Annotated in this window: 49 protein-coding genes, 2 pseudogenes and 3 riboswitches (2 of these 54 cut by a window edge); of the genes and pseudogenes, 18 read left to right on the forward strand and 33 right to left on the reverse strand. The window is 42.0% G+C overall.

All coding sequences use genetic code 11. The annotated features are described in order from the left end of the window. Together RRU94_RS00270 and RRU94_RS00275 are read right to left on the reverse strand one after the other, a co-directional pair. Positions 1-127, reverse strand: the 5' portion of a protein-coding gene (locus tag RRU94_RS00270) for an allantoinase (RefSeq protein WP_315691287.1). 1,262 nt of this gene lie to the left of the window's left edge; only the first 127 of its 1,389 coding nucleotides appear in the window; the start codon lies at positions 125-127; its stop codon lies beyond the left edge, outside the window. 249 nt (positions 128-376) lie between these two features. After that, positions 377-1,768: a MocR-like pyridoxine biosynthesis transcription factor PdxR gene (locus tag RRU94_RS00275; RefSeq protein ID WP_315691288.1), complete on the reverse strand. Its 1,392-nt coding sequence runs from the start codon at positions 1,766-1,768 to the stop codon at positions 377-379. A 184-nt stretch (positions 1,769-1,952) separates the two neighbouring features. Between RRU94_RS00275 and RRU94_RS00280 the strand changes: the two genes are divergently transcribed. After that, entirely contained in the window at positions 1,953-2,816 is an 864-nt protein-coding gene (locus RRU94_RS00280; RefSeq protein ID WP_315691289.1) for a DMT family transporter, read from the forward strand. 521 nt (positions 2,817-3,337) lie between these two features. On the opposite strand, the gene RRU94_RS00285 is transcribed toward RRU94_RS00280, so the two are convergent. Next, complete coding sequence (locus RRU94_RS00285; protein WP_315691290.1) at positions 3,338-3,649, reverse strand: IDEAL domain-containing protein; 312 nt, start codon at positions 3,647-3,649, stop codon at positions 3,338-3,340. A gap of 448 nt (positions 3,650-4,097) precedes the next feature. On the opposite strand from RRU94_RS00285, the gene RRU94_RS00290 reads away from it, so the two are divergent. Together RRU94_RS00290 and RRU94_RS00295 are read left to right on the forward strand one after the other, a co-directional pair. Then, the gene (locus RRU94_RS00290) at positions 4,098-5,177 is read left to right on the forward strand and encodes an RNA-guided endonuclease InsQ/TnpB family protein (RefSeq protein WP_315691291.1); all 1,080 of its coding nucleotides are present in this window, start codon (positions 4,098-4,100) and stop codon (positions 5,175-5,177) included. A 346-nt stretch (positions 5,178-5,523) separates the two neighbouring features. Beyond that, entirely contained in the window at positions 5,524-5,742 is a 219-nt protein-coding gene (locus RRU94_RS00295) for a hypothetical protein (RefSeq protein ID WP_315691292.1), read from the forward strand. Positions 5,743-6,679: 937 nt separating this feature from the next. Here the strand turns inward: RRU94_RS00295 and RRU94_RS00300 are convergent. From RRU94_RS00300 to allC, 5 genes are all read right to left on the reverse strand, one after another. After that, positions 6,680-7,546, reverse strand: coding sequence for a fumarylacetoacetate hydrolase family protein (locus RRU94_RS00300; protein WP_315691293.1), 867 nt, complete (start codon positions 7,544-7,546; stop codon positions 6,680-6,682). Further along, on the reverse strand, positions 7,543-8,736 hold the full coding sequence (locus RRU94_RS00305; protein WP_315691294.1) for an amidase: 1,194 nt from the start codon (positions 8,734-8,736) through the stop codon (positions 7,543-7,545). Before RRU94_RS00305 ends, RRU94_RS00300 begins: the two co-directional genes overlap by 4 nt. Then, complete coding sequence (locus RRU94_RS00310) at positions 8,729-10,081, reverse strand: uracil/xanthine transporter (RefSeq protein ID WP_315691295.1); 1,353 nt, start codon at positions 10,079-10,081, stop codon at positions 8,729-8,731. Before RRU94_RS00310 ends, RRU94_RS00305 begins: the two co-directional genes overlap by 8 nt. A gap of 81 nt (positions 10,082-10,162) precedes the next feature. Then, positions 10,163-11,410: a pyridoxal-phosphate-dependent aminotransferase family protein gene (locus RRU94_RS00315; RefSeq protein WP_315691296.1), complete on the reverse strand. Its 1,248-nt coding sequence runs from the start codon at positions 11,408-11,410 to the stop codon at positions 10,163-10,165. Positions 11,411-11,423: 13 nt separating this feature from the next. Continuing rightward, positions 11,424-12,665, reverse strand: coding sequence for an allantoate deiminase (gene allC, locus RRU94_RS00320; protein ID WP_315691297.1), 1,242 nt, complete (start codon positions 12,663-12,665; stop codon positions 11,424-11,426). A 147-nt stretch (positions 12,666-12,812) separates the two neighbouring features. On the opposite strand from allC, the gene RRU94_RS00325 reads away from it, so the two are divergent. Then, a complete protein-coding gene (locus RRU94_RS00325) occupies positions 12,813-14,426 on the forward strand; it encodes a PucR family transcriptional regulator (RefSeq protein ID WP_315691298.1) in 1,614 nt (537 codons plus the stop codon). Between the two features lie 546 nt (positions 14,427-14,972). Here the strand turns inward: RRU94_RS00325 and RRU94_RS00330 are convergent. From RRU94_RS00330 to RRU94_RS00370, 9 genes are all read right to left on the reverse strand, one after another. After that, positions 14,973-18,161, reverse strand: coding sequence for a biotin/lipoyl-containing protein (locus RRU94_RS00330; RefSeq protein ID WP_315691299.1), 3,189 nt, complete (start codon positions 18,159-18,161; stop codon positions 14,973-14,975). Positions 18,162-18,189: 28 nt separating this feature from the next. After that, entirely contained in the window at positions 18,190-18,882 is a 693-nt protein-coding gene (locus RRU94_RS00335) for a hypothetical protein (RefSeq protein WP_315691300.1), read from the reverse strand. Between the two features lie 778 nt (positions 18,883-19,660). Continuing rightward, positions 19,661-20,428 carry an SDR family oxidoreductase gene (locus tag RRU94_RS00340; protein ID WP_315691301.1) on the reverse strand — a complete coding sequence of 256 codons (768 nt, stop codon included), beginning with the start codon at positions 20,426-20,428 and terminating at the stop codon, positions 19,661-19,663. A gap of 11 nt (positions 20,429-20,439) precedes the next feature. After that, complete coding sequence (locus RRU94_RS00345; RefSeq protein ID WP_315691302.1) at positions 20,440-21,453, reverse strand: ABC transporter substrate-binding protein; 1,014 nt, start codon at positions 21,451-21,453, stop codon at positions 20,440-20,442. Beyond that, positions 21,450-22,205 carry an ABC transporter permease gene (locus tag RRU94_RS00350; protein WP_315691303.1) on the reverse strand — a complete coding sequence of 252 codons (756 nt, stop codon included), beginning with the start codon at positions 22,203-22,205 and terminating at the stop codon, positions 21,450-21,452. The genes RRU94_RS00345 and RRU94_RS00350 overlap by 4 nt, the downstream gene beginning before the upstream one ends. After that, positions 22,202-22,948, reverse strand: coding sequence for an ABC transporter ATP-binding protein (locus RRU94_RS00355; protein WP_315691304.1), 747 nt, complete (start codon positions 22,946-22,948; stop codon positions 22,202-22,204). Before RRU94_RS00355 ends, RRU94_RS00350 begins: the two co-directional genes overlap by 4 nt. 15 nt (positions 22,949-22,963) lie before the next feature. After that, positions 22,964-24,415 (reverse strand): acyl-CoA reductase, encoded by a 1,452-nt coding sequence (locus RRU94_RS00360; RefSeq protein WP_315691305.1) that lies wholly within the window; start codon positions 24,413-24,415, stop codon positions 22,964-22,966. Continuing rightward, positions 24,412-25,503, reverse strand: coding sequence for a LuxE/PaaK family acyltransferase (locus RRU94_RS00365; protein ID WP_315691306.1), 1,092 nt, complete (start codon positions 25,501-25,503; stop codon positions 24,412-24,414). Before RRU94_RS00365 ends, RRU94_RS00360 begins: the two co-directional genes overlap by 4 nt. Positions 25,504-25,575: 72 nt before the next feature. Next, positions 25,576-25,685, reverse strand: a riboswitch (TPP riboswitch). Positions 25,686-26,074: 389 nt separating this feature from the next. Then, positions 26,075-26,803, reverse strand: a complete 729-nt coding sequence (locus RRU94_RS00370) for a MurR/RpiR family transcriptional regulator (RefSeq protein WP_315691307.1) — start codon at positions 26,801-26,803, stop codon at positions 26,075-26,077. A gap of 262 nt (positions 26,804-27,065) precedes the next feature. Here RRU94_RS00370 and RRU94_RS00375 point away from each other — a divergent pair, with 262 nt between their 5' ends. Next, positions 27,066-28,394 (forward strand): 6-phospho-beta-glucosidase, encoded by a 1,329-nt coding sequence (locus RRU94_RS00375; RefSeq protein ID WP_315691308.1) that lies wholly within the window; start codon positions 27,066-27,068, stop codon positions 28,392-28,394. A 509-nt stretch (positions 28,395-28,903) separates the two neighbouring features. Here the strand turns inward: RRU94_RS00375 and RRU94_RS00380 are convergent. The 3 genes from RRU94_RS00380 to RRU94_RS00390 form a co-directional block, all read right to left on the reverse strand. Then, positions 28,904-29,512 (reverse strand): RsfA family transcriptional regulator, encoded by a 609-nt coding sequence (locus RRU94_RS00380; RefSeq protein ID WP_315691309.1) that lies wholly within the window; start codon positions 29,510-29,512, stop codon positions 28,904-28,906. 405 nt (positions 29,513-29,917) lie between these two features. Continuing rightward, entirely contained in the window at positions 29,918-30,211 is a 294-nt protein-coding gene (locus RRU94_RS00385; RefSeq protein WP_315691310.1) for a MafI2 family immunity protein, read from the reverse strand. A 174-nt stretch (positions 30,212-30,385) separates the two neighbouring features. Beyond that, complete coding sequence (locus tag RRU94_RS00390; protein ID WP_315691311.1) at positions 30,386-30,841, reverse strand: SRPBCC family protein; 456 nt, start codon at positions 30,839-30,841, stop codon at positions 30,386-30,388. 325 nt (positions 30,842-31,166) lie between these two features. On the opposite strand from RRU94_RS00390, the gene RRU94_RS00395 reads away from it, so the two are divergent. Next, entirely contained in the window at positions 31,167-31,316 is a 150-nt protein-coding gene (locus RRU94_RS00395) for a YjcZ family sporulation protein (protein WP_315691312.1), read from the forward strand. 598 nt (positions 31,317-31,914) lie between these two features. Here the strand turns inward: RRU94_RS00395 and RRU94_RS00400 are convergent. Beyond that, complete coding sequence (locus tag RRU94_RS00400; protein ID WP_315691313.1) at positions 31,915-32,184, reverse strand: hypothetical protein; 270 nt, start codon at positions 32,182-32,184, stop codon at positions 31,915-31,917. Positions 32,185-32,626: 442 nt separating this feature from the next. Here RRU94_RS00400 and tnpB (RRU94_RS00405) point away from each other — a divergent pair, with 442 nt between their 5' ends. Then, the gene (gene tnpB, locus RRU94_RS00405) at positions 32,627-33,841 is read left to right on the forward strand and encodes an IS200/IS605 family element RNA-guided endonuclease TnpB (protein ID WP_315691314.1); all 1,215 of its coding nucleotides are present in this window, start codon (positions 32,627-32,629) and stop codon (positions 33,839-33,841) included. 135 nt (positions 33,842-33,976) lie between these two features. Here the strand turns inward: tnpB (RRU94_RS00405) and RRU94_RS00410 are convergent, their stop codons facing one another. The 5 genes from RRU94_RS00410 to tnpB (RRU94_RS00430) all read right to left on the reverse strand — a co-directional run bounded on the left by RRU94_RS00410 (position 33,977) and on the right by tnpB (RRU94_RS00430) (position 39,537). After that, positions 33,977-35,020 (reverse strand): S-layer homology domain-containing protein, encoded by a 1,044-nt coding sequence (locus tag RRU94_RS00410; RefSeq protein ID WP_315691315.1) that lies wholly within the window; start codon positions 35,018-35,020, stop codon positions 33,977-33,979. Positions 35,021-35,147: 127 nt separating this feature from the next. Then, positions 35,148-35,555 (reverse strand): hypothetical protein, encoded by a 408-nt coding sequence (locus tag RRU94_RS00415; RefSeq protein WP_315691316.1) that lies wholly within the window; start codon positions 35,553-35,555, stop codon positions 35,148-35,150. 31 nt (positions 35,556-35,586) lie between these two features. Further along, positions 35,587-35,772 carry a hypothetical protein gene (locus RRU94_RS00420; RefSeq protein WP_315691317.1) on the reverse strand — a complete coding sequence of 62 codons (186 nt, stop codon included), beginning with the start codon at positions 35,770-35,772 and terminating at the stop codon, positions 35,587-35,589. Between the two features lie 1,265 nt (positions 35,773-37,037). Next, positions 37,038-37,349: an IDEAL domain-containing protein gene (locus RRU94_RS00425; RefSeq protein ID WP_315691318.1), complete on the reverse strand. Its 312-nt coding sequence runs from the start codon at positions 37,347-37,349 to the stop codon at positions 37,038-37,040. 973 nt (positions 37,350-38,322) lie between these two features. Further along, positions 38,323-39,537, reverse strand: a complete 1,215-nt coding sequence (gene tnpB / locus RRU94_RS00430) for an IS200/IS605 family element RNA-guided endonuclease TnpB (protein ID WP_315691319.1) — start codon at positions 39,535-39,537, stop codon at positions 38,323-38,325. A 284-nt stretch (positions 39,538-39,821) separates the two neighbouring features. Further along, positions 39,822-39,908: riboswitch (cyclic di-GMP riboswitch) on the forward strand. A gap of 52 nt (positions 39,909-39,960) precedes the next feature. On the opposite strand from tnpB (RRU94_RS00430), the gene RRU94_RS00435 reads away from it, so the two are divergent. Next, complete coding sequence (locus RRU94_RS00435; protein WP_315691320.1) at positions 39,961-40,662, forward strand: response regulator; 702 nt, start codon at positions 39,961-39,963, stop codon at positions 40,660-40,662. Positions 40,663-40,903: 241 nt separating this feature from the next. Here the strand turns inward: RRU94_RS00435 and RRU94_RS00440 are convergent, their stop codons facing one another. Next, a complete protein-coding gene (locus RRU94_RS00440) occupies positions 40,904-41,503 on the reverse strand; it encodes an RsfA family transcriptional regulator (RefSeq protein ID WP_315691321.1) in 600 nt (199 codons plus the stop codon). Between the two features lie 583 nt (positions 41,504-42,086). Here RRU94_RS00440 and RRU94_RS00445 point away from each other — a divergent pair. The 7 genes from RRU94_RS00445 (at position 42,087) to RRU94_RS00475 (ending at position 49,564) form a co-directional block, all read left to right on the forward strand. Then, the gene (locus tag RRU94_RS00445; protein ID WP_315691322.1) at positions 42,087-43,148 is read left to right on the forward strand and encodes a putative 2-aminoethylphosphonate ABC transporter substrate-binding protein; all 1,062 of its coding nucleotides are present in this window, start codon (positions 42,087-42,089) and stop codon (positions 43,146-43,148) included. Positions 43,149-43,163: 15 nt separating this feature from the next. Next, positions 43,164-44,168, forward strand: coding sequence for an ABC transporter ATP-binding protein (locus RRU94_RS00450; RefSeq protein ID WP_315691323.1), 1,005 nt, complete (start codon positions 43,164-43,166; stop codon positions 44,166-44,168). Continuing rightward, positions 44,165-45,895, forward strand: coding sequence for a putative 2-aminoethylphosphonate ABC transporter permease subunit (locus RRU94_RS00455; protein WP_315691324.1), 1,731 nt, complete (start codon positions 44,165-44,167; stop codon positions 45,893-45,895). The genes RRU94_RS00450 and RRU94_RS00455 overlap by 4 nt, the downstream gene beginning before the upstream one ends. Next, positions 45,892-46,689, forward strand: coding sequence for a phosphonoacetaldehyde hydrolase (gene phnX / locus RRU94_RS00460; protein WP_315691325.1), 798 nt, complete (start codon positions 45,892-45,894; stop codon positions 46,687-46,689). Before RRU94_RS00455 ends, phnX begins: the two co-directional genes overlap by 4 nt. Beyond that, the gene (locus RRU94_RS00465; protein WP_315691326.1) at positions 46,686-47,777 is read left to right on the forward strand and encodes a 2-aminoethylphosphonate--pyruvate transaminase; all 1,092 of its coding nucleotides are present in this window, start codon (positions 46,686-46,688) and stop codon (positions 47,775-47,777) included. Before phnX ends, RRU94_RS00465 begins: the two co-directional genes overlap by 4 nt. Before the next feature lie 30 nt (positions 47,778-47,807). Continuing rightward, positions 47,808-48,608 carry a DeoR/GlpR family DNA-binding transcription regulator gene (locus RRU94_RS00470; protein ID WP_315691327.1) on the forward strand — a complete coding sequence of 267 codons (801 nt, stop codon included), beginning with the start codon at positions 47,808-47,810 and terminating at the stop codon, positions 48,606-48,608. Between the two features lie 491 nt (positions 48,609-49,099). Continuing rightward, on the forward strand, positions 49,100-49,564 hold the full coding sequence (locus RRU94_RS00475; RefSeq protein ID WP_315691328.1) for a C40 family peptidase: 465 nt from the start codon (positions 49,100-49,102) through the stop codon (positions 49,562-49,564). A gap of 244 nt (positions 49,565-49,808) precedes the next feature. Here RRU94_RS00475 and corA (RRU94_RS00480) read toward each other — a convergent pair whose 3' ends face one another. The 4 genes and pseudogenes from corA (RRU94_RS00480) to RRU94_RS25610 form a co-directional block, all read right to left on the reverse strand. Next, positions 49,809-50,780 (reverse strand): magnesium/cobalt transporter CorA, encoded by a 972-nt coding sequence (corA, locus tag RRU94_RS00480; RefSeq protein WP_315691329.1) that lies wholly within the window; start codon positions 50,778-50,780, stop codon positions 49,809-49,811. A gap of 223 nt (positions 50,781-51,003) precedes the next feature. After that, positions 51,004-51,168, reverse strand: a riboswitch (M-box (ykoK) riboswitch). Positions 51,169-51,238: 70 nt separating this feature from the next. Next, entirely contained in the window at positions 51,239-52,192 is a 954-nt protein-coding gene (gene corA, locus RRU94_RS00485; protein ID WP_315691330.1) for a magnesium/cobalt transporter CorA, read from the reverse strand. Between the two features lie 501 nt (positions 52,193-52,693). Next, entirely contained in the window at positions 52,694-53,875 is a 1,182-nt protein-coding gene (locus RRU94_RS00490; protein ID WP_315691331.1) for a NupC/NupG family nucleoside CNT transporter, read from the reverse strand. 200 nt (positions 53,876-54,075) lie between these two features. After that, positions 54,076-54,182 (reverse strand): annotated as a pseudogene (locus tag RRU94_RS25610) (YitT family protein); the annotation flags it as partial. 94 nt (positions 54,183-54,276) lie between these two features. Here RRU94_RS25610 and RRU94_RS00495 point away from each other — a divergent pair. From RRU94_RS00495 to RRU94_RS00505, 3 genes and pseudogenes are all read left to right on the forward strand, one after another. Continuing rightward, a pseudogene (locus RRU94_RS00495) lies at positions 54,277-54,560 on the forward strand (MarR family transcriptional regulator); the annotation flags it as partial. A gap of 43 nt (positions 54,561-54,603) precedes the next feature. Continuing rightward, the gene (locus RRU94_RS00500; RefSeq protein WP_315691332.1) at positions 54,604-55,122 is read left to right on the forward strand and encodes a spermidine/spermine N(1)-acetyltransferase; all 519 of its coding nucleotides are present in this window, start codon (positions 54,604-54,606) and stop codon (positions 55,120-55,122) included. Positions 55,123-55,142: 20 nt separating this feature from the next. Next, positions 55,143-55,766, forward strand: coding sequence for an FMN-binding negative transcriptional regulator (locus tag RRU94_RS00505; RefSeq protein WP_315691333.1), 624 nt, complete (start codon positions 55,143-55,145; stop codon positions 55,764-55,766). A 144-nt stretch (positions 55,767-55,910) separates the two neighbouring features. Here the strand turns inward: RRU94_RS00505 and RRU94_RS00510 are convergent, their stop codons facing one another. Together RRU94_RS00510 and RRU94_RS00515 are read right to left on the reverse strand one after the other, a co-directional pair. Further along, the gene (locus RRU94_RS00510; RefSeq protein WP_315691334.1) at positions 55,911-57,269 is read right to left on the reverse strand and encodes a transposase; all 1,359 of its coding nucleotides are present in this window, start codon (positions 57,267-57,269) and stop codon (positions 55,911-55,913) included. A gap of 330 nt (positions 57,270-57,599) precedes the next feature. Next, positions 57,600-57,671, reverse strand: partial view of a DUF3221 domain-containing protein gene (locus RRU94_RS00515; protein ID WP_315691335.1) — the end only. Its footprint extends 648 nt past the window's final position; 72 of the gene's 720 nt are visible here — the last part of the coding sequence; its start codon lies beyond the right edge, outside the window — the gene reads right to left on this strand; its stop codon occupies positions 57,600-57,602.

The raw sequence follows: 57,671 nt of genomic DNA on the forward strand, positions 1-57,671 counted from the left end.
CCGCTTCGCCGGAAAGCGTATCGCCAATCGCCGCAATCTTCCCCTCTTTAATCGCAATGTTTGTTTTTTTCACCTCATTCGAGAAAACCACGTTTCCGTTTTGAATGATCGTATCAAATTGTTTCATTGCTCACTCCCCTATCTCTGGCTCTCCAGCTTTATTTCATTTCAATGCTCGTCTTTTACAGCGGACGACCTTCCGTCACTTCTTTCACTCATGTCACGTTTTATGACACAATGATATTTAGTTTGATTTTACAATATTCAAACCCTTAATTCATTAGTAAATATGTGCTTTTTTTTCTGTGATTTGTACACATTCTCCAATAAAGCTATCTATTCGTACCAATGAGTATGAGCATCACGGAAAGCTCCCTTATATGTTCCAGGCAGCTTTCAGTTTTTTTATCCCTTCTCGTATGTTGTCTTTAGAAACCCCTGCGAATCCAATTAATACTGTAGTTGTCGGAGGTTGTTTTGTATAAAAAACGGATGCAGGATAAATTTTCACGCCGTGCTCTTCTGCTTTCTCAATGAGCTCTTTTTCACTGAATGGTGAGTACACGTCGAGCAAAACATGCAATCCTGAGTTTTCTCCTCGAATCTTTACGTGTCTTCCTAATTCGCTTTGTAGGGTCTCTAATAAAATGGCTCTTTTTTTTTGGTACAGCTTTCTCATTCTGTTGATGTGTTTTTGCCATCCGCCATTTTTTATAAATTCAGCCAGCGTCAGTTGACTATGGCAGGACACCGTTTGCTTATACAAAGAAGTGATTTCACTGCCTTTTTCTAAAAGAAGTGCAGGAAGAATCATATAACTAATACGCAATGACGGAAGAAGAGATTTAGAGAAAGTGCCCATGTAAATGACACGGTTATGCTGATCAAGCCCTTGCAAGGATGGGATCGGCCGTCCGCTGTATCTAAATTCCCCGTCATAATCGTCTTCAATAATAAATGTTTGATTTTGGGCTGCCCATTTAAGCAGTTCAATTCTTCTATTAATCGTCATAATCGTTCCGAGCGGAAACTGATGAGAAGGCGTTACATATAAAAGGCTTGGCCGCTCTTTTTGGATTTCCTCTATACAGATTCCTTCATGATCAACTGGTATAGGAAGAATCTTCATTTGATTGGCTTCAAAAATCTTTCTCGATCTCGCAGAACCAGGATCCTCATACCCTATGGTAATATTCGGGCCGAAGACTTGGCACAAGAGATGCATCAAAACAGGACTGCCGGCCCCTATGATGACTTGCTCAGGCAGACAATGGACACCGCGCGATTGATACAGGTGCTCTCCAATGAGCGCTCTTAGCTCAAGCTCTCCTAAAACATCTCCTGGACGATAGAGCACGTGCCCATATTGGTCTAAACTATTGACCATGCTTTTTCGCCAGGCGGAAAGCGGGAAGTGAGCGGAATCCACATTCCCATAATGAAAATCAATCATTTGTTCATTTTCTTGCGCTTTTAGCTTAATAGATGACGTGCTTGGCATTTTAATATGAACAAAATCAGAACCATCATAATCAGCAAACCAGCCACTTCTTGGTTTGCTCACAATGTAGCCTTCGGCAGCAAGCTGTTCATAAGCCCGCTCTACAGTCGTTTGACTAATAGAAAGCTGTGCTGCGAGCAGCCTTTTTGAAGGGAGTTTCATTCCTTTTTGAATACGTCCCTCGTGCATATTTTCTTTTAAAAGCTGATAGAGCTGCTGATAAAGCGGAATATCTAGATTTCGATTTAAGAAAAACGTGATATCCATTTGAGGTATTTCTCCTAACTGGCATGGTTTTATTTAAGGAAACTGGCTATTTATGAAAGGTCAATTCCAGTTTATAGTCATTGTAATCCATGAAGAAAGGTTTGATAAGACAACCCAAATAAAAAATGATTTAGTCCTTTAAAGGAATTCAATCAAGTAGAAACATGATTTGGAGTGAATGGCAATGAACAAAGCAACAAATGGCTGGGTAAGTGGTTTTTTGGGCGTACTGATCTTCAGTGGCTCGCTGCCTGCGACGCGCTTAGCTGTAGCGGATTTTGATCCGTTGTTCCTCACCGTCTGCCGCGCCGCAATAGCAGGTGTGCTGGCAGGCGTTCTCCTTCTCATCTTCCGGCAGCAGCGACCTGCCAGCATCGATATAGGTCCACTATTGGTGGTGGCTGGTGGCGTGGTAGTTGGTTTTCCGTTTCTGACTGCGTTGGCCCTTCAATATGTCACGTCCGCGCATGCCATTATCTTTGTTGGGCTTCTTCCGCTCTCAACAGCGATCTTCGGGGTCATTCGGGGTGGTGAACGGCCTCGCCCCGCCTTCTGGATCTTTTCCGCAGCAGGCAGCTTTCTGGTCGCAGGATTTGCTCTAATCCAAAATAGGGAATCATCACCGATCGGCGACGCACTTATGCTTGCTTCTATTATCGTATGTGGTCTCGGGTATGCAGAAGGAGCCAGGCTCTCGCGCAGGCTGGGGAATTGGCAGGTGATCTCCTGGGCGCTCGTTCTGTCGCTTCCCCTTATGTTGCCGTTATCATTTTACCTACCACCCGACTCATGGGCGGGCATTGGTCAACCTGCTCTCTTCAGCCTTGCTTACGTATCTTTATTCAGCATGCTTATCGGCTTCGTTTTCTGGTATCGAGGCCTCGCGCAGGGAGGCATAGCAGCAGTTGGACAGCTGCAGCTTCTCCAACCTTTTTTTGGACTGCTGCTTGCCTCTGTCATTCTGCATGAGAAAGTTGGCTGGGCACTTATAGTAGTGAATATTGCCGTTGTGCTTTGCGTAGCAGCCGCTCGGCGATTCGCAAAGTAACAGACAGCCCTATTAAAACGAGCCGGAACAGAATGATGATTCTGCTCCGGCTCGTTTATCATTTTGGAGTAACCTTAAAGAGATGCAGCTTTACAAAAATATTTGAACCTTCCACGACCAAAGTCACGATTGTGCGGGCGTTGTTCATCAAATGGACCCTCATCCTATCGAAAATATGAACAGAGGCGTTGTAGGATTTAAAATCAACGTAGATAAAAAAGAGAATCTGTTGTAGCAGTCAGCTTTTGAGCGTAAAATTCATTGTCTACTAAATAGCTTTTCTCCAAGTTTCTTTTACTTACTAAGACACCGGAAACGGAACTTCCGATTAAGGTACCCAAAATGGCAAATGTCAATAACGTCATTGACAGAATACTTATACTCAGTTTGATAGGTTTCATAATAGATATAGTATATATAATCAGCTTGTTTCACTGCAATTGTATCTTCATATGAGCCGACCGCTTTGGTTCAAACTTTTCAGCGCAGCAGGCTTTTCATTCTTCCAGCGTTCTTTCTACTTAATTATTGCTCTTCGATATGCCATTTTTTAAGCCTTCCGTCAATTCTTCAAACCATTCCTTGTCTTTCGTCATAAGGGCTAGATCAATGAGCGTGGTTTTATCCTGGATATCATCCAGCAGTGTGCCCATCGGTTCTAGACGATGCTCCTCAAATAGTAACCTCGTTGGCATTCCCCACCGCATAATACCGTTTTTGATTCTGCCGACGATTACTAGTTCAATTTGACTATGGTAATAACCAATGCGACTGACATATCCAACGACCGTAACATGCCCCATTTTGACTTTTTTCCACTCTCCAATCTCCAAGGCTGTCTCCCCCTTTTTGAATAAGCAAAACACACAATATATGAGGGATAAAAAGGTGGTCATTTTATGGAATTACCCATAAAACCTGCAAATTTTACTATTGTTCCGGCAAACATAAGGTTACCGCTTCCACCTCCACTCCTCTTGTTTATATTCTATTACCGGAGCTTCCTGCCCGATCCCCTGCACTAGAAGATTTCTCCGGAACGAGAAATACTGTGAAGCTGCCTCGCCTTCAGTATCGAATGATCTAATCCCTAACTCTTACAGACTTTCCAAGCGGGAAAGCCCACTTCTTCAGAGGTGGGATGGGAGCGAGGTCGAACCGGGCATGTCTTTTGACATGTCAAAGGTTCGATTTTTTTGTTTTTTCAATTTTAGCATTTGTAAACAGAACACAAGTTTGGTATTATTGTTCTGTAAAAGAAATTGGAAAGGAGGGTCAAAAGTGGAAACTCTTTCATTAAGGTTAGAACTGATGAAACCAACGGAAACAAAGAAACAGATGTATCAAAAAATGACCGAATTAAACACTTCTTTTTCAAACTGGCTGCTACGTTATGAAGAACTATCTAAAGCAACGTCTAAAGTCTACAAGCTTTTTTCTCAAGAAAAACTACCTTCGGCAGTGGTGAATCAAACCATCCGTGAAGTGAAATCCAAGAAAAAGAATCAAAAAGCAAAAACGTTTCGCCGTTTTTGGTGCAGTTTTAACAATCAAAACCTCGCTATCGAAAAGGAAAACGGTTTATATAAGCTATCTTTCCCTACGTTAGAAAAGAGAATTGGTGTGCCGGTTATCACAGAAGTGTATCAGCAGCACTGGCTGGATAAAATTCTTTCCGGGCAGGCAAAACAAGGAGCCGCTGAACTGTATGAGAAAAAAGGCAAATGGTATATCTCGCTTTCTATTTCATTTGAACCAGAACGGGCTGCTTCTTCTTCAAAAGTGATGGGCATTGATGTAGGGCTGAACTATTTAGCTGTTGCCTCGGTTGGTACGAAAACGCTCTTCTTTCGAGGAAACGAGGCTGCTTTCATTCGTAGAACATTTTCTTCAAGAAGAAAAAAGTTAGGAAAGCTAAAGCTTCTCCCTGTTATTAAAAAATCCAAAAACAAAGAATCACAGTGGATGAAAAATCTAAATCATAAAATGAGCCGGCAAATCGTTCATTTCGCTGCAGAGAACGGTGTTCACTGCATTCGAATGGAAGATTTGACGGGTATTCGCCGTAAAGCCAAATCAAAAAAAGAAGCTGGCAGAAATCTACACTCCTGGTCTCACTATCAGCTTCAAACGTTTATTGAATACAAAGCAAAAATGGCTGGTATTCAAGTCGAGTACGTGAATCCACATCACACTTCCCAAACGTGTAAATGCGGTCATGTTGATAAAAAGAATCGAAAAAGACACACGTTTTCGTGTATCAAATGTCAATATACACTTCACGCTGATGCGAATGCGGCCATTAATATTTCGAAAGCCATCAGCGGCCTCTCAAAAAAGAAAAACAAGCAAGCAGCTTAACCAAGTCCTGTGGTAACAGCAGGACCGCCTGTAAGGTACATGTATGCCGAAGGCATACATAACGAAGCAGGATGGGCTGATGACACCGCCCTTAACTGAAGGCGAGTTCTAAACAGAAATGGACAGTGAACGGTTTCGCACTTCAGAATCCCACCCGTTTCACCGCAAGGTGAAGGGCTTGCGGCTTCAGCCGTGGGAGTGTCAACAAGGTGAGGTTCCATCCCTTTTCAACAAACTGTCGAGAAGAACAATAAAGTACACGCTATATTAAAGTTAAAATATAAAAACAGCGGAAACTTTTTGACTTTCCTTCGTCACTTTTCTTTGATCGGAAAAGAGAAATGGAATGTTAATCGATAGTACAAAAATGATGTTAGAAACGCTGTGTTACTATAAAGAGGTTGAGATTACTCATACATTCAGCAAGGATGAACAGCCTTTATTAAAAACTAGTTGTGTGAAAAACACTGACACACTAAAAGTAGCCTTTATCCAAAACGAAACGATTGAATATTATGAAAACGTTGAAGAAGCTTTATGTATCATCGGTAAACTAATAGATTAATAGCTTTTTTATCATCTTTGGCGAAAACACCCCACTTCAACCGTCAGGTAAGTGGGCGGTAGTTCAAAAAGTCTCTAGAAATTTTAGAGTTTTTTTTTGGCATTATTTCGGTTAATGGCTGATGAACCTCTGTTGAACTCTTCAACCAGTACCTCTACTCCTGACGATTCGCTATAGAAATTGAAACCACTGAGTGACTGTCCTTTTCTGGATCCTCTTGTTCAGCGCCTCTTTGATATTTCTCTTGACTAATTTCCCAGTAAATTTATACAAAATTTTAAAAAATGGTTAATCTCCTTATAATGATTACTGGAACGAAAAAACACAATTCGGTTGGCAGGTCGAATGAGTCAGTTCTTTGATGTGAGTAACCTTCCCCGACACGCAAAAGACTTTTTTACGTTTTTACGAATAAACACCCCTAAATTGGCAACCATTCTAATAAAGAAAATTTTAGGAGTGGTTATCATTTTTACTCAAACAACTTTTTTTCTTATATTTTTTGTCGTATCTTTTGTTGTAATAGCCTGGCTTCTTTACCAAGGCTTCAGCCCGAACAGCAAACTTAATAAACCTGAACCAAAAGATCAAACTAATCAACAGAATGGATCGGGAAAGCAATAATGCTCCCTGCTGTCTCGATCAACTGTTAGGAGGGAGTTCTTCTCCCAGGTTATTTAAACAGTCCTGACCTTGCCCGTCTTTCTTTTCCTGCAGTATGCCGTCGCTCCGTAAGAAACAAATCCCCATCCTTATAGTAAGCATCCCATCCTTCTTTCCATTCGCCTGTCAGCTTGCTATTGACTGGCCAGTGTTCCTCTTGTGTATGCAAGTCGACCGGACGGATTCAACTGTCACTACAATAAATAGAACCAAATGAAAGAAGCTGTTTCAGAAATGGCCTTTCCGCCGGTTTCTGAAACAGCTTCTTATCTTCTTATTTTCGTTTTTTGACTGGATTCGTTAAACGGGGGAACCCGGTGATCCGGCACTCGATGGCATCCCCTTCACGGATGATAGCCGATCCCGGTGTTCCGGTTAAAATCATATCTCCTGGCTGAAGCGTCATGATTTTTGAGAAAAACGACACAATAAAAGCCGGTGAGTACATCATATTGGCAATCACATTTTCGTGGCAGACAGAACCGTTTAATACGGTTTCAACTTTAATTGAAGCCAGATCCGCCACTTCATCCGATGTGATCAAATACGGGCCAAAGCTGCAAAATGTATTAAAGCTTTTTGCCCGCTGAAGAAAACGGGGATTTTGATTTTGGATGTCTTTTGCAGTCATATCCAGACTGGCGGTAAAGCCCGCAATTACATCCCAAAAATCAGCTTCTTCTACATTTTCGCATGTTTTGCCTATCACGATGGCCAGTTCCGCTTCCCCCGATACATTGGGCGACTGCGGCGGAATTTGAATCGCTTCACCTGGACCGATTAAACTGGAATTTGGCTTCATAAAAATAACCGGCTCTTCTTCCGGAGGCTTGCCCGATAACTCTAATGCTTTTTCCATGTAATTCATGCCGACCCCGAATACTTTTTCCGGATGGCGGAATAACGGAGCAAATGACACAGCGTCCAGTGCAAAGCCACTTAGCGTTTGAAGCCGGGTACGGCCTTCTTGCTGGTACCAGCTCCTTACCTCATCCAGCTCCCCTTTTTGCAAAAGAAGAAGCAGGTCTTCACTCCACTGTTTTCCCGCAACTTCGTTCACATGGCTCATCAAATAAACCGTTTCCTGCTCAATCAATACCGCTTTTTCGTAGCCTTCGTTGTAAATCGCAGCAAGTTTCATCCTTTTACTTCCTCCCCGCTGCACGCTTGGACAAAAGCAGAAGCCCATTGGATCAGCCGCCTGTCTTGATGTCTTCCAGCAATCACGGATAATCCAACTGGCAGGCCGCCGGCTTCTGTCAGGGGCAGCGTTATTTGAGGCAGGCCAGCAAGACCCGCGATACAGGTTAGTTGCATTGTCTTAGCACGGTACTGTTCCGCAGCTTCCCCATGTAAATTCAAAAGCGGGGCAGGACCTGGCGCCGTTGGAATGATTAAAAGCGCGTCATCTTTTAACAGTTCGTCCATACGCTGCTGAATGTCCTTCCGCTTATGGAGCTGGCCTTGGCACTCCGCTTTCTTTAGAGTGCCAGCCATTTGAAACCGCTCCGCAATACCCGGCCCGAATACTGGCTGCTCTTTCGTAATCCATGAACCGTGTTCTTCCCAAATTTCCAGCGCTTGAATCGTCCGGAACACTTCTGTCCAGGCCGCTAACCCTTCTTCTGCAACCCGGACGTGCTCCACGTGTGTCGTTTGTTTTTCGGCTGCCGGCAGCAGACGTCGCAGTGCCGCTTTCGTTTCAGTATCCGGCAGTGCCCACGCCTCTTCTTCTATTAAAATACGTTGGAATGGATTCTTTTTATCAGAAGCAGGAAGCAGGACATCGCCTGCTTGAGCAAGCAGATTTAGATCCTGTGCCATCCAGCCGACTGTATCAAAGCTTTTGGCCAGCGGAATCACGCCGCTTATATCGACAGCGCCATGTGTCGGCCGAATGCCATACAAGCCGCAGTACGAAGACGGAATGCGGACCGAGCCTCCTGTATCAGTTCCAATGGCAAAATCAACAAGTCCGGCCGCCGCGGCAGCAGCAGAGCCGCTTGAAGAGCCGCCTGGAATGCGGTCCGGCGCTTTCGGGTTCACCGGCGTTCCGTAATGCGCATTTTCACCGTTCAAGCTGTACATCAGCTCATCCGTCTGAAGAGTGCCTGTAAGGGCCGCCCCTGCATCAAGCAGTTTTCGAATCGAATCTGCTGTTTCCTCCGCCGGCTCGTGCGTCCGGAGCCAGTCTGGATTGCCTGCACTGCTCGTATATCCTTTGATGGAAAACACATCTTTGACCGCAAAGGTACGGCCATCGAGTGCTCCTTCTCCAGTCGGTACAAGCTTGATTTCTTGATCGACAAACGCATTCCATTGATCATTCATTTTGATACGCCTCCCCTTTAATAAGTTTGAAACGCCTGCTTTGTTTCCGCTTGCGTTCCTTAAAGCGGCTGTTCTCCAGCACAAGCGACAGTAAAATTCCGATCAGCAGGCCATTGCTGACGAGCGGCCGTATAAAAGCCGGAAATGAAAGAAAATATTCCGTAGGGAAAAATAGAAAAATAATACCGATAAACAGGGGCGCGGCGACCCGGTACAGGTTGGCCGGTGTCATCTCGATTTGAGCAAAGTAACCGAGCGCGGTTTGCAGCAAGCGCATATACGCAACAAGCAGCGCGGCACTGCCGACGCTTAAAGGCATTTGCGCCATTAAATGGCCCACCGCCGGAATGATCCCCATGATGATAAAGAAGATACCCCCAAGAATAAACGGCAGCCTCTCCAAAATGCGCGTTTGATGCAAAAAACCAATGGACGACACATATGGAGCGTATGGCACCATGCCGAAGACACCGGAGACCATGGTAAACACACCTGAAATCGTAAAAGAACGGCGGTACTGCCGGTTCCCTGTTTCATCCTGATACATCGAGTCGGTTCCTTTTAAGGCACCAAATGTATTCGATAGATTCAGCATACCAGCTACGACAGCTGTCATGATAATACCAGCATCAAAAGACAGATCCCCAAGAAGAAACAAGCCAAAAGCAGGGGCGCTGCTCATACCGGCGGCTTCTCCTGAAGCTGAAAATAGTGCTTCATATGCAATCCAGCCGACGATAATGCTGATCAGAAGCGAATAGCGGCTGATGCTGGGATGTCCTTTTACACTGAGCAAAATCGTAAACAAGACGATGGCGCATGACAGTAAAAAAACAGGAACATCAATCTGCGGCGCAGCTTCGCCGGTGCTAAAGGGGAGCCCGAGCATCCCTTTCAAAAAAATAGTATTCAGCCGGACGGCCAGCAAAAACGTAAAGACGGCCATAACACCGGCATTGAACCATTTGGCGATATGAGCGGATAAACCGGATAAGCCGACCAGCACCGTGATCAGTCCAGATAAAACAATGCCGGCTGAAATACTGCCTCCCAGCACTGAGAGAGGAATCCCTTGTGCGGGTGCTATGTAGCACATACTTAAAATAACGCCCCACCAAAGACCTGACTGCCCTTCCATAATCGAGCGGCGATGGCCAAACAGGGCTTGGACAATACAAGCGAGTCCTGTGAAAATAAAAGAAAGCTGAAGGAGCGCTACTATTTTCCCCTGCTCCAGCTCAAATGCACTTCCAATCGTAATCGGGATGACGACTGTATTTGTAAAAAGAAAAAACAGCCATTGCATCCCTGCAGTCCAATGTTTTACCTTCATCCATTCCCGCATATCTTCACCTTCTTTTCCAAGCAAAAGAGTAAGAAGCCGGCTTCCACCATAAACAAACTATGGACACGAGCCGGCTTCTTATTACATCATAACTTTTTCAGCAGCCGCTGTCTCGTACACGTTTAGCGCAGCCTGCAGTGCTTCTCCTCTTTGAACAATGGCGCCATTTCGGATCAATGCGGCTTCAAGGCCAGATAATACAGCAAATACATTTTCTTTCCGGCAGCTGTATCCCATTGCGCCAATGCGCCAGATTTTTCCGTGGAGCGGGCCGAACGAGCTGGCAATTTCAATTCCAAACTGCTCAAGCAGCATAGACCGAACAGCTTCTCCGTCAATACCTTCTGGAATATTGACGCAGGTGACCATTGGCAGTTTCCATGGCACATCGTTGAACAGCGTCAGCCCCATGGCTTTAATTCCTTCCATGATGGCTTTTTCATGAAGGCGGTGGCGGGCAAAGCGCGCTTCAAGACCTTCTTCAAGCACAACACGGGCGCCTTCCCGAAGTGCATAAAGCATAGACGTCGCTTCCGTATGGTGGTTCAGACGGCGTGGTCCCCAGTAGTCCTGCAGCTGGCTTAAATCAAAGTAATTGCTTTGAATAGGATGCAGGACATTTTCTGCATCTTCCGCTGTCCGTACGCCTCTTTCCACTTTCTTGCGAGAAGCCAGAATTTTCTCGACCCGCTCATTGTACGTAATTGGCGCCATACCGGATGGCACGGAAAAACACTTTTGCGTGCCGCCAATGACCGCATCAAGCTGCCATTCATCCACTTTCACTTCGGTTCCGGCAATGGTCGCAACTGCATCTACGATAGAAATAATGCCCATTTCGCGGCAGGCTTTCCCGACTTTATCAAGTGGCTGCATGCATCCTGTTGACGTTTCCCCGTGAACAACAGCTAATACTTTCGGTTTTACCCGCTCTAATGCTTCAATAATTTCATCTTGGTCAAATACCTGGCCCCACTCTGTTTCAATGGTATGAATTTCAGCACCATTGCGCTCTGCAATTTCCGTCAGCAGATGGCCAAACCGTCCAAAGATCGGAATTAAAACTTTATCTCCTGGTGCCAGCACACTCGTTAATACCGCTTCAAGACCTGAGCGGGATGTTCCGTCGATCGGAAATGCCCATTGGTTTTTTGTCTGAAATACCTGGCGCAGCATATCCATCGTTTCATTCATAATGTGAGTAAAAGCCGGATCAAACTGGCCTAGAATCGGTGTACTCATGGCACGAAGCACCCGTGGATCTGCTTCAACCGGTCCCGGTGTCATGATTGTACGTAAAGGTGTATTTAATTCACGATATCCCGTCATCTTGTTTTCCTCCTTAGTAAGCTAACTCATATAACGTCTTTTTTAACAGCTGGACTCCCTGTTCCAAGTCTTCTGCTTTTGTATATTCATCCGGTGAATGACTGATCCCCCGGTGGCTCGGCACAAACAATAAAGAGGTCGGCACATACTGGCCAAACACTTGAGAATCATGTCCTGCACCGCTTGTCATCACTTTGTAAGGAATCTGCTCTCTTTCTAAAATGTCAGTCGACAGCGCACTCAGCTTCTGACACATCGGCACCGGTTTTTCATTCATCCAGTTTTCAATGTGAATACCTGTCTGGTGCACCTGACAGATTTGCTCAAAGGTTTCAAAAACAGCAGTGCTGAACGATTCCAGCAACGGTTCCTCGCTATGGCGAATATCGACTGAAAACACGACTTCACGGGCAATGACGTTTGGAATGTTTGGTTTAATCTCCATCCTGCCAACCGTGGCGACGAGGTCCAGGTCGGTTTTCTTTGCTCGCTCGATCAGCGTTTGAGTAAGCACGGCCGCTGTGTAAACCGCGTCTTTTCGGTACGTCATCGGTGTCGTGCCCGCATGATTACTTTCTCCTGTAATCGTTACGTTATAGCGGCGCTGCCCGACAATGTGGCTGACGACGCCCACTGCTTTTCCTTCCCGCTCCAGTACTTCTCCCTGCTCAATGTGAAGTTCAATAAAACAATCCAGATCATCCCGTTTTGCTTTGCGGAAGTGCCCAAGACCAAATCCCGCCGCATTCATCGCTTCTGTAAACGTTGTGCCAGATGAGTCTTTCAGTTCTTGGATATGCTCCTCTTTCCGCAGTCCTGTAATATTTCCCGATCCCCAATACGTGAGGGGAAAACGGCTTCCTTCTTCTTCACAAAGCGACACCACTTCGATCGTTTGCTTCGGCTGCCCGTACTGCTTAAAGAGTGACTTCAATGCCAGTATACCGGCCACAATGCCGTACGCCCCGTCATATTTACCGCCATCTGCCACTGTATCAATATGGGAACCGGTTAAAATCACAGCATCCGTTTTTTCGGACCCTTCCAAGCGCCCATAAAGATTTCCGGCATCATCAAAATAAGAAACTAGTCCGGCAGCTTCCATTTCTTTTTGAAGCGCCTGTTGGGCTTCCTGCCATTTTTGATCGTATAAAAGGCGGGTAACGCCGCCTCTTTCGGTCTGCCCGTAACGAGCCAGCCATTCCGTCATTTCATAGGCCGTTTTCATTTCGATAGGCGGATCCGTTTTAATCATATCCATCCCTCCGCTCTTTTCTTGTGTGATTTTATTGTAATCGAACGATAAACGAAAAACATTCATAAAAATGTAGAAAATTCTCTCGTTTTATTGTTTAATCTAACTAAAAGATCAAACTATTCGAACATCAAGGAGAGAACGAACATGTTCATGAAAGATTTACTGAATCTCCCTGTCTTCTCCGGGGCGATTGTGGCCGGAGGACGGGAAGGACTGGACCGTGAAGTGAATACGGTTAACATGATGGACGCGCCCGATATCGTTTCTTATTTGAAACCTAATGAGCTGCTGGTTACGACGGCTTTTCATTTAAAAGACAATCCCTCTTCCCTGTCGGAGCTGCTGGAGGAAATGCACAAGCAGGGCTGTGCCGGCCTCGGCATTAAAACAAAACGCTTTTTACATCACATCCCAGAAGAAGCGGTTGAACTTGCCGACCGATACGAGATGCCACTGGTTGATATACCTTTTGAAACATCTCTTGGAGATATTGTCCATCAATCCTTAAGCTGTATTTTGGATATGCGGACAACCGAACTTCACCAGGCGATGAAAACACACCAGCAATTTACCAACTTTATTCTGAACGGGCAGGGGCTCGATAAAATTCTTCAAAGCCTGTCCGGGTTAATCGGGGGCCAGGTTACCTTGCTTAATCACCAGCTGCGCCCGTTTTACAGCACAGGCCATTTAGGAGATCCGTTTTACTCGTTGTTTGCCGGCATGGGTGCTCATTTGCCAGAAGCCGGTTTAACCGCTTTTTCGCTTCGAGACAGCGAAATCCAAAAAACCTTTACGCTGTTTCCGATCTACACGCATAAAAAACAGCCGAGCTACCTTGCTGTTCACCGGTTTATCCCGCCGACAGACCGTTCTGCGGTTTTAACGGTGGAGCAAGCTGCCAACGTGATTGCATTTGATCTCATGAAAGAAAATGCGCTCAAACAAAAAACACAACGGCTTCGCAATGAATTTTTTACAAACTTTGTGAATGGGACTTTTTCTTCGTCTGAAGAAATCCTTAGCCGTGCGAAAGAGTTTGGTCTCTCGAACGAAAACCGCTATTTCTGTGCAGCCGGCCGTATAGATCAATCAGAAAAAAGTTTTTCTCTTGCCGAGCACCAATGGGAATCCGAGCTGATTTACGATACGATCGAGGAAGACATACAAGGAACAGGGGAAAACATGCAGCTGTTTGCGTCAGAGGATAAGTTTGTGATTCTGATGGAGGCGAGAGGAAATTGGAAGAACTGTGAAGAAAGCTTCGTTTCTTTTTTAAAAGCGGTCCAGTCATCAGTTGGAACGCTGCTGCAAAAAACGATTTCTTTTGGCATCAGCACGTATGCCGAACAGCTGCTGCGGCTTCCGGAAGCCCATAAAGAAGCCGTAAATGCGCTTTATTACGGGGCTATGCTCGGCAGCACTGAATTTATAGAGTCCTATCAGCCAAAAGAAGTATCTGAGATTTTGCGGATGATTCCGTACGAGCAAATGAAGCAGTTTTACCACAATACATTCCAGGCACTCGTGGACGAACCGAAAAAAGATTATGATCTGTTAATGCAGACATTGTCAGTTTATTTAGAGTCACACTGCCAGCTGTCCGAAACTGCGAAGCGTTTGTTTATCCACCGCAACACGGTTATTTACCGGCTGGAAAAATGTGAGGAGCTGCTGGGCCGCAGCTTAAAAGATCCCGAACAGACGCTGTGCCTCCGGCTTGCTTTTCGGATTAAGGCACTGCTGCAAAACAGCTAGCGGACTATTATTTTATTTAATCAGTTCTTTAACTCATAAAAGCCTGTGGATTTTGCCACCCATAGGCTTTCTTTATATATTCATATAAGTGTTCTGTGTAGTCCCGGTAAGCTCACAGCTTAAGCACCTAAAGTAACTTCTATTCCCATCTGCTTTGTTATTCCTTCTTCACCCTTGACCCATATCATTTTATTCATTATTTCCTTCTTTTCATTCAGGTGCTTTTTCATGTTACATTTGTTTTTATACCTTTTTAATAGCAACTAATCATCCTATTTAGTTTGATCAAAACATTAATACTAACATTGGTACTAATCATGATTGTACGGGACCCGTAAAATGACTATCCATTCACAGCCTGGCAAGCTTTCTTTACTGACAGCGGGCTTTGCCGCGTCAGGAGCGCCGTGAAATCATACAACGAATTGGAATATGCCTATTACAGAAAAGATGTGTAAATCCAAATAACAGAAACCTAAACCATGAACAGAAAAAGCGCAGACGGGTATCTGCGCTTTTCGTACATTTTAGTTACGATCCATTCGATCAGCTTAATTCGACTTTCGTAATGTTACTTAAATAAATGCCATTTAAAATCCCATCTTCATGCGCGACCACATATTCAATGACCGTCGGGCTTATGGTTCGAATAAACACAAAAGCGGAGTCATCTACATGCTCAATACGAAACTTTTTCCGCTGCGCCTGCTTAATATCGAGCTGGCTGGTGCCGGCTTCCGGCAGGCTTGTATAGTATATTTCAAAATCTTCTTCTGACGCATCAATAAACAAATGCCACGTATTATACTTTTCTTCCTGGTCAATAACCGTTTTGAACTTTCCTTTTTTTCCTCTGCCAAGAAAGTACTTGAACTTTGATTCATCATTGATCATATTGCGGTCAATTACTTTGATGCTTCCGCCTTTTCTGCTTTGAACAAGCCCAAAAGCCACGCCTGTTTTTCCAGTCGGAGCGGTTAACACATCCCGGTTCACTGCTTTATGTTTTTCTTCCTGTTTTGCATAAGCTGCCTCTGTCCCAAGCGGCGGAAAAATCTCAAATAAATTGTCAGACGCCTCGCCCCAGTTTTGACTGTTCTGTTGTTCCTTTTGCATCCATTTGTTAAATAGATTCATCACCACTGGCGATTTACATGAGTTTCCTGCAAGCAGAATATTGACCTTATCGATTTTGCCGATTTCCGGACGGGCAAAAGCGCGCCGTAAAGATTCAAAGAAGTTTTTAATGCCTTTTTCAATTCTTTCTTCAATAAGCTGTTCGAGTTCATTTTGATCAACCAAAAGTTCAACATTCAATTTTGCCTGGCCGGTTTTGTCAAACAGGTCTGCCCGGATCATCCCTTTTTCGAACTTTTCTTCATACTGATCGTGTTTTTCCCACAGAGGTCTTAATTTTTCCACCAGCTGCTTCATGTTTAAATAGGACTCCTGCGACTCATTAATCAGCGTTTCACTTCCTGGGAACCTCATACATTCTGCCGGAAGAATAAAAGAGATATTTAGTTCGCGCATCGTTTTTTGGTTGTTTTTAAACACTTGGAAAGCTAAAAACTCCAGCAGGTTCTCACCGCCTAAATAACGGTCCCCGCCCGCTGCAAAATGCTCGATCACATAGTCATATCTTGTTTCCTTCGGGCCTGCTTCGCGCCAAATACCAAAGTCAAAATCGGTCGTACCTCCGCCAAAATCAAACACGCCGTAATACGTTTTTTCATCCTCTTCCGGTTCAAACCCATACTCCTGCAAGGCACAAATGGCGTAGGCGGCTGGTTCACTTGCGCCGCTTGTCACGCGGAATTTTTTCATCACTTCTTCATCCTGCTGAATCGAAACAGGAAGGGTCTTTTTCAATCCGCGCTGGAAGCTCTTTAGAATTTTTTCTCTGACCGCTTTTTCGTAAGTGACCGGGAAAGACAAGATGTAGTCCAGATAAATGCCATTATGCTGGTTGTTAATATACAAACCGAGGTAGTACGCATATAACTCAATTGGATTGATTTCCTGCTCTGTTAAATCCGAGAAGGAACGCAGAACCACATCATATCCCCTTTTGTCTTTTAAACGCAGATGTTTTTTCTTTTCTCCAGCCCATTGCTTAAGATTATTCAAGATAGAGTAGTAATGTTCGCTCTTTCCGTTCATTAAACTATTAAAAGCCGTATGGGAAACCGTTACATCCTGCCATTTCGTATCCGGCCTGCCTTCTTTTTCCCGGTAAAGCTCCAGGAAATGTTCTAAATCAATAAATTCAATGACGGTTGGATTTTCGTAATGCCAGTCCTGCACTTCTGTGTTAAAGTAGCCAACTCCCACACGCATCGGAAGCGTAAAGTCACTTTTTTCCTGGTGGACGACTACAGTGCTTTTCGTACCAAAATCGATTCCCACTACGCCGTCTTCCCGAATATCCATTTTCGGGTTTCGGGCCATGATTTCAGCATTCAGTTTTATCGTTAAAGGCTTTTCTTCATCAAGAACCGGCCACAGGTCCCAATGGCCTCGATTCGGATCTGTCAGCATCTTTTCGTCATATGTATCTACTTCCGCTCTTACTTTTTCAGAGTTTAACAGCTTCTCAAACAGCGACTTGGAATCAATTGCAATAGACGGCAGTTCTTTTTCAAAATTTTCATGGTCTAAATCTTTTAATTGATGCAGTGCAAGCAAATACTCATATTCGTGCTGGCGTTTCGCACTTAATCCACTTGGCACCAATCCATTTTCCAGCCATAAATGAAGAGCGGTCCGATCATCGGTCCCGAAGGCATTCTCTCCTTTTAAACGGAAGATCGGCACGAAAAAGCCTTTCCCCTGCAAATCGGTTTTTTGATTGACTACATCAAAGCTTTGCATCTCATACTCATTAAATTTAAAGGCAATGGATTTAGAAGAATGTGCGGCCGTGTTCGCAAATATCCTTGAAACGGGCGGATTTTTACTTGTAGATCCATCATCCAAAGCGGCTATTTTTTGAAATACAGGGTGATCAGTTGTATCAAAACTTTTAGCCGTTTCTTCCGGAGTCATCGCATCACCTTTAAAACCGGACACATCCAGATGCTTTTTATAGTCAAAATCTTCATCCGCTAATTTATAATGTTTTCTGTAAGGAAATAGAGCTGTAATATTGTGATCGTATACAACATTTACGTTATTCATGAATACCCATCTGGAACGAAGCATCTGTTTAATATCTTGGAAGAAACTTGTTCCCTCCTTGAAAAAGTCTGCTTCTGCTGTTTCATACAAATGGCTGATTAGCATTTTTACTTCCTTGTATGTCATGGAAATGGACGTAACCGGAATCGTTTGTACATCTGGTGAAAATAAAACCGGCTTGTCATTCTTGTCCATTAAGTGAATCGAGCTGTCCTTTACACTGTTTGGCTCTGGGATTGTTACACTTTCGGAAGGCTTTTCGTCTTCTTCAGCAGCTTCTTTTTCTTCCTCTTCTGCGGACGGCTCTGCGGACGGTGAACTGCCAGAGTCCATCTCACATATGACATCACCAATTTTGACTAACGTCTCCTCCGTTACAAATAACTCCTTAAGCGTACCTTCTGTTTCTGAAAAAAGGTCAAATTCAATACCATCACTGTTAAATTTGGCCAGCGTATCGCCCACCGTTACATAATCACCGGGCTGTTTATACCATTGTACCAGAAGGATTTTTTCAATCTCTTCTCCAAGCTCTGGAATCGTAATCGATGTCATCTCTATTTCTCCTTTGTTAAATCGCCTGCTATACTCTCACGATTGATTTTTTAATAATTTTACCATTAATGCTTGTATATCCTGGCAGCAGGATTTCTGATATATTCCCGGATACATGGCTGTTGACGCTTCTTATGTACAAGTCTTCTCTGAAAACTTCATTTATTTTTACTTCCTGCAGTTTATATAAAGGGGTATCATATGTTTTGCTGTATTCTCGAAAGAAAAACTGAAACAGAGCGAGCAAAACGTCTCTTTCCCGCTCCCGCCCCTCCATCAGCTCATTTTTGATAAAATCCCATAATGAGGAGATGTTTTCATACTGCACGCCACAAATGATAAATTCCTGTACGGTTTGCCCCTTAAAAATTCCTTTTAAAGACTCCTTTGTGGTGTCGGATAACTGCTGAACAGCCCTATGAAGCTCTTCTGCCTCCCGGTAATCCGCTCTTCTTTTTTGCAATTCATCCAAGTAGGCATCCGTTTTCTGCTTTAAATCATGGATTTTTACTTGGTACTCTTGAATTTCCTGTTTTTTGAACTCAATTTCCTGCCGGAGCCTGGCAATTTCTTTTTCCTTTTCTTTTAGCAGCTCCTCTGACTCCTCCATCGGGCCAGACGCGCCTGCTTCAGTAATTTCTTTTATTCTTTCGATGATTCTTTCGTCTTGAAGAGAAACAATTAAAGCATCGATAAAATCATTATTGAATTCTTTGTTCACCTGGATACTCCTTTCAATACGCTCACCCGCACGAATCTCCTATGAAGTAAAGTGCTTCAAATTCAGTTATATGAACGTATTGTCTGGTTCGCTGTTTCTTCATAAAACCGTTACTAGACGAATCATGCTGACACGCTCTGGCTGATCTTGTTTATCCGCACATCCGATTCATATTTTTGCACTCTTACATTTTATCATTTTCGGCGAGAACATCCTCACATCAACTATCAGGTAAGTGGGCGGCAGGTTTTAAATTAGACATTAATTAAATCATGTTCGTGATTTTCGAGTCAACGAATCACAGAAAGATAGGTTGTGGAAGTATATGGTTAAGATAAAAATGAGCGGGAACGACGTGCTTCACAAAATTTTGTTGAGTACAGCTGTAACACCTTATATATTTATTCGCTGGAGAAATCTCAAATGCTTATTCCTTTCTCTGTTTACAATCCTGCATACCTATTATGTGAATGTAACTTTTTTGCCGTTTAAAACAAACAGTGGCTTCACAAACAAGTATGGTTCTCGTTCAGTTTATGTTTTTAGAGGTAAGAAGATAGTCGCTCCTCAAAACCAATTAGATATGCTGTACTGATAGAGAGAAAGCTAAAATAAAACAAGCGTTACCCCTTATATACCAAGGGGTAACGCTTGTCTTTAAAAAGGTTTTTGAATGTAGTCCACACTCTAGACCTCGAATAGCCTATAAATCAGCCGGCTGATTCTGTGAGCACCGCCCTGTTCAAACCCATTTAAAGTCTCATTGATATATATTTTTTCAACTAACGAAGCCGCCATCCACAAATAATGTCTGTCCGGTCATAAAGCGGCTCCAATCAGAAGCGAGAAACAAGACCGGACCGGCAATGTCATCAGGAAGAGCAATCCTGCGAAGCGGTGTTTGGGCAATAATCATGTTCTTGACTTCTTCTTTTGTATGCCTGCTAGAGCTTGTGGGATATACAAGGCCGGGTGCTACACAATTGATCCGGATACCAAACGGGCCAAGTTCAGCTGCTAAGTTGCGGGTATACCCCTGCAGGGCGGACTTGGCTGTATTGTATTCATGATAAGGAATAATAGGCCTTTCCACCAAATTGCTAATCATATTAATAATACTGCCTCCGGACTGCTTTTTCATCAAAGGCAGTACTGCCTGGCACATGTAATGAGCAGCGCGGAGAGAGCCGTCTATTTGCTGCTGGTAATCATCCCAGGACAGCTCCCATGCTAATTTTCGCTCTTCGGGGTTAAACGCATATGGTGCAAAGGCGTTGTTAACGACAACGTCGATTTTCCCCGCTTCCAGCACGATCTGCTCGACCATTTCCTGTACAGCGTTTTGCGAGGTAACATCTGCCTGAATAGCCCATCCATCACCGCCTAACTCCTGGCAGGAAGCCGCAACCTGTTCGGCAGCTTCTTTGTTTTGCAGGTAATTAACAATGACAAAAGCTCCCTCAGAAGCAAAAGCACGAGCAATCGAGGAACCGATTCCCCGGCTGGCCCCCGTTACAAGCACCACTTTTCCTTGAAATTTTTTCATTGTCTCCTCCATTATTTGGCCGGTACCATTTCTTCTTCTACTGCACCTTCCATATTAAGCTGATTTTTCACCAGTCCTAATTCTTTATACGTATCAGCGCCCTGCTGCAGGATATCCGTATCAAGAGCGCCGAGACCTTTCTCTTCAGTCAGGCTGGAAACAGCTGAGGCGTTGCGGAGCTTAATAATATCAAGATTTTGCTCTTCATTTTTTCCGTCGATTGCATAGTCAACTGCTAATGAAGCGGCTTCTTCCGGATTGTCGATCATCCACTGGGCACTCGCCTGATAGGCCTCCAAGAAATTCTTCAGCTCATCCTGTTTTTCTTCATATGTTTTTTCTGTTACAACAAAAACGTCGCTTGGAACGTTTAAATAGTCTTTTACTTCAAGTACATTTACATCACCAAGCCCTTTTTGCTTGCCGATAACAAGCCCTGTATCGGTGGCTGCCGTCGCATCCACTTGCCCCTGCATAAGAGGAGCAAAGTTTAAAAGACCTGTTTCAACAATGTTCACATCTTTTTCAGAAAGACCCACCTGGTTCAGCATAACAAGCAGATTCTGGCGAGTTCCGCTTGACAGGCTGTAAACGCCAATGGTTTTGCCTTTTAAATCTTCGGGCTTGGTAATGTTTTTTTCTTTTAGCGACACAATATTAAAAACGTTCTGCGGATAGATATTATACAAAACTTTTAATTTTTCCCCTTTGTCGAGAGCAAAATAAAGAGAGCCCGGATCAGTAAAAGCAATGTCCGCTTGTCCAGAAAGGATATTTTTAATGGCATCTCCCCCGCCGGCCCCTGGAATCACTTCCACATTCAGACCATTATCTTTAAAAAATCCTTTTTTCTCATCCACAAGCAGGTTGGTCTGTTCAGTGATCGGCTGGCTCCAGCTTGCAACCTTGATATCAGCAACTTTTTCTGGCTCCTCAGCCGTTTCTTTTTTTGTTTCTTCTGCTCCGCAGGCCGCCAAGAATAAAGCTGCGGATAAAAATAAAGCAGATCGTTTTTTCATTTTCATTTTTTGTTCTCCTTCATAGATGATTTTGTCCATAGCTTTTCAGCCAGGTGTACGAGCTGATATAAAACCATGCCGATAACGGTCAGAATGATTAAAGACGCAAACATTAAGGGCGTATCCATCATGCCCTGTGAAGCAATAATCAGCGCTCCAAGCCCTTCGCTTCCTCCGATAAATTCTCCCACAACAGCGCCGACCACAGCGAGAATAACCGCAACACGCAGTCCGGCCAAAATACTCGGAAGACCTGATGGAATTTTCAAGTAAATCAATGTCTGCCACCGGCTGGCTTTCAGCATGCGGAACAATTCAAGTTTCTGCTTATCTGTATATTGAATAGCTGACACGGTGTTTTCCAATAGCGGAAAAAAGCAGATAAGGGCAGTAATAATCACTTTAGACGTCATCCCAAAGCCGAACCACAAAATAAACAGGGGCGCAAGAGCCAGTTTCGGTACAGCCTGACTGGCGATCACATATGGGGCAAAAAGTTTGTACAAAAATTTGCTTTCCCCCATTAAAATGCCGGCTGTAAATCCTAAAAAGCCGCCTAAGAGCAGGCCTAGCAAAATTTCCAGCATCGTTCGGATAATATGATCTGTGAAATAACCGCTTAAAAGCCCTTCTACTAACGTATGAAGAATAATAGAAGGAGCCGGCAGAACCAGTTCTGACATACTGTCTGCGGCCAGCTGCCATACAACGATCAAAATCAGAAACAGGAGCAGTGAGTACAATTGAGTATATTTCATGGGCGCCCCTCGCTCATTTTTTGCCGCAGCGTTAAACAAAGATGATTAAAATACGGTTCATATCGCATATTGATAAGCCGCGGCTTTTTTAAAAGAACCTTCTCCTCACAGATAATGCGTCCCCTGTCCATAACAGAAATACGGTCAGACAAATAGACCGCCTCGGAAATATCGTGGGTAATGAACAAAACTGTCGTTTGATGAAGCTGACAAATTCTCAGCAAGTCTTCTTGTAATTCCTCTCTAGTGATGGCATCAAGTGCTGCGAACGGCTCATCTAAAAACAGCATGGACGGATGTTGAATCAGTGCCCGCGCAAGAGATACGCGGCTCTGCTGTCCTCCTGAAAGCTGTGCCGGATAGCGATTGTGATGCTCAGACAAGCCTACCATATCCAGCAAACTGGCTGCGTGCTTCCGATCTTCTTCAGTCACCTTCCGCTTCAAGAAAATAGGAAGGAGAACATTATCCATAACGGTTTTCCATTCAAGTAAAGTAGGAGACTGGAACATAAAGCCACATTCCTGATAAGGTCCGTCAAGTTCTTTTCCATCCAGCTGAATGATCCCTTTATCAGGCTGAAGCAGTCCTGAAGCCAGCTTTAACAGCGTTGTTTTCCCGCAGCCGCTTTTTCCCAGCAGACAATGAAATTCCCCTTTTGTAATATCCAAATTCACGTCCGAAATAACAGCCTGCTTTCCTTGATACATAAAGTCTGCATTTTTTATCGTTAAAATTTCCATTTTTGTTCTCCTCATCTAGTCGACGTAGGGGGCAAATTGCTCGCTTGATGCCTCTGCCGCTGCTTCTATGTCGACCATATACACTAAATCCAATAGATTAAACCGGCCGTCGTGGTGCCAGCCAGCTTCTGGTGATGTCATGGATCCGAGGGCGGCAATGCGTGTAACCCCGATTTTCGCAAGCTGTTCAGCCCAGCGAAACAGTTCAGCAGGACTGGCAGCCACTCCCACCGTCTGAAGAAAAGAACGATGGGGCGCAATGGTTGGAAGAATGTCTTCAATGTCGCGGAAAGCAATAACTTTTACCACCCGGTTTAGCGCACTTGGCAGAAAAGAAGAGGAGTTTTCTTCATAAACCACGGTCCAGTCATTTGCTCTGTTACCCAGCACTTCATGGCCAGGTTTTGAAAAAAGTGCTATTTCCTCCCTTTGGCGCCATGCTGCCGCCGCTGCGGCTTCCTCCATCGAAAGCTCCCGCCGTGGATATCTTGTTTGAAAGTTCTCCAGTTCATTTGCCAAAAAGCGCGCGAAATCACGCGGCGAAACATGTCCGCCTTCTTGAACATAAAAAAGGTGAGGAGAATAGCAGCCCTGCTGATCATATCGGATCACATCAAGCGCTGCCTGATGGACCGTAGTCCACCCTTTTCTTGAATCAAGGCTTGATTTTGATACAGCCCCAAAACTGATTTTATGGCCAAAAGGTAAAAAGCGCGTTGTCACCGGCATCCGGTTTTGCAACGATTGCAGTGACTGATTGCCTCCATAGCCTATAACTACCTCTGACTGCTCAAAGAGCTGCTGCTCCCTCTCTTCGTCGCCGCCCTTCCACCACACAACCGCAAAACAGCCTGCAAGCCGGGGTTCAATTTCTACCAGCAAATGGGCAAACCATCCAGAAAAGAACGGTTCTGCGCTAGACACTTTACCGACTGCTCCTGCTTTCACAAGCAGTCCTGAAATAAAACTCCACAAAGGAAGAGCCGGAACATTCCCGGCCCAAATATGAGTGATCAAATTCGGACCTATGGCTTTGGAAAAACCTCCTTTGATGCGGGGCTGAAAATCATCCAATAACAACGGATTGCCGAAATCTTCAGCCAGAAAACGCTGCAGCCCCTTTTTTCGGAATGTTTTTAAATAAGATGTCAGGCCAAGCCGGATGATTTCTTCATCATAGCCTGTTACGATAGGCAGCAATTTTTCCGCTTTTTGCCGATAAGGTGACTGGCGGTCCAGCAGCTGCTCAATGGCCCTGTCAATAATGCAGATCATATCTGAAACAGAAAAGCTTTTCAGCACTTCCTCGCTTGCTTTTTTCACTTTCTCAATCACTTTATTTAATTGTTCCTTTGTTAATAAAGGAATCTCCGCTTCAACCGTCTCTCCTTTTTTAGAGAACGTTAACACTTTCATTTCCAAGGTGGTCTCGCCTATATCCGGCAGGTATCCTGCAATTTCCCTCATTCTAATGCACCTTTTGAAGCTGTTTTGATAAATTCTTCTGCCGCAATGGAGCATCCTTTTGCTTCCGTACCTTGAACACGGCCCAAAAGCAGAAAGCCATTCTCTGTTTCCATCCCCATATCTTCCGTCAGAATGGTCGTAACCGAATTGAAATTGCCCAAATCACAGTGGACTAGAACGCCCTGTTCACCTTTAGGCAATTCTTCTCCTGTTAAAGGATTGATCACTCTTGTGCGGATCCAGTGAGGCCCAGATTTGACGGAAGGTATACTTTCATTCCCGCTGTCATAAAACTGCGTGCTGAGTTCTGTCATACCGTACATATTGATACAGGCTGAGCGTTCAATTCCAAGAGCAGCTGACAGCAGGCGATAAAACTCTGACAGCTCCATTTCTTTGGATTGATTTTTAAACCCGCCTGTATCAAGCACTCTGCTTCCTGTAGGAAGGGAGAAAGTTTTGCCTCGGCGTGTCAATTCTTCAAGAAGGTGCACAAAGCTGTAGCTTGCGCCCAAAAGGGCATAGGGCTCTCCCGTTTCCTCAGCACGGTTCAGCTCATTTAAAAGACGGTCTATATCAATTCCTTGTTGCGTCAAAAGATAATGGCTTTCGGCTGTGGCGAATTCCTGGACTGCCAATGCCAAATAATGAGCAAGCGAGGAATTGGGCATTTCCTCTTCCGCCGGGAAAAGAATTCCCATACATATGCGGTCTCTCCCCTGCATAAAGCGGTTTTTAAAATTTAATGTCATTGATTGATCGTAAATACGCAGATCCGGATGGAAGTGCTTCCCTTTCACACCCTGTGTCGTTCCGCTCGTCATAAAAACGGCTTGTGCTTCTTCAGGATCGATACAGCTTAGTGTAATGTTTTTAAATGCGGTAATGGGCACAGCCGGTATGTCTTTCCAAGACTTGACCATTCGTGGTGTTTTCCCTTTTTGTCTGCAAAATGACTGGTATGGAAGATTGTTTTGATATTGATAGGTGTAGAGACGGAGCGCCAGTTCATTAAAATCCTGCTCTTCGGACGAATCTTCCTGCATAAATTCCATTACATGTTTTATAATGTTTTGCTGTTGGTCCATATTCTTTCATTCACCCTTTTTGTATAAATATAAAATAAAAAAAACACTTTGCGCAGGCAAAGTGTCGATAGGTATTATTCTTCCCACTTTCCCTACGCTGGCATTACCCAACAGGTTATCACGGTCTACAACAGATTAGTTGTACTCTCAGCCTGATTCCACAGACTCCCGACGGTTTTATTTGGTTCAAAGTCTACTCTTTCTTCTCTTATAATGCAACTAAATTTTGCTTCTGACTTTTTCAAACACTATTTTTTTGATTACTATCCCTCTCAGAGCTTAGTTTAATTATACATAAAATTGAATACTTGCTTACAAGTGCTTAATACTTCCATGGAGAGAGGATGGATAATCCGGCGAAAGTCCGGAGCAGCCTCCTCTGTTGTAGTGGAAATTAGCCATACCACAGTAAGCAGTATCATAGGAATGAGGAAGGATCAGATTATATAAAAACCCCCTTATAGGAAGGATAAAAAGCACAGCTTATAAGCTGTGCTTTTTCAGGCAGCTATGTGCCTTTGATTTTGTTAGATGGTTTTCTGTATAGGCAGTGGTAAAAAATGATCTGCATTTAACGGGAATGCAAAAGAGCATGCATGTTCCTCGCAATAGATTCAATTAAATAAAGCACAGGCAGCTGTGTGGTAATGTTTGTATAATGATGACGTTCTTCCGTAATGTAATAAGCAATATTAATTTCAGACATTTTAGCAAGCGCACAGTCTTTGTTATTGGTAATACTGACAATGCGGCTGCCCTCTTTTTTGAGTTTTCCAGTTAAATCTACCGTGTGCTTGTGTTCACCGCTGATCGACAGGGCAATCGTTGTCGTCTCCCGCAAATCGTCATAGACTGGAAAAAAAGGATCGCTCATATACGTGGAGAATTTTCCTAATCCGGAAAAATAATGGGAGCCATATTGAGCGAGAATACCGGAGCTGCCGCTGCCTGCAAAAATCACGCTCTTAGAGGAAGCAGCCAGTCTGGAGATTTCTTGAATGTCTGCTTCAAACCGCCCCTCAAACGCTTTTTCTGCAAATTCCGCAAAGGTATAATGCGAACTTTTAATATTCTTTTTCTTATCCATTTCCAGGTCAATTTTTAATTTCGCTTTTAATTCTGCGAAGCCTTCGCAATCTACTTTCCGGCAGAAACGTGAAATGGTCGAAGGCGAAACATGCGTGGCATCCGCCAGATCCCGGGCACGCATATGGATGACTTTCTCTCGATTAGAGGCAATATATTGGTATAAAATCGTTTCCAATTCATTAAACGATAAAATGTGTTCATAAGTAAACAATCCGATCCCTCCACCGCACAATCTTAAAAAAATTATAACACGGATAAGACTGCTGCTCTTCCATGTTTGATTATTCTTTATTTCGAAAAAGGATGAAGTCTTCAATGGCGGCCTTTCACTAGCTTTTGCACTGGGTGTAACACGTTGTTACTAACTTGTAACAACCATCTTCTGCTGGAATAAAAAACGCAATAGCCCGAACACCTTCCCTCCTTATCTTGATCACGATACCATAAATATATCAAAAGTGGAGGTGCAAGAGATGACAAAAGGAATTAAAATTGCCACTATTGGCGGCGGATCGAGCTACACCCCTGAACTGGTTGAAGGATTTATTAAACGGTATGAGGAACTGCCTGTACGCGAACTCTGGCTTGTGGATATTGAAGCCGGGAAAGAAAAGCTTGAAATCGTCGGCACCCTTGCCAAACGAATGATCGAAAAAGCCGGGCTGCCCATTGACGTTCATTTAACACTCGATCGCCGGGCCGCTTTAAAAGATGCTGACTTTGTTACAACACAGTTCCGTGTCGGCCTTCTTGATGCACGGGCAAAAGATGAACGCATCCCTTTAAAATATGGCGTGCTTGGCCAGGAAACCAATGGGCCAGGCGGCTTATTCAAAGGACTGCGTACGATCCCGGTTATTCTGGATATTTGCAAAGACATGGAAGAGCTTTGCCCGAATGCCTGGCTCATTAACTTTACCAATCCAGCCGGCATGGTAACCGAAGCCGTTCTGCGTTATTCCAACATCGAAAAGGTGGTCGGGTTATGCAACGTGCCGATCGGCATGGAAATGGGCATTGCCAAACTGCTTGATGTAGACCACTCACGTATTCGGATTGATTTTGCCGGTTTAAACCATATGGTGTATGGACTTGACGTGTTTGTAGACGGAGAAAGTGTCAAAGACAAAGTCATCGAGCTCTTAACAGACCCGAATAACAGCAGTTTTGTGAAAAATATCGAAGGCCTCGGCTGGGAGCCGGAATTTATCCGATCATTGAATGTCTTAACATGCCCTTACCACATGTATTACTACAAAACAAAAGACATGCTGGAAAAAGATGCAAAGAACGCACAAGAAGAAGGTACACGGGCAGAAGTTGTACAGAAACTGGAACAGGAATTATTTGAGCTTTATCAAGATCCACAGCTTGATATCAAGCCGCCACAGCTTGAAAAACGCGGCGGTGCATACTATTCCGATGCAGCGGTTCGTTTGATCACCTCTATTTACACGGATAAAGGAGACATCCAGCCGGTGAATACGCGTAACAATGGCGCCATTGCCGGCATTCCAGACGATTCGGCTGTTGAAGTAAGCTGCGTGATTACGAAAAACGGACCAAGACCAGTCGTCATGGGAGAACTGCCAGTTGCGGTACGCGGCTTGGTGCAGCAGATTAAATCGTTTGAACGTGTAGCAGCAGAAGCGGCTGTAACAGGTGATTATGAAAAAGCCGTATTAGCGCTTACGATTAATCCATTAACCCCTACTGATACCATTGCCAAAGAAATTGTGGATGAAATGCTCGAAGCACACAAAGAGCACTTGCCGCAATTCTTTCAAAAAGTAAACGCCTAAAAAAAGCAGAAACTAGTCCACTTGTTTACTGACAAAGGGACGTTTAAGAAAGCACAGCGCTTCTGCTGTGCTTTTTTACAGAAATATTCGCTTTGTAAAGAGCTTATAAATCGTTCAGGATGATGGCTTCTTTTTTTCTTCTATAACCGATAAAACCTGAGCTTCTGCTCCGTATTCTAACCGAATGGTTTTTCTCGCATTCGCGGGTGTTCTTGCAGTGACAGGCTTGATTTGCTTTTCTCCCTTTATTTCCATTTCAACAAGGAAGCATTTTGAGCCACACCTCATGCATATTCCTCCTTTTCGGCCTTCAGTCTTTTTGGCATTATTGTAAAGTAAACGATCTTAAAAAGAAAAGCAGGAAGTATTTTTGATTTCTTTATGATGGCGGAGATAAGGATGTAGAAAACATCTCTATAGAGAGACAGATGGAAACAGAGAGAGTATAACAGCTGATAATCATTCCAGTCCTACCCGCAAAATAAAAAGCGCAGAATGCACTGCGCTTTTTATTTTGCAATTTTCTCTAAATGATCGTTGTTTTCAAGCTGCAGGGTGGATTTTTGGGCTGATTCATCACCCAACACGACCATTTTTCTCGCACGGTCCATTATTTTAACTAATTCTTCATAGTCTTGCTGCATCGTGAGCGCTCTTTTTTCAAGCTCCTCATATTTTGTTTCTATCGCCGCTTTCTCACGTTTGATCATGTCAAGTTCTCTTTGAAGGATTTCGCAATCTGCTTCAGATGTATTTATGTTTTGCAGGAAAGCAATAATCTCTCTCATCGTAAGGGCTGAAGAGCCTATAGCTGCATTTGTGTTTTCACCCGCAGATGGACCTTCTAAAATAACTTGTATGCCTGAAGCCCGTTCTTTCTTCTGAAGGCTACGAAAATATTGTTTCCTTTGTTTGCGCGCAAGGCCCAATGCTTTTTCATACTGCTTCCGAATCACAGCATTCCAGCGGAACCCGCAGGCTGCTGCCGTTCTGTTCAGTGTATCTCCTACTTCTTCAAACGCTTTCAGTTGGGTACTTCCCTCGCGCACATGACGTAATACCGTTTCCGCAAGGAGCAGATCATTTTCTTCTGACCAGGCATCTTGTCTCATTTTCATTGGTTATCTCCCCTTTTATTCGAATTGTCTTTCAACAAGATGGCCACTTCTACCTCCTTTTATATAAAAGCACTTAAAAATTATGTATTCCATTTATATTCTGGTGAACTTTAAAATATTTATGAAAATGAAGAGAACAACCCCGCTTTTCTTGAGGTTGTTAACTGGCATGCAATCCACTTGTTATATTTAACTGTTTAAAGGCCGCTTAAGCACAAACAGGCACTATCGTCCTGCTTAAGAGAAGTAGTAGTTTTATTTCATCAGGGATTGTTTTTAACAAGTTTGAACGATATAGATGTTCTAAAGGTTAAAGTATTTCTTCATTCCTTAAAGGATTTTAAAAAAATGCCTATACTTGCGAACAATAAATTGCTTTATTTTTTAAACGAACTGTTGAGTAAATCATCCAGCTTCTTCCCATCGTAAGAAAACCCAAAATTGTAACATATCCATTTTTTGTGGATAGGGGTAATTAACATATTCCTCCTCTAATGAAGAAATAAAAGGAAAGTCAGCCAGCACTTCCGTACATGCTGTACTAACAGCATCTTGCTCTTCTTCAGTGGGTTCACCATCAAAGTACCCTTTCCAATAAAGCTTGCTGTCCTCCAATTTCACAGTCAGCCCTCTTAGCTTTGTTGAAATTGCCCCTATTAAAGCCCGATGACAAGATACAATTAGCTTGTTTTGCTGCATACATTACACCTCTCTCTATTGAAGATGGCATACTATTTCTAATTAATTTTCAAATAGCATAATTACTGTATTAAATTTACTAGTACCCTTGTTCAACAGTTTCGGTCAACTGCTGCTTAACCTAAGAGCAGCGTTGCTTTATTCCTTCTGCAACTAAACACCGGCTGCAGAAGGTTAATCCATATTTTCGGCAATCTTTTTCAGTTCTTTTGCACGAGAAATAATAAATGCGCTCATATACTTTTCCAAAAACAACTTATCGGCTGCAGCGCCAATTAGACCAAATGGCGACTTATATTGAAATGTATCTATCATGATGGTTCCGCCTGCTTCTTCAATAAACTGATGGGTATGAACAAAAGATTGGAAAGCTCCCTTCACCATAATATCTACAAACTTATGAGGTTTTTCCATTAATGTTACCTTGGCCGTCAGTCTTTGTTTAATACCAAAGTGAATGGCTTCCCAGGTAACAGTATCTCCCTGTTCTAGTAACCCTTCTGTCACTCCACCAACAGCTTTTTCCTTTGTTTCAGAGGTCGTTTGAGTATGAATATCCACATTTCTTGCAAGGTCAAAACATACTTCGGCAGGTGCTTTAATAAACTGCTGATGCTTAATAACAGGCATTTTTTATTCTCCTTCCAAAAGCACTTACTAACACACCCATAATTATAATTTGTCGCAGTTAGTATTAACTACTTCTTGTTCAACTTACCTGACCGGCAGTTTAACGTAAAAATACAGTATCCTTTGACGAGCCTTTCTTTAACCTGGTTAACGAGAAAGCTTTTTACTTAACAGTTTTGGTTAACTACTTAATAAAATTTACGGTCGGCTCCCTGATTGGCTTGACCAATCTGCCTTACAGGTAAAATTTTTTATTTGGATAAGGTCATTCATCCAATCCTTGCCTGAGCTTCTCCGTACTATATAGAAGCAGGAGGTGATAGCTGTGAGCTACGAAAACAAAGGTGGATATGAAAACAACGGTGGATACGGGTCTGGATTTGCGCTTGTTGTTGTTTTATTTATTCTTCTTATTATTATTGGTGCCTCTTACGTGAAAGGAAACCACGGATATGGTGGTGGCGGATACTACTAAGTGTCCTGCTTTTCTGTAAGAATGAACCCTGCTTCTTTGTAAACTCTTACTTTAGCTGCTGTTTGAATATGTAGGGTGACTGTATCCAGTAGATATTGGGCATGGATTCATATTTAATCCAGTTCAAGCCGAATCAACTGTTTTACCTTGGTTCATCTTGAACTATAGCCTGCCCATCAATCACAGTTCATCCGCGTTTATTCGGTTAAAATGTGATTTTCAAGTGATTTTTTCATCCTCAATTTTAAATCTTTTGGTTTTTCTTCTTCCAAAGTCAAATACATCTATACCCCCGGCCAAAACCGGGGTTTTTTGTTACGTAAAATATTATTTTCAATATAATTCCAGTTGTTTATACTGAAGAACAAGAACATACATTCCAACAAAAAGGAGTGGTGTTTATTCGGAATAAAAATGGATATAAATTCATTATTTTCCAATATTGTAACAAGTGTGACCTTGGTTGTTTCCCCTGCCGATCTGATATCATCCCAGTTCGCCATTTCACATCACCACCTCTGAGATTGTTTTTAAGCAAAGAAAAAAGCACCCGCTATACGGATGCATTGTTTCTTTTTCTCTTTTTTGCTTGGGCAACTTAGTTTAATAGAAGCTTTTGTGCTAATACTACGCCTTCATCTTCAAGTTCTTGCATAATCGGTATAACATTTTTATGAATACCAGTCGTCTTCTCTAATTCTTTTGCATACTCTTTAAACTGAACATCCATTAGAAAAACCCAGGTTTTATTTTCTTTTTTTTCAAATGAAAAGTTCTTTGACTCCAGGTGAAACTCTTCAAATTTTCTTCTGAGTTCTTGTAAAAATACTTCCTGATTATTAAAATTTATTTGATATTTAAATCGCACTTTCCCACTCCCCTTTTACCTTATATTTTGACAAAGGCTTTGAATTTCCTGCTCCCCAGTCGACATAAAATCTGTTATCATATTCAATTGACTTCAAAGGGAAGAGTGTACATCGTGGAAACAGGGCAAGAAATTGATTTAAGTATCACGTACAATATCAGTGAATACCCTCATACTAAAAGCGGCCATTGTGATAACTACGGCAATGCTCATTTTAAGAGCTCAATTAAAAAATAGTAACCGTAAGAAAGGTACACCCACTGGCATCAGTGAGTGCACCTTTCTTTTTAGTATATTTATCATCTTCGGCGAGAACACCCCCACTTCAAGCTTGCTAAGTGGGAGATGAATCGTTGCTCTTTCAGTCATTCTTTTTCCTTGAACGCTCTATTACTAAAATGGTATAATTAGGTATAGAACAAATGTTCAAGGGATGAGGAAAATGATAAAAACCAAAAAAGATGAAAAACAGAACCTTCATTTTAAAGCCTTTCGGTTTAAAATCCATCCAAGTGACGAGCAAAAACAACTGATTAACCAAACGATCGGCTGCTGCCGGTTTGTCTACAATTATATATTAAATGAAAACATCAAGAGTTTTGAAAAAACAAAAAAACGGTATATGGAAACAGCTGCTAAAAAGCTCCTCCCTGGGCTAAAAGAAACGTTCAAATGGTTGTCTGGTTCTGACAGTATCGCTCTTCAGGCAAGCATCGAATATCAGTACGAAGGATTCAAAAAATATAAGGAACAGCCGAAAAAAGAATTAAAAAAACGAGCCGCTAAAAAATGTGCAGAAGGCTATACGCCAACGGCGTATGACTTTAAGGGCCACCCAACATTCAAAAGCAAGAAAAACCCGGTCCAAAGCTACACAACCAAAATGACAAATAACAATATTAAAATGATAGACAACCACATTCAGCTTCCGAAACTCGGCTGGATTCGTTTTTCCAAGTCCCGAAACATCGAAGGCGACATTAAGCGTGTCACCGTGCGCCGCAGCAGTACCGGCCGGTATTCTATTTCGGTCATTTGCGAGATGCCTTATTCCCGGTACAAACCGAGCATCAACGATGCCGTTGGCATCGATGTCGGGCTGAAAGAATTTGCTGTACTCTCAAACGGCCAAGTCATCGCCAACCCGAAATACTACCAAAAATACGAAAAGCGATTAGCCTTTCTTCAGCGTGCGTTTGCACGTAAAAAAGAAGGGTCTAAATCGTGGGGAAAAAATAAAGCCCAGATTGCTAAACTGCACGAAAAAATCAAACATACAAGAGAAGATTTTCTTCACAAGCTGACGACCAGGCTCGTTCATGAAAACCAAGTGATCGCAGTGGAAAACTTGGCGGTGAAGAATCTCGTTCAAAATAAAAAAGTAAGCAAAAGTATTCAGGATGCATCATGGTCAAAGTTTAACGCCATGCTGGCCTACAAAGCAAAGTGGTATGGCCGTACAATCGTAAAAGTGGATCCGTTCTTCCCATCAAGTCAGCTCTGTTCCGGGTGTGGCCACCAGCATAAGGCTGTAAAAAATCTCGTTGTACGCGTGTGGGAGTGTCCGTCCTGCGGCGTTCGTCACGACCGGGATCTGAATGCAAGCCTGAACATTAAAAGTGAGGCCCTTCGGCTTCTTTCCCTTCAGTCTAGTTAAGCTTGATCATAAAACCGTTGGAATACGGGGTTAGCCTGATTACTGAGGGTCGAAGGTCCTCTTGCCCAGGAATCCCCCACTTCAACTGTCAGGTAAGTGGGCGGTAGTTCAAAAAGAAGCTTATAAATCAAAAACTTATTCAGTAATTGTGAAATATGCCGCTACAGACACCTTTTCTCCTTTATTCATCGATGGATAAAATGTATGACTGACTCTGTATTCTCCCGCTGTGATCAATGTTTTAAAGTCACCAAACCAAAAACCCTTTTTTTGAGTTTCATCAGCTTCTATGCCGGGCATATCAGTCGGAAACATTAGGTAAGAATTGTATTTTATTGAGACCCACTTATCTCCTTGTTTTTTCTCCAACTTATATATACGACTGTATATATAAGCGAAATCTGCTTTATTAACAAGTGTCACACTTACAGATGTATCAGACGACAATTTATAGCTTTCCTTCTCCGCAGTCATGGTTAGTCCGCCCTGTGAAGAAGGCAGTTCGCCATAAGAAGATGGAGGAGACAAAGCTGGATCACTCAGCCGGGCTACCATCATCGCAAATTCGCCTCGTTTTATGGGGTTATTTGTGCCAAACTGTTCAGGCGTTATTCCATTTACAATGCCTGTAGCAACCAGTTTGTTGATAGCCTCCGCGTACCGTCCTGTTAGATCTGTAAAATGATGCACTGGCTCGTTAGGTGTTATCAGCACTTCTCTATACGCTCTTGCGAGAATGATAGCAGCTTCTCCCCTTGTAATTGTATCGTTAGATCCGAAAAAGGTTTCCGTTTTTCCATTTACTACTCGGTAATATTGAAGATAGGAAATCGCACTTTTTGCCCGTTCTGGAATGTCCTTAAATGTTAAAGCACTTATAGGTGTAGGAAAGTATTCTTTTCTAAAACCCATACCACGTGCAGCAATCATGGCGGCATCCACGCGCTTGACCGGCAGATCCCACCCAAATTTATCTGCACTGACACCATTAAGATACTTGTTATGATAAAGGGCTGAAACTATGTCCATTCGTTCTTGAGGAACATCCGTAAACGGGAATTCAGATGTAGGTTTTGCATAAATCGGCATGAAGTCTGCCGCCTCCGCCGAAGGACTAGTTGAAGCAAGTACCATTCCCGCAAGTGCAGCCATAGCTATAATACGAGGTACCTTTTTCATTAATGTTCCGCCCCCCTGCTCTTACAAATTTTCTCATTAATTGATACGTTATACAGTACAACAGAAAGCGAAGGAGATTCATTATAAAACAAGAAAAAAACACCCTTGCAGATACTTTGGTAAACAGTTACCTCGCAAGTTGGTTGATAGTAGACTCGAATGCTTCTTTTAAATATATGTCTAATAATTCTTCGCTTAATTCCATATCTTTAGAATAGTCATAAAATCTTCCCTGCTCATACTTCAAGATCTCTTCACGCCATTGAAATCCTGGCTTTACCTTGGCTATAATTTCATCCTTGTAAAAACGGATAGAGAGTTCTGACAGTTGGTTAAGTTGAATACTCCAACACTTCTCTTCTATTTTTATTTTTAATGTCTTTCCAGTAACCTCCTTCTCATCCTTCAAGGAAGCTGAAATATCATTAAAATAATTGGAGATTAGGTTATAGGCGTTTTCTTTGGAAAACTTCTCTTCTAATTCATTTTTGAAGGCTTTTTTGCTGAGGTCAATAAATGTTTTTTTATAACTCACTTTTCATTTCCCTCTTTCTATAAAGTACCGTTTATCTGGATGTAACTGTTTCTCTTTTTTCTTTTACAAATTTTTTTATTTCCTTGTAAAATTCTTCTTCCGTTACGATATTTTTTTCACTAAGCAAATTAGACACGGCCATAATATGCGGGGATATGCTGCTCAATTCTTCTATCTGTTCAACGTATTTTTTCAATTCTATTTTTTTTTCACTCATCTTACCACTTCCTCCCTCCTATATACTGCAAGAGGAAGAAATAAAATCCTATAAAAATCGTTCATCAAATTTCGACAAAAGTAAGTGATCCCCTGGTTAATTCTATATATTAGGCGCTCTCTATATTTGGACATAAAAAAACAGCACCGGTTTGGGTGCTTTTTATAGAACTCTACTTATAATAAACCACCAATCCTCGTCCACCTTGCGGAAATCGCCATGCATGAATTCTTTTAACCGAAAATAAACAGCCACATTCCTTAAAACGCTTAAGTGAAGTCGAAAATATAACTCCTGATACGGATGTCTAAAGCTTCGTTATATTCATACATATTGAAATTGAATGCTTTACTATCTTTAGCTGATCTATACGAGTGTCTAGTTTGCGGATTGTAATGAACATAACTAATCAGGATGATATAAACTTCTGTGTAAAGATCGAATTGGTGAGTTTTTTGAAAATATCCTTTAAACTTTCAAGATGCTGAACTCTGCTCTTTTTAGGCTTCCCTACGAAGTGAGCCTCTCCCCGACCTTCACCTTACCCTCACAGACCACCGTCATACATGTATTCCGTATTTCCATTAAATCCAATTCCAGCTTCATTGTGGAAGGAACAATTACAATATCTTTTATAGTCGAGAAGCTCCCAGTCTGTTAAAATAGAAATGCGAATACTATTTAAATACCCCGGGGCTTTTTGTTTACTACTTCTGAAAATGGGTACATGTTCATTAACCACTCACCTGAACTTGCCCATTCTCTCTTTTTGCCGAGTTTATCTCGGCTTTTTTATTTTGTCTGTATGAAAATTTTTAAACTTGCCCATAATAAATGGTATGAGAAGACCCCCCATTTTCTCATCCGATAACCCATAACACTGTGCAGCTGGAGCCTCCTCTGGCTGTTTTTTTGCATATTTTTCTTGAAATGCGGGAAATAACCAGTATCCAGGCGTTAAGGAGATCCCCTCTAATTAGCGCTCTTGATGCTCCTTATAGCGTGGAAGCTTGAACAAAAAATTAGCTCCGCATTCCCCTTCAAAATCTCCGGTTTAGTGGGGGTTAGGTGCTAATTTTTTGTTCAAGTAATGCTCATATCGCTGCTTGTTTGGTCTTGTCACATATAAATCATTTCTTTTTCGTTGATTGTTTAAAAAAAAACGAAGAGTGTCATCCTGCGCTGCTTTCTTTAGGTTATCCGACCATTTTGATCCGAACTTTTCTCTATAATAATGTTGCACTTCCTCTGGCGTCTACTGTTGCTCAATGACTACTCCACGATACGCTACTTTTTAATCCTCTCGTCAATTCCTCAAACCATTCTTTGTCTTTCGTCATAAGGGCTAGATCAATGAGTGCTGTTTTATCCTGAACATCATCCAGTAGTGTACCAATGGGTTTTAAACGATGCTCCTCAAATAGTAACTTCGTTGGCGTTCCCCATATCAATTCGTCTTTTATGATTCTTCCTACTATCGCTAGCTCAATCTGACTGTGGTAACAACCAGTCCTGCTGACATAACCAATGACTGTAAGGTCCCCGATTTCGGCTTTTTTCCACTCTCCGATCTCCAAGGCTGTTTCCCCCTTTTTTAGTAAGCAAAAATACAAACTACATTAGGGGGTAAAAAGGCGGTAAATTCATAGATTTTCCTATAATACATGCAAAATTTTGGACTCTATTATATTTGTCTTAACTGAAAAAGTGAGACGTGAATAAAACGCGAAACTTCATTATTCAAAACTACATTTCACTTCCTCTATCGTTGCCACATATAATACATTTACCCAGATACCTTTTTGCACCTATCTAGAAACTTTTGAGATAACTATTCTTGGTTGGAATAGTTACTTTTTCATCTATTCATGCTGCTCAAAATTCTATTCTTTCACCTTGCAAATGTTCATTACTGTTCCTTTAAACTTAAGGTCAGCGCTTCCGCCTTCACTCCCCCTCTTTATATTCTATTACCGCTGCTTCTTGCCCGCTCCTCTGCTCTAGAAGCTTTCTTCGGAGCAGGAAATCCCGGAAAGTTGGCTCACCTTCAACATCGAAAATGACCTAATCTCTCTCTGAAAATCTCAAGGCTGCCAACTCTTTTATTCAATACTTGCTAGCAAACACAACACGAAACAAAAGACCAACCTTTCTAAGCAAACAATTTTTATACTTAATGAACCTGCCGAAGATTAATTAAAAGATTTTGAAGAGGCTTCTTAATCAATGGTAGGGCTCTACTACAAAATTTCGATTACCATTCCTGAACAGCTAAATGTAGAGCTCATTGCCAGGAGGTTCAATTTAAGATGGGTGCAGTCGTAAGAAAGTATGCAGAGATCAGCGGCCTCTTGATGATCATGCTTCTTTTATTATCTTACCCTCCACGTGGTACTTTTCTTTGCTGGACCCTCTTACTTTTTAAACATTTCTCATTTTTGAACTACCACCCACTTACCTGACGGTTGAAGTGGGGGATTCCTGGGCAAGGGGATCTTCGACCCCCAGTAATCAGGCTAACCCCGTATTCCAACGGTTGTATGACTAAGCTTAAATAGACTGAAGTGAAAGAAGCCGAAGGGCTTCTTTTTTAATATTCAGGCTCGCATTCAGATCCCGGTCGTGACGCACGCCGCAGGACGGACACTCCCACACCCGGACAGCGAGATTTTTTACATCCTTATGCTGGTGGCCACATCCAGAACAGAGCTGGCTTGATGGGAAGAGCGGATCGACTTTTATGATCGTTCGTCCGTACCACTTCGCTTTGTAAGCGAGCATTTCGTTGAATCTCGACCATGACGCATCGTGAATCCCTTTGCTTCGCTTTTTACTTTGGACGAGATTCTTCACCGCCAAGTTTTCCACCGCGATCACTTGGTTTTCATGAACGAGCCTGGTCGTCAGCTTGTGAAGAAAATCTTCTCTTGTGTGTTTGACTTTTTCGTGCAGTTTAGCAATCTGGGCTTTATTTTTTTCCCTCGATTTCGAACCTTCTTTTTTACGTGCAAACGCACGCTGAAGAAAGGCTAATCGCTTTTCGTATTTTTGATAGTATTTCGGGTTGGCAATGGATTCACCGTTGGAGAGCACGGCAAACTCTTTTAATCCCAGATCAATGCCAACGGCATCGTTGGTGCTTGGTTTGTACGGGGAATAAGGCATCTCGCAAATGACCGAAATAGAATACCGGCCGGTATTGCTGCGGCGCACGGTGACACGCTTAATGTCACCTTCGATGTTTCGGGACTTGGAAAAACGAATCCAGCCGAGTTTCGGCAGCTGAATGTGGTTGTCTATCATTTTAATATTTTTGTTTGTCATTTTGGTCGTATAGCTCTGGACCGGATTTTTCTTACTTTTGAATGTTGGGTGGCCCTTGAAATCATACACCGTTGGCGTATAGCCTGCTGCACATTTTTTTACGGCTCTTTTTTTTAATTCTTTTTTTGGCTGATCCTTATATTTTTTGAATCCTTCGTACTGATATTCGATGCTTGCCTGAAGAGCAATACTATCAGAACTAGACAGCCATTTGAACGTTTCTTTTAGCCCGGGGAGAAGCTTTTTGGCAGCTGTTTCTGTATACCGTTCTTTTGTTTTTTCGAAACTCTTGATGTTTTCATTTAATATATAATTGTAGACAAACCGGCAGCAGCCGATCGTTTGGTTAATCCGTTGTTTTTGCTCGTCACTTGGATGGATTTTAAACCGAAAGGCTTTAAAATGAAGGTTCTTTGTTTCATCTGTTTTGGTTCTCATCATTTTCCCACCCCTGAACGTTTGTTCCATACCTAATTATACCATTTTAGCAATAGAGCGTTCAAGGAAAAAGAATGACTGAAAGAGCAGCGATTCATCCCCCACTTAGCAAGCTTGAAGTCGGGGTGTTCTCGCCGAAAACGATAAAAATAACTTGGAATGAGTATGATACTGTTTTACGTGCCTTGAGCTTCATCTGTTTCCTTTGGCTTGCCCCATAACAGCTCCAAAACCCTCCCGACAAAATTCGACACTTTTATTTTTTACCTTTTTTCCATTATAATGAAAAATGATAAAGGCAAACTTATCGAAAGGTAAGGACGCAAAGCCACGGGTCTACCATTCTTTTGAGTCATGACAGCCGGGCTGCCAAATAGGGATTCCTTCCTTGTTTGGACTATTATTTAATAAAGGAAGGGATTTAACGTGCGGTCTATATCTAATGAATCAAAGACTAAAATCGTTCTCATTGACGGTCAACAACTATTTCGAGAAGGGATAAAGCGCATTCTTAATTGTGAAGAAACCTTTGAAGTACTTGCTGAAGGAAAAGACGGTGTTGAAGCAATTGAATTAGCAGATCATTATAAGCCAGATGTTGTGATCATGGATATCAATATGCCAAAAACAAACGGTGTTGAAGCAACTCGTAACTTAATCAGTAAATATCCGAATATAAAGGTCATTATTTTGTCGATCCATGATGATGAAACTTATGTTATACACGCGCTTCAATCAGGTGCTTTTGGCTATTTACTGAAAGAAATGGATACAAAGAAACTGATAGAAGCAGTAAAAGCTGTTGCAAAAGGCGAATCATACTTGCATCCACGTGTGACACACAAGCTAATTACTGCCTATCGCCGTTTATCAAGTGCGGCAGCTCGTAAAAAAGAGTTTCAACAGCCACCAGTCCGTCTGCCGCTGCATTTGCTCTCCCGCCGTGAAAGTGAAGTGTTACAGTTGTTAGCGGACGGTAAAAGTAACCGGAGTCTTGCAGAAACGCTTTATATTAGCGAAAAAACGGTCAAAGGCCACGTTTATAGCATTCTTCGAAAAATGGACGTCAATGACCGCACACAAGCTGTTATCAAAGCTATTAAAAATGGCTGGGTTGAAGTCAGATAGATACCTCTACTTCTAATCATCCTAAAAACAACTCCTGTTAAAACAAACAGCAAAAACCACCCCGTTTTTTAAAAGCCGTGGTGGTTTTTTATCATAAAAGTCATAAACGAGTTTACGCAGCGCTATTTTTTTGTTCAAAAAAGATGCAAAAAACTCTATAATACAGCGCAGATAACTTTCTGTTTTGTTAAAATTTAAACCGCCTGGACATATGCCCGGCGCTTTAAACCTAAATGGATAATTACTCCGCGATCTTTTCTAGATTACCGTTCTTCTCCATTTTAAAAGCAGGAGACGGGTCATTATCAGCTAATAGCACCGTTTGTCTAGCACGATTCATGATCCGCATTAAGGTTTCATAGTCTTCCTGCATCGTAATGTTTTCCTGCTGAGTTTGTTCTAATTTTTTCTCCAATTCAGCTTTTTCTTCTTTTATTATTGCCAGCTCTTTTCGAAGCTGTTCAACTTCTGCTGTGGAGGCCGCTTTACTCTCTAAATTAGTTAGAAAAGAGATGACCTGAGCTAAAGAAATGCCAAGATTTGCGGAATTCCCTGCTGGTGTCTCAACTGTATGATCTGCCACTTCAATATTTTTCTCTCTTCTAGCGAGTATGTGGAAATAATCTTTTCTTTGTTTTTTTGCTGTGCCCATTTCCCTTACATACTGTTGTCTAACGACTGCATTCCATCGGAACCCGCAGGCTGCGGCCGTTCTATTCAACCTGTCTCCTGCTTCTTCAAACGCTTTCAACTGGGTACTTCCCTCACGTACATATCGTAATACTGTTTCAGCAAGCTGCCAATCATTTTCTTCTGACCAGGCATCTTGTCTTTCTTTCATCGGTTATCTCCCCTTTTATTTAGATATCCTTTTCACGAAGATGGCTGCTTCTCCCGTCCTATATAGAAAAGTACTTGAAAATGAAGTATTCCAAGTATATTCTGTTCAACTTTAAAATATTTGTGAAAATAAAGAAGATAGCCAAGTTTTGTTTTAGATTATTAATTTCGTACAATCTGCTGATACCTTTATAAAACCCAAAATTGCCCCAAATCCCCCTCTATACAGGCGCGTAACATCACTCTTGTCGTAAATAACTAGTAGTTTTACCTGGTGAACCTCTCCACCTAAATCAAAGAATCAGTTCCTGAATCCCTTCGCTTGCCCTACTTTCTCAAGCTGATGAATACTCAGGTTTAAAGATCTGTCACAGTAAATAGAGTCATCGAACTTCATTAACATGAAAGGAGTTCGATTTAGTTCATCCATGCGGTATTCTTTGAATTTGCTTCTACTTTTTATGTAACTCCAAAATGAAACAACAAAAAACCACAATAATATCTTAAAAAAACCTTAATACCCTCTTAACAAACACAAGATACAATAAAATAACAATAAAAACAACAAAAAAAGGAGCATTAAAATGAAAAGAATAGCCTGGTCTTTATTGGTATCTAGCACATTGTTTATTTCTGCTTGTTCAAATGAGAAAAGCGCTCCAGCAGAAGCACAGTCGGGCGTATCAGGAGAATTAACTGTTTACACGGCGATTGAAGAAGAGGTGCTGCCTGTTTACCTGGAGTCCTTCGAACAAAAGTATCCAAAAGTGGATGTGAACATTGTCCGGGATTCAACAGGTATTATGACCGCTAAGCTTCTAGCAGAAGGAAAAAACACAAGTGCCGATGTGGTGTGGGGTATAGCGGCTTCAAGTTTACTTGCGCTAGATCAAAAAGGAATGCTCGCCGGCTATACGCCAAAAGGCGCTGATAACATTAAAGATGCGTACAAGGATCAAAACGAGCCAATGAAGTGGACGGGCAATACAGCTGCCATGACCGGAATCGCAGTCAATACAGCAGAACTTGAAAAGCTGGGGCTGCCAATTCCTAAAACATATGAAGACCTCCTGGATCCAAGATATAAAGGGCTGATTGTCATGCCTCATCCGGCTTCCAGCGGCACAGGTTATTTGACCGTTAACGCCTGGCTTCAAATGATGGGGAAAGAAAAAGGATGGAATTATATGGACCGGCTTCACGAAAATATTGGAACATATACACATTCTGGTTCTAAGCCAGCGAAAATGGCAGCTGCCGGTGAATATCCGATTGGCCTTTCTATTGTATACACAGCTGTTCAAATGAAAGAAGAAGGAGCGCCAGTAGAAGTAGTGCTTCCTGAAGAAGGACTGGGATGGGACGTTGAAGCCAATGCCATGATTCAAAAAGAAGACAAAGAAAGTGACGAAGCAGCAAAAGCCTTTTTAAACTGGGCCATTGAAAAAAATGTAATGAAAAAATATTTTGATGCAAATGGATTTACCACACTGAATGAGGACTTTACGTTGCCGGCCTCTTTCCCATCAGATATTGAGAAGCATATGTATCCAGAAAATGATTTGTATTGGGCCGCAGAAAACCGGGATGCGATTTTATCGGAATGGGAATCAAAATATGGCACAAAAGCAGAGCCGAAAGAATAAAAGGAGGCTTTTCACATGGCAAAGTCATTACATATCCAGTCATTGTCCAAGCGTTATGGTAAAGCAACAGCGCTTGATGGCATCCAGCTTGATGTTCGAAAAGGAGAATTTATCAGTTTATTAGGGCCGAGTGGATGTGGAAAGTCAACCCTTCTTCGGATTATTGCCGGACTTGATGATCCTTCGAGTGGAAGCGTGTTAATGGACGGAGTGGATGTAACAAGTTCCTCCCCTGCTTCCCGAAATATTGGGATGGTCTTTCAATCTTATGCTCTTTTTCCCAATATGTCTGTTTTAAAAAACATCGAGTTCGCCTTAAAACCTCGAAAGTTGTCTTCGCAGATACGAAAAGAAAAAGCAGCACGCATGCTGGAAACGGTCGGATTGTCGGATTTCGCAGACCGGATGCCCCACCAACTGTCAGGCGGTCAGCAGCAGCGTGTGGCATTGGCTCGGGCACTTGTCGTTGAACCAGATTTTTTACTTCTGGATGAGCCATTGTCTGCACTTGATGCTAATGTGCGTTACCAGCTTCAGCGTGAAATCCGCCGTATTCATGACAAATTTGGCATGACAACCATTATGGTAACACATGACCAGGATGAAGCATTAACAATGGCCGATCGAATTGCCGTCATGACGAAAGGTCAAATTGTTCAGTTTGATACGCCGCAAAAGATTTACCGGTACCCAGCTGACTCGTTTGTAGCTTCTTTTATTGGTACATCTAATCAGATATTGTCAGGCGGAAAAATGAAAGTAATCCGGCCGGAGCATTTTACCGTTGCAGACATAGGAGAAGGCATTGAGGTAAAAGTGGAATCGATCCATTTTAAAGGAGCTTTTTACAGGCTGACTGTTAGGGTATTAGACCGGACATCCCCTTCCTTTAACGAAAAATGGGCGGTAGATCTGCAGGCTTCACTAGTCGAGGAAAAACATGTTCGCATTGGGGAGTTATTAAATCTTTTAATCAACGAAGGAAATTTAATTCCTGTAAAGGAAGTGGTCACCAGATGACAACGGCAGCGATTCCCCAAAAACATGAAACACATTACGGGCTGATGCGTTCTTTGCAATGGACAATCATCTTTCTATCATTTGGCTTATTATTGTGCGCTCCATTATCAGTGTTACTGATGGAAGCTTTTAAAACAGAGAATGGTCAATATGCGGGATTTGGACAAGTTATAAGTTATATTACAAATCCAGCTCTTCTGAACAGCTTATTCCATTCGATTAATATCGCGCTCTGGACAACGGCTTTATCGCTTGCCGGAGGTTTTAGCTATGCATTTGCCCTGGCCAGAACATGTGTAAAAAGCAAACGACTGCTTTTAGGAATAGCCATGCTCCCTTTATTTGCGCCTACGATGATGCATGGTATTTCCCTTATTTACTTGTTTGGACGACAAGGGATTGTAACAACTGGCTTTTTTGGAATGTGGCCGGGGATTGATATTCAGCTATACGGACCGGTTGGCATTGTACTGGCTGAAACGATTTATACATTTCCACAGGTGGTATTGCTGCTTTATATTGCGCTCCGCCAGGCTGACCAGGGGTTGTATGATGCAGCGAAAACCATGGGCATTGATTCAGTTGGGCGATTATGGAGCATTACACTCCCAAGTGTCCGTATGGCGCTTGTTAGTGCTGCCATGGTGGCCTTTACCCTTAGCTTCACAGATTACGGCGCACCGAAATTAGTTGGCGGCCAGTACAATGTGCTCGCAACAGATGTGTATAAACAGGTAGTCGGCCAGCAGAATTTTGGTCTTGGTGCAGTCGCCGGCATCCTGCTGATGACTCCTGCTATTATAGCATTTGTTCTAGATCAGGCAGCGTCCCGGAAGGCCTCCTTTCACCTTCATGCAAAAGCACGGCCGCTTCAAATAAAGCCGCACAGAGCTCGTGATATTGTATTCAATCTGTATGCATGGTTAGCAGCAGCCGGAATTATCCTGCTGTTTATCATGATGGTCATCGCCTCTTTTACACCGGTCTGGCCGTATACACTTGGTTTTACATTCGACCACTTTACATTTAACAGCTACACAGGAGACGGGTTGACCGTGTTTTGGAACAGCCTTGTCCTCTCCGTATGGACCGCTATCCTCGGTACAGTTTTTGCTTTTGTGTTCGCCTACTGGCTCCAAAGCCGCCCTGGCTCATCCGTCTTTTATCGGGCTGGGCATTTGTTAAGTCTTCTGCCCATGGCCGTACCGGGACTTGTAATTGGAATCAGCTATGTTTTATTTTTCAGCCAGCCGGAGCTGTCTGTTTTCGGCTGGATAATGCCAAATGTCTTGTACGGCTTGTATGGGACAATGGCCATCATGATTGTTTCAACAATCCTTCATTTCTTTTCGGTATCGTATATGACAGCTAAAACGGCACTTTCTAAGCTTGACGGAGAGTGTGTCGCAGCGGCCCGCACTTTAGGATTAACCAAGAGAGATACATTTTTCTTCTATATTGTGCCGTCATGTGTTCCAGCATTACTCGAAATGCTGATGTATTTTTTCGTTAACTCCATGGTAACCATATCAGCTGCTATTTTTTTGTATACGCCTGAAACAAAAACAGCAGCCATTTCAATTGTCAGCCTCGATGATGCCGGCAATATTGAATCAGCCGCTGCTATGGGCCTTTTGATTGTTTTGGTCAATATGGCAGTCAGACTTGTATATGAACAAATTTTGCGTTATATCAAAAAACATAAAAAAGGATGGATGAACTCATGAAATATCTTCAAGGTGTATTGTTGGATTGGGCGGGAACGACAGTCGATTACGGATGTATGGCACCGGTTGGCAGCTTTATAGAAATGTTCAAAGAAAAAGGCATTACTGTCACAATGGAAGAAACGCGAAAACCAATGGGTATGGCGAAAATCGATCACATTCGCACCATGCTGGAGATGCCTGGAATTCGGGCCCAGCTTGGGAACAAAGCGGTCACTGAGAAAGAAGTGATTGGAATGAATACACGATTTGAAGAACTTCTCTTTAAAAACTTAGCCAATTATGCGACTCCAATTCCGGGAGCAGTCGATGCCATTAACGATATTATAAAAATGCAGCTCAAAATTGGCACGACCACTGGGTATACGCGTGAAATGATGGACGTTGTCCGTGCCGGTGCCGCCCAAAAAGGATATGCGCCTGATATCGTCATTACAGCAGATGACGTAGATGCAGGGCGTCCGTTTCCATGGATGGCGTACATAGCTGCAATGAAAATGGGTGTTTACCCGATGAACCGCATTGTTAAAGTAGGCGATACAGTCATCGATATGGAAGAAGGAAGAAATGCTGGTACATGGACGGTAGGACTGGTTTATGGCTCCAGTGAGTTTGGCCTGACTCAGGAAGAAACCAATCAGCTAAGCAACCAGGAACGTTTACATCGTGCCGCAGCAGTTCGGAAAAGATTGCTTGCCGCAGGGGCACATTATGTGCTTGATACGATTGAAGAGCTGCCTGCTTATTTGCAGAAACTTGACCAGAAGCTTACTAAACAGGAGGTGCTTGTATGAACCGGACATTGCTTTTAACACCAGGACCATTAACAACGACAGATACAGTCAAGCAGGCCATGCTTGGTGACTGGTGTACATGGGAGGATACGTACAAACAAATGACGTGTGACATCCGGAATGAGCTCACTGCTCTTTCCGGGCATTCACGCTACACAGCTGTTTTGATGCAAGGAAGCGGAACGTTTTCCGTTGAAGCCGTTATGGGAACATTCATAGCCAAAACAGATCATGTACTGATTGGAGTAAACGGTGCTTACGGCCGCAGAATGGCAGAAATAGCAACAAAAATGGGGCTTCACTTCAGCACAGTAGAAACAGAAGAAACAAAGGCCATTGATGCACAAGCAATTGAACAAAAAATGATCCAGGATCCAACTATCACACATGTTATGCTTGTCCATTCTGAAACAACATCCGGTTTGCTTAACCCGGTAAACACCATCTGCCGTGCAGCTAAAAAGCATGGGAAAATAACCATTGTTGATGCCATGTCCAGTTTCGGAGGGATGGGCATCAACATGGACAGCTGGGGAATTGATGTGCTTGTATCCAGTGCGAATAAATGCTTGCAGGGTGTGCCAGGCTTTGGTTTTATTTTAGCGGATGAGCACCTGCTTCAGTCCCGGAAAGGCACTTCCCCTTCCCTATCCATGGATGTGTACAGCCAATACGAAACGATGGAAAAAGAGGGTGGAAAATGGCGGTTTACCTCCCCTACCCACGCTGTCCATGCGTTTGCCCGGGCGCTTGCAGAGCTGAAAGAAGAAGGCGGTATTCTGAAGCGTTATGATCGCTATACAGAAAATAAAAATGTGCTTATCAACGGAATGGCAGAGCTTGGTTTTCAAACAGCCATTGACCCGGCTATTCAGTCATCATTTATTGTTTCCTTCCTATATCCGGAAGATGATTTTTCATTTCAACATTTTTATGAAGCGCTCAAAAAAGACGGATTCATCATTTATCCGGGCAAGCTCACCGATTTAAAAGCTTTCCGTATTGGCACCATTGGAGATATTACATCAGAGGACATAAACAGGCTGCTTCAATCGATTCGCACTTATCGCGGCGTAACGGTTATGTAATCAAGTAAAGGAGGCAGGAAAACCTGTATAATGAAGATAATGGATGAACAAAAAGGCAGGTGCAGGCCGATGCTGGCTGAAGAAAGAAAGCTAAAGATTATTGAATATATTGAACGAGACGGAAGCGTCCGCGTAGCCGATTTGGCAGATGAATTTGTCGTATCTACTGAAACTGTGCGCCGTTATTTAGATGAGTTGGAACGAGAACAAAAATTGAAAAAGGTATATGGCGGCGCAGTAAGAAATCACGACAAAGAAGAAGCACCGATTGTCAGCCGCGAAACGATGAATATTTATGAGAAGCGGAAAATTGCCGAAAAAGCGGTGCAGCTTATCCAAGAGGGTGACAACGTATTTATTGATGAAGGCACGACAACCCTTCAAATGGCAGATCCTCTTTGCCGATTTTCCGACATTACAGTGATGACCACTTCTTTTCCTTTGGCCAACAAGCTGATGCAATCTTCTTTTCAAGGACACATCTTGTTTTTAGGGGGCATGGTTCAAAAAGAGCATTGGCGCACAGCAGGAAGCCTAACGGTAAGAATGGTTCATGAACTTCATGCGGATAAAGCATTTATTGCTGCAGATGGTGTAGATGAAAAATTTGGCATTTCAGGCTATGACAGCGACAAAAGTGTACTCGCAAAGCTATATATGAAGCATTCTGATTGTGTTTATGTGCTGGCTGATTACTCAAAAATAGAAAAGCGGGCTACCTTCAGCATCTGTGCTGTTGACCAGCCAGATTTAATTATCACTGATCGTTATCCAAAAGGTATTTGGTCAAATAAAAATTGGCTTGTAGCAATGGAACAGCCACTTTCCTAAAGGGCAGATTCCTCTCTTTTAAAATGAAAATGTATCATTACTGTTTCTACTATTATTCGCTTTATTTTTCTAAACTATATTTCGAAAATACACCGGGATGGAGATTATATCTTCATCCCGTATTTGATTAGTTTTGTTTTTTCGACTATTGTTTTAAAGCGAATTTCTTTTATTGTATATCTTCCTAACGCATTATCTCCCCATTGGTAGATCACATGCTGTTCGCTGATTCTTGATTAGCCGTTGTTTCGCGTTCTTCCAAGAGACAAATGGCTTCTTTTTTCGAAGCGGCTCATCGCTAATTCTTTTCTTTCCAAAACATCATTTTTCCCCATTTTATACCAAATATTCAATTGTAACTTTTCTGTAATACCAAATTAATATGGCTGTGATTTTCTTTTCATCATTTCCAAGTAAAATATAACTATCAAATACAAACTTAGTTATCTAGTTAAATATTTAGTTATCTAGTTAATATACGGAGGTTCATTTTGAAGAAAGTAATTGTCAGTTCTATGACAGCAATCACACTTTTGTTTGGCAGCATGACAACATCATTCGTTTCTCAACCACACGCGGTAGAAGCCGCTTCAAATTATAAACAAAAAGCAATTAGCGAGGGTAAAAAAGTACTTGGCACGCCATATAAATGGGGTGGAACAACCACAAAAGGTTTTGACTGCTCAGGCTTCATTGGATACGCCTTTAAGAAAGCAGGCAAAACGTTACCTAGAACAACTGCTGAAATATATAAAAAAGGAAAAGCTGTGTCTAAATCTAACCTTCAAAAAGGAGATTTAGTATACTTTCAAACCTATAAAAAAGGTCCCTCTCACATGGGAATTTATCTAGGCAATAATGAATTTATTCACGCTTCTTCTTCGAAGGGTGTATCCATTACTACCTTGAGCAACAGCTATTGGAAAAAAAGATACATCGGAGCAAAACGATTATAAATTAGCTTTTCGCAACTTATAGACAAAAAGAACATACAAAAAACTGTTTAAGCGGGGCGTAGGATCTTCTACGCCCCGCTTGCCGTTTTCTTAAGTTGTTGTAAGAATGGCCTGATAATCATTCCTTAATGCAAAATAAGTTATTTCCATTCAGACGACAGTTATGAATACTTAAAAATGAAAAAGGCTCATGATTACGCACGAAGTAATCATGGGCCTTTTTCTTCTTACATGTTTTGATTCGTTACAAAAGCTGCTTCTTTTTAAAATATCTCCACATTCCAAACGTCAAAAGGATGAGTGCCGAAAGAATAATAACAGTGGCGAAGGGAGAATCCTGATAAGGCAGAGGCACATTCATCCCGAAAAAACCTGTCACAAAGGTTAAAGGCAGCATAATGGTTGAAATCAATGTAAGAACATTTAATTTTTCGGAGGATTTTGCATTGATGATGGAATAATACGTATCCAATGCGCTGTTAACCAGATCCCTGAATGTTTCAGTCGCATCGACAATCCTCTCCAGATGATCAAGCAAATCCGTGTAAAATGGAACATTTTCTTCTCTAATATCGAACTTCCATTTACCATTAACCGTTAAAAAGATCCTGCGCTGCGGTAAGATCACCCGCCGGATCAATATAATTGTTCGTTTTAGGGCTAAAAACTCTTCCGTGACACCCCGGATGGATTCATCATAAATCTCGTTTTCTAACTCATCGATACGAATACTAATTCGGTCAAGGATAGGGAAATATTCATCTGTAATCCCATCAATTAAAGCGTATAAAAGAAAATCCGCTCCTTTATCCATATATTTCGTACTTCTAGAACAGATCGCATCCATTTGTCCAAGCCATCTTAACTTGTGCTTATGAATGGTTACCACATAGTTTGGACCAACGAAAACGTTAAGCTCAAGAGTTGTAATTTCGTTATCACTTTCCTCGTTATACCGCAGGGCATGGAGAACGAAAAACTGATAATCCTCGTAGTTATCCATCTTCGCCCGCGGGCTGTCATGAAGGCAGTCCTCAATGGCCAAAGGATGAAAATCAAAAATCTTGGCTATTTCGTATAATTCACGGCTTTGTACATCATAGATATCAATCCATAACAAACTATCGGCATGGCTTAAATGCTTATGAACATCCGATAAGTTGATATTAGAGACCATTTCTTGTTTATCATTTCGATAAAGATATGTTTTAATCATTGATCATTCACCTCGTTTAATTTATCCGAGGCATTTAAAAGCTGCTGGATTCCTCCTGGATAGTATATGAGGAATAGAAACACCTTGGATGCCTCACTTTGATGCTGTTCTTAAAATGGCTTATCGAATGCGGGTCGTCAGTGCCCATTTCTTCCTCACCTCCAAGACAAATAAAAGGCCCCTTTCGAACAGAAAGGGGCCGTAAAAAGTCTATTTACGTTTTACATGTCCCCCCTTGTTGAGTTTTAGCACTGTATAGCATAGGCATGAACCAGCTGCGTTAAGAAAAACCTTAATCCGATCTTTCCTGTTGACCCATTGGCGTCTTTCGACATTTTTGGGCAGCAGCGTATCTCTATACAGGAGCCTCACCTAACAGAAGACGTATTGAACTATTAATACTATATGCAACCAGCCACTTTGCGTCAAATGATTTTACAATCAAAATCCAAACTTTTTTATTCGCTGTCAAACCAGCCTTTAGACTTAAACCAAATAAACATTCCCAACCCAATAAAGAACATCATGCCTAAGATTATATAGTATCCAAAATGCCATTTTAATTCGGGCATATTTTCAAAATTCATTCCATAAATCCCGGCAATAAAAGTTAAAGGCATAAAAATCGTCGTAATCACGGTTAGGGTTTTCATAATATTGTTCATCCGAAAAGAGTTTAACGATATGTAATTGTCTCTTATATCCGAGGTCAGCTCCCGGTTTGATTCAATCATTTCACTCAGCTTGAGGAGATGATCGTATATATCCTGAAAATAAGCCCGCTTTTGTTCCTGAATAATAAACCTTTTTGATTCTAGTATCCTGTATATTAACTCTCTCATTGGCATGACGGTTCGTCTTAGTTTCAGCAAATCTTTTCGAACTCCAAATACTTTGTTAATGAGCGTATCCGTCGCTTTTTTTGATCCGTAATAGTTTTCAACAGATAGTAGATAATCCTCCAATTCCTGAACCATCGGAAAAAAACTGTCTACAATTTTATCCATAATTTTGTAGCCTATTTCAACAGGTCTAAAACGATTAACATCTGTAGCCTTCTCAAACATTTCCCATACAGCATTTATTTCCTTCAGATCTTGAAAATGAAAAGAGACGATGAAGTTCTCTCCCATAAACAGGTCTACCTCATGTGCTTCCAGTGTTTTGTTATTCAATGCATGAATAACAAGAAAGCTAAGGCTTTCATAGTACTCCAGCTTGGGACGCTGAAGAAAATGTACGCAGTCTTCAATCGCAAGTGGATGAAACTGAAAATGACTGCTAAGTAAGAAAATTTCCTCTTTAGTCGGCATGTTAAAGTCTACCCAATACCAATCCATTTCAACGAGAGTATCCAATGCTGGGTTAATGAGCAGCTGCTTTTCTTTGTCCACAGCAAGTATTCTAATCATAAGATTCTCCTGACCCCTGTTTATTTATTCTTTCTAACTCTCAACATCTTTATCTTATTATTATTGGCTGTACTTTTTACACTCTTCCTCCGTGTGTTCGGTATGTATGAACAAATAGTTAAAGAAGTTTAAAACAGTTTCTAACAAGAACTTCTTTTTCCTGCCTCCCGCTCGGCTCAAAATGCGTTTCCCTCAAACGGTTTAGTGATGTGCAAAAAGAAAAACTGAATTCCCTATATTGTACAACAGAGATTTCAGTTTTTCTTTTTTATAAACCGTTTAACTTTATTTTAATCCATTTAAACCACCGGATAACGGTCATTGAATACTTCAAAACCTGGCTAGACTTTCCCCTTCCCCCATTACCACTAATAGATCCTTTATGAATAATTTGATCTGGAGACAGGGATACAATAACATCGTTGCCACTTACAATGGCCATGACGCTGATGCTGTATACAGTACGGATTTCAAGCTCCTGCAGCCTTTTCCTTTCTTTTCTTAAAGAAACAGGCCGACAATTGTTGCGGAAAGAACAGAAGCCATCGTTGCCACCAAAAGCATTTTCAAACCAAAACCAGCCACTCTTGCTCCTTGCTCCCGGCTAAAGCTTTGCACGGTTCCTTGGATAATTCCGATTGATGAGAAGTTTGCAAAACTGATTAAGAATACAGATACGATACCGACAGTTTTGGCAGTTAAGGTATCAAGTAACGGAGCAAAGCCCAGCATTGCAACGAATTCGTTTGCCAATATTTTCGTTGCCATAACTGCCCCTGCTTGAACAGATTCCGCAATCGGAATTCCCATTACAATTGCAACCGGTGATAACACATAACCAAGGATGGTTTCAAGCTTCATGCCTGTCACCCCTTCAATGCCATAGTTAATCATCGCGAGCAATGATACATAAGCGATCAGCATAGCGGCAACGATACCAGCTACTTTAATGCCATCCACCGCGCCATTTCCAATTGCCTCGAACAGAGACTGCTCCCTGACCATTTCACTAATATTAACATCTACATTCTCTTCTTTTACTGGTGCAACGATTGTGGCTAAAATCAAACCACTCATAATGTTAAGCGGAAGCGCAACTAACACGTACTCTGCCGGGATCATTGTCATATAAGCAGCGACAATGGAAGCAGACACAGAAGTCATCGAGGCTGTCGTCGCAACAAATAACTGGTTTAAATTAAAACCAGGAAGTTGGTTTTTAATCGCCACAATGGCGCCGGTATCTCCAAAGATTGAAGATGTGACGACAGAGAATGACTGGATGCGTGGAAGGCCTGTTAGTTTTGCAATCGCCCCACCCAGGTACTTAATTGTCAAAGGCAAAATGCGGATGTAGTTTAAGATCGACAGCAAGGTGGATGTAAAAACGATCAGCAGCAGTACATTGATAAAGAATACCGTCTGACCTTCAGGAACTAACCCACCAAGGACAAAGTTAATCCCTTCATTACCAAACATCATTATTTTTGCAAAACCTGCCGCAATGGCTTTGAGGATCTGTCCGCCGATGTTTGTATTAAGCATAAATGCTGCAACGGCCAACTGAAGTACGAATAAAATTCCGATTGCACGATAATTGATATTCTTCTTATCATTTGATAACAAGTAAGCTGTACCAAACGTAAGAATGATTCCGACGATACCCACTAAAATACTTGTCATGTTAAGTCTCCATCTTGTTGTTTTTGCCTTGCACGAAAAAAACACGAGCAGTCGAACGGTGAAAGTCATTCACTGCTGAAAAGAAAACGAACTGATTATCCTGCTGTTTTTCAGGCCTCTTCCGTATTATGGACAACAGCAGGAGTAACCATGCGTCCCAAGTGTCTATTGGTTAAGGATCTTCTGCTTCTTAACACCAAAGGTGAAGTTCTAAGGTCTGATTGTATAGTGAAAGAAATACCGAGGGTTAATAGTAAAATTCCTAATACATAAAAACATACTTCACTTTACCCGACCTCTTTATCATTATTTTTTATTGCAAACGCAACAAATTTAAGTTAAATTTAATATGTGTTATTTTTATTGCATTTGCAACAAAAATGCGTGCTAAGGAGTTAATTATGGAGGAAATTCCTCTTGAAATTGGAATGATAGCAAGGTCATTAGATTCTAATAAGTAATATAGAATTTAAAGAATATAAACTTACAAAAGGGCAGTATTTATACCTTGTGCCAATATGTGAAAACCCAGGAATCATTTAAGAAAAGTTAGCTGAGATGATAAAAGTAGACCGAACAACAGCGGCTCGTGTTATTAAAAAACTTGAAATTAATAGCTTTATTGAAAAGAAAGATGATGAACATAACAGAAAAAATTAAGAAACTCTTTCCAGCAGAAAAAGGAAACAAGAGAAATTATTGATTATATAAAGGAGCGACATATTGAAATGACTATAAATATAAAAAAGTGTACCCTTGAAGATTCACGCAAACTTCAAGAAATTAGTTATGAAACATTTAATGAGACATTTAAGCATCAGAATTCACCCGAAAATATGAATGCCTATTTGGAAAGGGCATTTAACTTAAAACAATTAGAAAAAGAATTATCCAATGTTTCTTCGCAATTCTTTTTTGTTTATTTTAATCATGAAGTCGCTGGATATTTAAAGATCAATACCAATGATGCTCAGTCTGAAGAAATGGGCGATGAATCACTTGAAATCGAGAGGATTTATATAAAGAACAAATTTCAAAAACATGGGCTTGGTAAATATCTGCTAAATAAAGCTATCGAAATTGCGGTGGAGCGTAATAAAAAGGAAATCTGGCTGGGCGTATGGGAAAAAAACGAAAATGCTATTGCTTTCTATAAGAAAATGGGATTTGTTCAAACTGGGGTCCACTCTTTTTATATGGGTGATGAAGAACAGATGGACTTTATAATGACCAAAATACTAAAATAACTTTATAAAGGTGGATTATTATGTATATTCCGAAATATTTTAAGGTTACAAATATTGGTGAAATTTGGGGTTTTGTTCAAAAAAACTCTTTTGGCACGATTGTCACAACAAAACAAGGGATACCAATTGCCACTCATTTGCCTTTAGGATTAAGTAAAAAAGGTGATGATTACTATATTACTGGGCATATGGCTTATGGAAATCCTCAGTGGAGAACATTTGAAACCAGTGAAAATGTGCTTGTTATGTTTCAGGGACCACACGCTTATATCTCTTCTTCTTGGTATGGGCATGAAGAAGTTCCAACATGGAACTATCAAGCCGTCCATGTATATGGTAAAGCAAGCATTTTAGAGAAGAATGAAGTAATAGAAGAACTAACAATAATGCTGAAAAAATATGAAGAAAATCGTAAAAATCCTGTTTTATGGGATAAACTTTCTCCTCAACTCTTAGAAAGTGAAATGAAAGGAATTGTTGGATTTAAGATTAAGGTGGGAGAAATTCAGGCTGCATATAAATTAAGTCAGAACCGAAATGAGACGGATTATATGAACATCATTGATAAATTACAAAATGAAGGAGATCCAAATTCGAAACAAATGGCGGAACTGATGGAAGAGAGATTAAAAAATCACATATAAGCCCACTTTTATTCGACCTTCAGATGCAAGAATTAAAGAACAGAACGGAGCTGTCATATTGGCAGCTTCTTGTGAACCTCTCCACCTAAATCAAAGATTTTGATGGAGCATCCCTTATCTTGAATACGGTACAACATCAGCGGGTTAAGCTTCCTTCGGAAGCCCGAGTGCATGATGGAGACTAATGAACGAAGACAAGGTCTGGGATGTCCTTATTGCCAGCTCAGGAACTTTTGCCTGAAGTGACAACCATTTCGTTTCCGAAATGGTTTTTTGAAAAGCCCGAATGAAATAACGGGCCCCGATATTATAAGAAGCGGACAAATCCGCGTGATAGACTTTGCCCGTTGAAAACGTGGCAAGGTCTTTTTTCCGGTTCCGTTCCACTTTTCCAGAGCCATCAAATGCCAGGGCGCTGGTGTTTCGCGGATTGATCCGGGATATACGCATGCCCAGGCAGTGCGCCATTTCTTCCACTTTGTTCTGGATGCCTATTTTTCGCCATCCGTGAAGCTTGAAACGTAGTTTCCTGGCTCCATAAAATCCTTTTGGAATTTTTATTTTGCCCAGATATTCGAATACGATGACGTCACAGCCATGCTTTGCTGCAAATTTTATAATTTCCTGGCTTGTGTGGCGGACAATATGCTGCTGGTACCCATTGATCTGTCGCCAAAAATTCGGTGCCTCAATGCGGCCGCTTGCCCGCTGGGCTTTCCGCAGCTTGTTCGTTAACGTCTGCAGACGGTCTTTTTCTTTAGGCTGGTCAATAAACTTCCGGCCTAAGACAGTGCCTCTTACATCGATAATTGAACAAACCGCAGAGTTCGTCAGTCCGAGATCTACCGCGCACACTTTTTGTTCTTGAATAGGCGTTTTTGCTAAAGTGACTTTGTTTTCATAGCTGATGGAAAGGAAGAACTTCTTTCCCCGCTTAATCAGCTTAGGGTTGTTCTCTTTCCATTCCCAGACACCCCGTTTATAAAGGTCCTGCCCTTTAAATTCGATATCTGTCCATACCCAGTCATTCTGGTAGAATACCTTGATTTGCGCAGTCGTATCAGACGTCCTGTTGAACATGTTTCCGCGATAAAAAACGGGGAACTCTTTATGTTTCACTTGCAGCCGTGGAGGCTGTTTTTTAAACTTTTTTCCTTCGGAAAGAGCGTATTTCTGCTCTTTTTCCCACTTTTGATAGTTAGAGCGGAAGCTCTTTACTTTGCCAAAAGCGAAAGCAATAGCACTTCTGCGAAAATAGGACGGAAACTTGTAAAAACGTTCGTTAAATTCTTTGTATTTCGGAAGAGGGTTTGATCTAGTTGCGTGAATCAGTTTTTCTACTGCCGGCACAATTGATTTTGTTGTCAGGTCGTCGGTATGATCAAACTCTTTGTCGATCACTTGAATGATGAAAGACAGGGCGTCATTATAAATATCCAGCGTATCATTGAAGATTTTCGTATGGTTTGTAATTTTGTGCAGCAGTGACTTCGCAACTTTCATGATCAAACCCTCCTTTCCATTTTTTAGTCCTTACGATACGTTGATCGTATCAAAATGGAAATCAATTGTAAAACGAAAAGAGAATCAATATGAGTGATTATAAATAAGAAGCGGCAATGGGTCTAATGAAAAAATATATAGAAGAGTAGGAAGAATTAAGACCTTAGCGCCTAACCCCCACTAAATCGGGGATTTTGAAGGGGAATGCGGCGCTAATTTTTTGTTCAAAAAAAAGTCTGTATCGCAGATTACTTAGTAATCTGCGATACAGACTTTATCTATCGATAACTAATTGTCCTTATATATTTAACTCTTAGCGCTCTTTTTTTGTTACTCTTGTACGGTTCTTACTTTTAATGCATTTGCATTTGAAGGTGCAGACAAGTTGGCTTCATCGTATTC

Origin of the sequence: Domibacillus sp. DTU_2020_1001157_1_SI_ALB_TIR_016, from assembly GCF_032341995.1 — a bacterium.
GTDB lineage: Bacteria > Bacillota > Bacilli > Bacillales > Domibacillaceae > Domibacillus > Domibacillus indicus_A.

Excerpts from the sequence above, each read along its gene's own strand:
- RRU94_RS00375 (WP_315691308.1), top strand. The coding sequence starts at position 27,066 with ATGACAAAAGGAATTAAAATTGCCACTATTGGCGGCGGATCGAGCTAC.
- RRU94_RS00390 (WP_315691311.1), bottom strand. The coding sequence starts at position 30,841 with ATGCCTGTTATTAAGCATCAGCAGTTTATTAAAGCACCTGCCGAAGTA.
- RRU94_RS00305 (WP_315691294.1), bottom strand. The coding sequence starts at position 8,736 with ATGAATGATCAATGGAATGCGTTTGTCGATCAAGAAATCAAGCTTGTA.
- RRU94_RS00295 (WP_315691292.1), top strand. The coding sequence starts at position 5,524 with ATGTTAATCGATAGTACAAAAATGATGTTAGAAACGCTGTGTTACTAT.
- RRU94_RS00300 (WP_315691293.1), bottom strand. The coding sequence starts at position 7,546 with ATGAAACTTGCTGCGATTTACAACGAAGGCTACGAAAAAGCGGTATTG.
- RRU94_RS00445 (WP_315691322.1), top strand. The coding sequence starts at position 42,087 with ATGAAAAGAATAGCCTGGTCTTTATTGGTATCTAGCACATTGTTTATT.
- RRU94_RS00330 (WP_315691299.1), bottom strand. The coding sequence starts at position 18,161 with ATGACATCGATTACGATTCCAGAGCTTGGAGAAGAGATTGAAAAAATC.
- RRU94_RS00385 (WP_315691310.1), bottom strand. The coding sequence starts at position 30,211 with ATGCAGCAAAACAAGCTAATTGTATCTTGTCATCGGGCTTTAATAGGG.
- phnX (WP_315691325.1), top strand. The coding sequence starts at position 45,892 with ATGAAATATCTTCAAGGTGTATTGTTGGATTGGGCGGGAACGACAGTC.
- tnpB (WP_315691319.1), bottom strand. The coding sequence starts at position 39,537 with ATGATGAGAACCAAAACAGATGAAACAAAGAACCTTCATTTTAAAGCC.
- RRU94_RS00315 (WP_315691296.1), bottom strand. The coding sequence starts at position 11,410 with ATGACGGGATATCGTGAATTAAATACACCTTTACGTACAATCATGACA.
- RRU94_RS00340 (WP_315691301.1), bottom strand. The coding sequence starts at position 20,428 with ATGAAAAAATTTCAAGGAAAAGTGGTGCTTGTAACGGGGGCCAGCCGG.
- RRU94_RS00465 (WP_315691326.1), top strand. The coding sequence starts at position 46,686 with ATGAACCGGACATTGCTTTTAACACCAGGACCATTAACAACGACAGAT.
- RRU94_RS00355 (WP_315691304.1), bottom strand. The coding sequence starts at position 22,948 with ATGGAAATTTTAACGATAAAAAATGCAGACTTTATGTATCAAGGAAAG.
- RRU94_RS00275 (WP_315691288.1), bottom strand. The coding sequence starts at position 1,768 with ATGGATATCACGTTTTTCTTAAATCGAAATCTAGATATTCCGCTTTAT.
- RRU94_RS00440 (WP_315691321.1), bottom strand. The coding sequence starts at position 41,503 with ATGAAAGAAAGACAAGATGCCTGGTCAGAAGAAAATGATTGGCAGCTT.
- RRU94_RS00310 (WP_315691295.1), bottom strand. The coding sequence starts at position 10,081 with ATGCGGGAATGGATGAAGGTAAAACATTGGACTGCAGGGATGCAATGG.
- RRU94_RS00510 (WP_315691334.1), bottom strand. The coding sequence starts at position 57,269 with ATGAAAGTTGCGAAGTCACTGCTGCACAAAATTACAAACCATACGAAA.
- RRU94_RS00490 (WP_315691331.1), bottom strand. The coding sequence starts at position 53,875 with ATGACAAGTATTTTAGTGGGTATCGTCGGAATCATTCTTACGTTTGGT.
- RRU94_RS00455 (WP_315691324.1), top strand. The coding sequence starts at position 44,165 with ATGACAACGGCAGCGATTCCCCAAAAACATGAAACACATTACGGGCTG.
- RRU94_RS00365 (WP_315691306.1), bottom strand. The coding sequence starts at position 25,503 with ATGGACCAACAGCAAAACATTATAAAACATGTAATGGAATTTATGCAG.
- RRU94_RS00360 (WP_315691305.1), bottom strand. The coding sequence starts at position 24,415 with ATGAGGGAAATTGCAGGATACCTGCCGGATATAGGCGAGACCACCTTG.
- allC (WP_315691297.1), bottom strand. The coding sequence starts at position 12,665 with ATGATTAAAACGGATCCGCCTATCGAAATGAAAACGGCCTATGAAATG.
- tnpB (WP_315691314.1), top strand. The coding sequence starts at position 32,627 with ATGATAAAAACCAAAAAAGATGAAAAACAGAACCTTCATTTTAAAGCC.
- RRU94_RS00505 (WP_315691333.1), top strand. The coding sequence starts at position 55,143 with ATGTATATTCCGAAATATTTTAAGGTTACAAATATTGGTGAAATTTGG.
- RRU94_RS00280 (WP_315691289.1), top strand. The coding sequence starts at position 1,953 with ATGAACAAAGCAACAAATGGCTGGGTAAGTGGTTTTTTGGGCGTACTG.
- corA (WP_315691330.1), bottom strand. The coding sequence starts at position 52,192 with ATGATTAGAATACTTGCTGTGGACAAAGAAAAGCAGCTGCTCATTAAC.
- RRU94_RS00410 (WP_315691315.1), bottom strand. The coding sequence starts at position 35,020 with ATGAAAAAGGTACCTCGTATTATAGCTATGGCTGCACTTGCGGGAATG.
- RRU94_RS00450 (WP_315691323.1), top strand. The coding sequence starts at position 43,164 with ATGGCAAAGTCATTACATATCCAGTCATTGTCCAAGCGTTATGGTAAA.
- RRU94_RS00420 (WP_315691317.1), bottom strand. The coding sequence starts at position 35,772 with ATGAGTGAAAAAAAAATAGAATTGAAAAAATACGTTGAACAGATAGAA.
- RRU94_RS00470 (WP_315691327.1), top strand. The coding sequence starts at position 47,808 with ATGAAGATAATGGATGAACAAAAAGGCAGGTGCAGGCCGATGCTGGCT.
- RRU94_RS00350 (WP_315691303.1), bottom strand. The coding sequence starts at position 22,205 with ATGAAATATACTCAATTGTACTCACTGCTCCTGTTTCTGATTTTGATC.
- RRU94_RS00325 (WP_315691298.1), top strand. The coding sequence starts at position 12,813 with ATGTTCATGAAAGATTTACTGAATCTCCCTGTCTTCTCCGGGGCGATT.
- RRU94_RS00345 (WP_315691302.1), bottom strand. The coding sequence starts at position 21,453 with ATGAAAATGAAAAAACGATCTGCTTTATTTTTATCCGCAGCTTTATTC.
- RRU94_RS00380 (WP_315691309.1), bottom strand. The coding sequence starts at position 29,512 with ATGAAAATGAGACAAGATGCCTGGTCAGAAGAAAATGATCTGCTCCTT.
- RRU94_RS00500 (WP_315691332.1), top strand. The coding sequence starts at position 54,604 with ATGACTATAAATATAAAAAAGTGTACCCTTGAAGATTCACGCAAACTT.
- corA (WP_315691329.1), bottom strand. The coding sequence starts at position 50,780 with ATGATTAAAACATATCTTTATCGAAATGATAAACAAGAAATGGTCTCT.